The organism is Streptomyces sp. NPDC101234, from assembly GCF_044767525.1.
Lineage (GTDB): Bacteria > Actinomycetota > Actinomycetes > Streptomycetales > Streptomycetaceae > Streptomyces > Streptomyces sasae.
Window position 1 is genome coordinate 113283 of the sequence record NZ_JBIWOA010000018.1, and the last position, 55453, is coordinate 168735.

Below are 55453 nucleotides of genomic sequence, written 5' to 3' on the forward strand. Positions count from 1 at the left end.
GTTTCACCGGCGCCTTGGCCTCGGTGCCCGGCACGAACTCGTGCACCGCGGCCCTTTTCACCTTCTCCGCAAGGCGTGCCGCCTCCTTGGTGAGCAGGGGCCCCACCCCGCTGACGACATCGGCCTTGGCCATCGCGGAGCGTTCGATCAGCGTCTTCTCCATGAATTTCTTGGCCTGTGCGGCCTCGTCGTCCGTCACCGACTCGGGGTCGGCCTTCCACCGGAGGTACAACTCCCTGTCGTCGGGGGTGTTCTTCCCCTTGACCCGGTCCAAACGCTCGGGACTGGTGTGCAGGAAATGGACCAACCGGGCCTCGGGGTACCAACGCCTGCGAATCGCCTCGGCGGCCGGGCCGGAGAACCGGGAGTGGCCCATGATGATGTCGAAGGAGGCCGGATCGCCGGGAAGCCCGTGGTCCTTCGGGTTGCCCTCGGCGACCTCGGCGAGGCGGTCGCGGCCTTCCTCGATGTCCGGGTTCCCGGGCACGTTGATGATATTGGCGCCCCCATGGTCCGCGACCGTCTTGTCGTGGTCGTAGTCCTTCTTGTTGTTCACGGTGAACAAGGTGACGTCGTGGTCCGGCTGGAGGCCCTTGACCAGTTCCATGTTGAAGACGGGGACACCGCCGAGGCCGAGGCCGCTCTCGTCGCAGACGACGAGCACCTTGCGGCGCTCCGGTCTGGCCATGCGCTGGACCGCGGCGGAATGCGCCGGGGTGCGCTGCACCGGGCCGTGGTCGTGGTGTGCGTGGTCAGGGTGTGCATGGGCCGGCCCGTCGGCGGGTTTCAGCTGTACGGGGCCGGGGCTGTCCGCGAGCCGCTCGTTGGCCGTGGCCTCGCGTTCGAACGGGTCTCCCGGGGTCGACGTACGGACGCCGCCTACCTCGTTGCCGGCGGCCACGGGCCCCTTGCGCTGCTGGGAGACATGGGTCAGTTCGTGGTAAAGGGTCTTGTCGTCGAGCCTTCCGGTGCCCGAGACGATGTCGTTGCCGACGGTGTAGGCGCTGGCCGAAAGATTCTCCGCCGATCGCTGGGCCACCACATCCGTGTGGACGCGGACGTCGGAGAAGTCCTCCTGGAACACTGCTTCGGCCTTCTTGAGCCTGGCCCCCTCCAGCGGCTGCCCACTGCCGGAGACCACCTTCTTGACGACGGCACCCATGTCGGCCTCGGGCTCGGTGCCGGCCAGAGTCTCCGGGGGGCTCAGATAGCCCGAGCGGCGCAGCATCTGCACCACTGCGCGGTTGCCCGCGGATTGCTGGAGTCCCCGCAAACCGCTTGAGGCCTGGGACGGCTCGCCCGTTGTCCGGCCGTGCTTGGGCGACGCCCGACGGTCTGGACCGCCGGCGCGTTGATCACCATCAGTTTGCCTGTACGTCATTTGGTGAACGGTAGGGGTGCGAGTGCTCTCGCAGGCATGGCGAAAAGTGCAGCCTTGCGGGCAGCCAACTTTCTTGCCTTGGTGGGTGGTTGGGGAAAGATCACGGTTTGCCATGGCTCCCCGGGCCTGGCGGGTGGACCGTTCGTCAGCCCAGCGGGCTGCCCGGAGTATCGAGGCGTCGCTGCCCTGCGCCTACGCCGACCGGTCGACCTGGCCGCTACCGCCCGCCCGGCACGTCGCCGTCCTCGCCTGCGTGGATGCCCGGCTGAACGTCTACGCGGTCCTCGGCGCGGACGAACGCCGCTCGCTCGCCGTCAGCCGGCGCCTGCGCGGAACCGAGGAGATCATCCTCATCCACCACACCGACTGCGGCATGCCCCCCTTCACCGACGACGGCTTCACATCAAGGCCGATCCCTTCGTCGTCCACATGGACGCCATCCGCGGATTCGTCTTCGACGTCGCCGCCGGCAGGCTCGAAGAGGTCCAACCGGTGGGACCCCGCGCTCAGCCTGTGACCTGTGGTCACAGCATCATCCCCTGTCTGGCTGGCCGCAGGGCGCGGGCCGACGATGACCCGGTCTCCCTCCTCGCCGACCGAACGGTTGTGGTCCGCTTGAGCAGTCTCCCCGACACGTCGTCCGACGCGGTGCGCACCGCCGACCCCGACCGGCTCGACCGGCTGCGTTACGCGGGCGTGTTCGTGCTGCTGTTCCTCTTCGGCACCGAGACGTTCCTGGTCTCCCCGCTGCTGCCGACGATCTCCAAGGACATCGACGTCAGCGAGGCGGCCGCGGCGTCCAGTGTCACCGCGTACGTGCTGGTGTACGCGGTCTGCGCGCCCTTCCTCGGCGTGCTGAGCGACCGGTTCGGGCGCCGCCGGGCGCTGCTCGCCGGGTCCGTGCTGTTCGTGGCCTCCAACGTGGGGGCCGCGCTGTCCACCGGCATCGTGCTGCTCGTGCTGTCCCGCGCGGTCGCCGGGCTGGCGGCCGCCGCGGCCGGTCCGGCGATCTGGGCGCACATCGCCGAGACCGCGCCCGACCGGGTGCGAGGCCGGGCCCTGGGCCTCGGCATGGCCCTGTTCTCGTGCGGTCAGGTCGTCGGCGTGCCCCTGGGCGGACTGCTCGCGGAGGTCGCGGGCTGGCGCTCGGCGTTCCTGGCGCTGGCGATCGGTACCGCGGCGGCCGTACCACTGCTGCTGCGCCAGATCCGGCCCACCGCACCGCAGCCCGCCACCGTCGGCGCCGTCAAGGCCGTGCTCTCCGGCTGGGCGGATCCGTCCCTGCGCAACGCCCTGCTGGTCAACACCGTGTTCAACGCGGCCAACCTGGGTGCCTACACCTTCCTCGGAGCCGTGCTCGTCGACCGGTTCGACCTCACCGTCTCCGAACTCGGCCTGATCGGCGTCGTCGTGGGGGCGGGCAGCGTGGTGGGATCTACGCTCGGCGGGCGCCTCGGTGACCGGGCGCGCGCGGCCGGCGCGGCCCCCGTGCCCCTGCTGCCGGTGTGGGGTGTGCTGCTCGCGGCCGGGATCGGGCTTGCCGTCGCGGGCCCGGGACTGGCGGTGGCGGTGATCGGCGTGGCGCTGTGGTTCGTGGCCAGCGGCGCCTTCGTCACCGATCAGCAGACCCTGGCCGGCACCGTGGCGCCCGCCCTGCGCGCCACGTCCAGCGCCTGGCTCACCTCGACGATGTACGCCGGTACGGGCCTGGGCGCCTGGGCCGTCGGCGCCTTCGCGGACGTGACGGTCGGCGCGCTCACCATCGGCACCGGCCTGGCCCTGCTGTCGGCCCTCGGCGCCCTGCTGGTCAGCGGGAAGCCGCGACGGAGCGCAGCGGACGCCGGCTGAGCCCGGTCATCAGGGACCGGTCCGTCTCCGTGGCCGGGGTGAACAGCAGGACCAGCGCGGACGGGTCGTCCACCGGGTGGAACGACGACAGCGTGAGCTCGATCCGTCCGGTACCCGCGGGCTCCACGGTCACCTTGCGGGCGGTGAGCTCCGCCACCGAGTGGCACCCCCACCAGTGGCGGAGCTCCGGCGCGTCCTCCTCCAGCCGGCGGTAGACCTCACTGGTGCGGGCGTCGGCCAGCGCCGCTCCGGCCTGGGCCCGGAAGTGCTGGAAGACGTTCATGGCCAGGGGTTCCCAGTCGGTGAGGACGGACCGCAGTCGGGCGTCCGCCACCATCAGCCACATCAGGTTGCGCCGGTCCGCCGGCACGGTCTCCGGCGAACCCCACAGCGCGCTCCAGGCGGCGTTCCAGCCGCGCAGGTCGAAGTACCGGTCCAGCAGCACGGCCGGGCTCGCCGGCCAGGAGTCGAGGACCGGCTGCACGGCCGTGGCCAGCCGGTCCCGTCCCTCGTCGGCCGCGGCCACCGGCTCGTGGTACCCGGCGAGCCGCATCGCGTGCCGCAACCCGGCCGCGTCCAGCCTGAGCGCCCGCGCGACCGCGCCGAGGACCTGGCGCGAGGCGGCCACCCGACCCTGCTCCAGCCAGGTGTACCAGGCCAGGCCCACCCCCGACAGCGACGCCACCTCCTCGCGGCGCAGCCCGGGGGTCCGTCGGCGGGCGGTCGAGCCGAGCCCGACGTCGGCGGGCTTGAGCAGTTCGCGGTGGGCCCGAAGGAAGGCGCCGAGTTCCGGGCTGGGAACGGGAGTTGACATGGTGGGTGGCTCCTCGGCCGTGCGGGTCGTCTCAGGTTACGCGGGCGCGAGCCGCCACAGCCGTACCGTCATGTGACTGACATGTCCGGTCTCCGTCTGCCGCCGCCATGCCGCCTCGCCGACCGCCCGGAAGAACCCGGCGCGTTCCGCGGGTTCCACGAGCCGGCTGTAGTAGTCGCCGAACGTCGCCGCGTGGAAGTGCTCGTACTGTGCGGCGCTCTCCACGGTGACCACCGCGTCCCGGTCGAGGACCGCCTCGATCCGGAAGTACCGCTCCAGCAGCGGCTCCAGCTCGTCGAACGTCCGGGTGCGGGTCGCGATCGGCAGGATCCCGGCGACCGTGAACAGGCCTGGAACATCGGCGTGCCGGGCTTCGAGGACGGTGCGTACGATGTCGTCCTCACCGCCCAGACCGTGCGCGTCGCGCGCCGGGTGATAGGTCGTCAGCAGGAAGACCCCGTCCGGCGCGAGGTGGTCACGGGTCCACTTCAGGACTCGTTGCTCGTGCGGGTACAGCCAGTGCAGGACCGACGTCATGGTGACGACGTCCGAGCGGTGGGGGAGCGGTTCGGGTGCGGTGAGGTCGGACTCGTGGAGGGCGACCCGCGGCCCGTACGCGCGCAGCCGCCCGGCGGCCTCGGCCATCCGGTGCGGGGAGCGTTCGAGACCCACGGCCTTCTCCAGCGAGGGGAAGCGGTCGAGGGCGGCCCCGAGCAACTGGCCGATGCCGCTGCCCAGATCGAGCAGCTCGCGGGGTTCGCCGGTGACCTGGTCGAGGACCCAGTCGCGGTCGTGCACCTGGCGCAGCCTGCTGGCGTCGGCGTAGCCGGCCAGCGTGCGGGCCTGGATCTCGGCGGCGGACGCGGTCATGGACGGGCCTCCCGGGCGGAGTCGGAGCTGGAGTCCGAGTCGGAGCCGAGTTCGGAGTTGGAGCCGAGTTCGGATGCGGTGGCGGCGGCGGGTTCGAGCAGGCGCAGCAGCCGCTCCCGGGTGTCGCTCTGGTCGTAGCGCTTGAACAGGTTGATCCGGTTGCGGGCGAGGTCGCCCCGGTGGACGTACTCGTACAGGTGCTGGCGCTGTCCGAAGCCGTCCCCGGTGAGTTCCCAGGCGAGCCTGAACAGACGGGACTTGTGCTCGGCGTCGATGCCCCGGCCGCGCATGTACCGGTCGAGGTGCGGGCGCAGCCGGGGGTTGGCGAGGTCGCCCGCGGTGGGCTGCATCAACAGGCCCGAGGCGCCGATCGTGCGCAGGATCTCCACCGCGCTGCCCGCCACCTCGGCCGACCAGACGCGACTGGCGGCGGTGTCGCCGGGGGCGAGCAGCCCGCTGTCGGTGACCTGGGCGCGGGCCTCGGCGGCGTCGAGGAACAGCTCGGTCAGCTCCGCGTACCCGGCCAGGCGGCCCAGGTCCTCCTGGATGTTGCGGAACCGGTCGACGCCGATGCTCTCAGCCACCAGGGTGGCGGTGGCCAGCAGCGTGCGCAGCCGCTCCCGGTAGCGCACATGCCCGATGTACGCGCTCCAGGCGTTGATCCGGGACAGGCCGGTGCGCGCCAACGCGCCGTCGCGCAGCAGGAACACGCGGTCCCACGGCACGGTCACGTCGTCGAAGAACAGCATGGCGTCCTGCTCGTCGAAGCGGGCGCCGAGCGGATGCGCGTGCCCCCACGGAGCGTCGCCGAGCGGCTCGCGGCACAGGGTGATCAGACCCGGTGTGTTGAGCGGCAGCGCGAACCACACCACGAACTGCTCGCCGCGCCGCTGTGTGAAGGACGCCGACAGGTACACCAGTACCTCGTGCGCGAGCGGCGCGAGGGTCGTCAGCTGTTTGGCTCCGCGTACGACGACACCGTCGTCGTTCTCGGCGAGGACCCGCAGTGCCAGGTCGGGGTCGTCGACCGGGTCGGCCGAGCGGTCGATCTGCGGATCGCCCAGGGCGTGCGAGAGGACCAGGTCGTTGTCCGCGCAGTGCCGGTACCAGGCTTCCGCGTTGGCGCCGAACCCGGCGTGGGCGCGCTCCAGTCGGTGACGGAAGTCGTACACGCCCAGGGCGATGGAGGACATGAAGGCCGGGGAACGCCCGTGCTGGCCCAGCGACTCGGCGTGCCAGAACTCGGCGCTGCGCCGCTGGAGGCGCAACTCCTCGATGGTGCACGGCGGTTGGTAGCCGCGGGCGATCCGGCGGCCGCTGTCGGGGTCCTTGTAGGTGAGCAGTTCGTGATGGGCGGGGTCGTGCTGGAGGTCCAGCAGCCGGGCGAGTTCGTCCACGGCGGGCCGGAAGGCGGGATGGGTGACGGGATCGCTGACGCGCTTGCCGTCGAGATAGAGCTCGCGGCCGTCGGTCAGCTCCTCGCGGTACCGGTCGCCGGTGAGCAGACCCCGGGCGGTGGCGGTGGCGTCGGGCAGGGTCATGCGCTGACTCCTGTGGGGGTGGGTACGGGCAGAGGAGCGAGGGAACGGAACGCGCGGTCGTGGTACAGGAGGGGTTCACCCGGTCCGCTGTCGCCGGCCGCGACGACCCGCCCGACCAGCAGGGCGTGGTCGCCGCCCGGCAGGACGGCGTGCAGTCGGCAGTCGAACCAGGCGAGGCACTCCTCCAGGACGGGCGTCCCGGTCGCAGCGGTCCGCATCGGCGCCCCGGTGAACAGGCCCAGTGCGCGTCCCGCGCCGGGCGTGGCGAACCGCCGGGCCAGCGCCTCCTGGCGGGCGCCGAGCACCCCGACGCCGAACCGCGCGTCGGCGCGCACCGCGTCCGCGAGCGGACTGCGCCGGTCCACGGCGACGCTGAGCAGCAGCGGGTCCAGGGAGAGCGGGCACAGCGAGGACACCGTCTTCGCGAACACCTCCTCGCCGTGCCGCGCGGTGAGCACCGCCACCCCGGTCGTCCAGAGCCGGGCGGCCTCGCGGAAGGCGTCGGCGGGCGGGGCGCTCATCGCAGGCTCACGCGGTAGGCCCGCAGCCATTCGTCCACCTGGACCAGGTGATCGAGCCCGCCGACGGGGTTGGGCGCGGTGCGCGGGCTGGGCAGCGGCCGGCCCTCGGCGAGGGCGGCGCGGACCACGGCCCGGTCCACCAGGTCGAAGACGGGGGCGTTCGGGTCGGCGAGCAGTTCGTGCGCCCGGGCCGTGAGCACCTCGGTGTAGCGCACGGCGGGCGTGGAGGGGTAGCCGCTCTTGGGGCGATCGGTGACCTGCGGCGGCAGCAGATCCCGTACGGCGTCGCGCAGCAGCCCCTTGGGGCGTCCGCCCGGCGCCTTGAGCGCCCAGGGGACGTTCCACAGGTACTCCACGAGCCGGTGGTCGCAGAACGGCACCCGCAGTTCCAGTCCCACCGACATGCTGACCCGGTCGGCGCGGTCCAGGAGCGGGGGCAGCCAGCGGGTCAGGGCCAGGTGGAAGATCTCCCGGATCCGCCGGTCGGCGGCCGACTCCCCGGGCAGCGACGGCACTTCGGCCAGCGAGCGCCGGTACTGCTCGGCCGTGTACTCGTGCGGGCTCACCTCGGCGCGTACGTCGGGCCGCAGCAGCTCGGCAGGTGTGGCGCGCCCGTGCAGCCAGGGGAAGGTGTCGGCCGCCAGCGCCGCGGGATCGTGGAAGTAGGGGTAACCGCCGAAGATCTCGTCGGCCGCCTCCCCGGAGAGGGCGACCGTGGAGCGCCGCCGCACCTCGCGGAACAGCAGGTGCAACGAGGCGTCCATCTCCCCCCAGCCGGGCCGGTCGCGGGCCCGCAGTACGGCGTCCCGGGCGTCCAGCAGGTCGTCGTCGGGGACCACGACCGAGGTGTGCAGGGTGCCGATGTGCTCCACGGCCGCCTGTACGAACGGTGCGTCGGCGCTGGTGCGCCAGGCGTCCGGGGCGCGGTCGGCGCTGCCGGGGAAGTCCACCGAGAAGCTGGTCACCTTGGAGTGCCCGGTGCGCTCGCGGGCCGCGGCGGCGAGCGCGGTGATCGCGCTGGAGTCGACGCCGCCGGACAGCAGGGTGCACAGCGGGACGTCGCTGAGCATCTGGCGCTCGACGGTGTCGGCGAGCAGGTCGCGGACCCGGGCACGGGTGGTGGCCGCGTCGTCGGTGTGGGGTGCCGAATCCAGCTGCCAGTAGCGCAGTTCCCGCGTCGCGCCGCGGCCGACGGTCAGCAGATGGCCGGGGCGCAGCTCGCGCAGTCCGCGGAAGATGCCGTGCCCGGCGGTCGGGGCGGCCGGCAGCGCGAAGAGCTCCGCGATGCCCTCGGCGTCCAACTCGGCCCGGAACAAGGGGTTGGCGAGGACGGCCTTGGGTTCGGAGCCGAACAGCACTCCGGCGCGATGGGCGTGCCAGTACAGCGGCTTGACACCCAAGTGGTCCCGGACCAGCAGAAGTTCCTGGCGCCGGCCGTCCCACAACGCGTAGGCGAAGATGCCGTTGAAGCGCCGGGGCGCGGCATCCCCCCACTGGAGGTGGGCCCGCAGGACGACCTCGGTGTCGGAGCGGGTGCGGAAGGTGTGCCCCAGGGACTGCAACTCCCGCCGCAGCTCAAGGTAGTTGTACAGCTCGCCGTTGTAGCTGAGCGATGTGTCGGTGTCCTGGTCGGGCAGCGGCTGGCCGCCGCCTTCGAGGTCGATGACCGAGAGCCTGCGGTGGCCGAGGGCGGCGTGCCGGGACAGCCAGACGCCGCCGGCGTCGGGTCCGCGGCAGGCCAGGGTCTCGGCCATGGCCCGCGCCGTCCGCTCCCGGGTGCGCAGATCGGTCTCCCAGTCGATCCAGCCGGAGACGCCGCACATCACGGCTCCTGTCGTTCGTCGGTGGCCTCCCAGCGGCAGCCGTGCCCGGTGGGGCCGCTGCGCAACTGGTGCGAGGGCCAAAAGCCCTTCGCTCGGATGTTGGCGGAGAGGGCTTCGGTGCAGTAGGTGCAGGGGGAGGCGAGGGTGATGCGGACGCCGGAGCGCCGCGCCTGCTCGCGGTAGTCCCAGATCGAGCAGTGGGTGATCGTCAGCGCGGCCCGTGCGGCGGTGGGCGGTGCCTCGTCGTCGAACTCGTAGGCGGAGCCGTACAGTTCGGCCTGCCGGGCGATCCGGTGGATCGGGTCGGCGGCGCCGCGGCCGTGGTCGGGTTCGACCTGCCGGTATATCTCGGCGTTGGCACGGGCCCAGTCGGCGAGCACCTCCTCGCCGTAACGGGCCACCAGGAACCGCTCCATCAGGGCCTGGCCGCGGAAGAACACCCGTTGCCAGGCGGACGGCAGGGCGGTGCCGGGGTCGGGCAGGTCGGCGAAGATCTCGGCCTGGAGCGCGAACCAGTCGGCGAGGTGGACCTCGTCGCCGCGGGCCGCGAGCAGCCGGGTCAGTCCCGCCTCGGCCTCGTGGAGACGCTGTTGCCAGAGCGCGGACCGGTCGGCGTCGGACATGCCCCGGTACGCGGGGCGGGGCGGGTCGGGTTCGGGGCGTGTGCCGGCGTACGGATCGCGCAGTACGTCGGCGGCTGCGGGTGCGATGCCTGCGTCGGGCGCATCGCTCATCGGGATCTCCTTCGGCAGAGAGGGGCGTTGGTGCTGACCTCGGGGTTCAGGTCGTCGGCAACGCTATGCGTCGGCATGATCACTCAGAAGCCCCGAAGGGATGCGGCGCGGGCGACCATCGGCCCACCCGCACTGCTCCGAACGTCGCTCCCCGCCAGGCGCACGGCACGCCGCGGGGCGGGCACCCGAGGGAGTGCCCGCCCCGATTGCTGCCGCACGGGTTACCGCTGCGGGCATGGTCGCTGCAGGGATTGCTGCCGTAGTGATTGCTGCCGTTAGTGAGTGCTGCCGTACGGAGTTCAGCCCGCCAAGCCGTGCCGATGCGCGTACAACGCCGCCCGCAGCCGGTCGGGTTGGCCGGTCTTGCGCATGGCCTGGGTGAGGTGCTTCTTCACCGTGGCCTCGGCCAGGGCCAGTTCGCGGCCGATCTCCGCGTTGCTCAGCCCCTGGGCGAGCTGCGCGAGGACGTCGCGTTCGCGGTCGGTGAGACCGCAGTGCTGGGGGAGCGGCTCGGCGGCGTGCCCGGCCGCACTCGCCACCGGCAGCCGGGCGGCGGGTGGTGCCGGCAGGAACACCGAGCCGCCCGCCGCGGCCAGCGTCACCGCGCCGATGATCCGGTCCTCCGCCAGCTCCAGCGGGAAGCAGCCGCTCGCACCGGCCAGGAGCATCCGGTTGGCCTCGGCCGTGGTCTCGGCCCGGCGCAGCAGCAGGACCCGCGCGTCCGGGGCGCCGTCAGCGCCGCGCAGCCGCACCACCGCGGCCAGATCGTCCCCCAGGGAGTCACCCTGCCCGAGGAGGATCACGTCCGGCCGTACCCGTCGTACGCTGCCCAGGGCGTGCTCCTGGTCTCCCGTGCTGCCCACGACCGTCAGGCCGGGCACCGTGGACAGCACGCTGCGCAGCCCCGCGCGGGCCACCGGATGCCGTTCGACGAGGAACACTCTCGTGCCGGCGGCGGGCCCGCTCGACGGCGCCCCGCACGCGGGATGGCCGCACTCGCAGGCGGCCCTGGAGCGCGTCGGCGCCTCCGCGCGCCGGTGGTCGGTCTCGGCCAGCAGCTGGTGACCGGCGATCAGATCCAGTGGGTTGTCTATCTCGGCGTGCAGAGCGGCTGTGCCGGGCGGCCTGCGCAGGGCGCCAGGGCCCCTGCGGACGGCCGGTGGGAGGCCCGGCGCCGTGATCGGTTCCAGCTGTTCGATCGGTGCTTCGACGGTGCGTGGCATCGTGTCGCGGTCCCCTCGGGTACGGCGGCGCCGTGCCCTGGACCGGGCCCGGCGGGGATGACGGAGGAGGACGCTGCCGGGACGGCGAACAGGCCGGGCGGTCAGCGTGGTACGCGCGGACAGGTCTCGTCGAAGCACCTGCGGTGCCACGAGCCGCCGATACCGACCAGCGTGAAGTCGGTTCGCCAAGGGGCCATACAGGAAGGGTAATTGGCCATTTTGTGCCGGGTCAAGGTCGGTCTGCCGGGTCCCGGTGATCCTATGACCTCCGGTATCAGCATGAACGCCTGGCTGGTTGCGGCCCCGGCCCGCCCCGCACCCTTCCTCACGCACCGACTCGCCCGCCGAGGAAGGAATCACCCTCATGCCAGGCCCCCTGTCCCACCCAGCCCCGGGATGACCCGGTTCCTGCTGCGCCGGCTGCTGCTCGCCGTACCGACGCTGCTCGGTGTGAGCGCGGTCGTCTACGCCACCGTCGCCCTGATCCCCGGCGACCCGGTCGCCGCCCTGCTGGGCCCCGGCGCCCCGGCCGCGGCCCGCCGGGAACTCGCCGCACGCCTCGGCGCCGGGCGGCCGCTGCCCGCGCGCTACGCCGGCTGGCTCTGGCACGCCGCACACGGCGACCTGGGCACCTCGATCTCCGCCCAACGCCCGGTCAGGGAGCTGCTGTTGCCCGCGCTCGGCCAGACCCTGATCCTGGCGGGTGCCGCGTTCCTGCTGGTCGTCACCGGCGGCGTGCTGCTGGGCGCGCTCGGCGCCGTACGACCAGGCGGCGCGGGCGGCAGGCTGTCGGGAGCGCTGAGCACCCTGGCCGTGTCCGCCCCGCAGTACTCGGTGGCCCTGCTGCTCCTGGCGGTCTTCGCGGTGCGGCTGCGGTGGCTCCCGGCCGGCGGCACGCACGACGTCTTCGGCGCCGGCGGCACACCCGACCTGCTGTGCCATCTCGTGCTGCCCGCCACCGCGGCCGCTCTCGTGCCGCTCGGCCTCACCGCCCGGGTGTTCCGCACCGCGCTCGGCGCCGCGCTCGCCTCCGACCTCGCCGACGGGCTGCGGGCCCGGGGCCTGAGCCGGACGGCTGTCCTGCGCCACTGCGCGCACAACGCGTCACCCGCGCTGCTCACCATCGGCGGCCTGCAACTCGCCTACCTGCTGGAGGGGGTGGTCTTCGTGGAGACCCTGTTCGCCTGGCCCGGAATCGGGCGGCTCCTCTACGACGCGCTGACCGCACGCGACCTGCCCCTGGTCCAAGGGGGAGTACTGGTCGTCGCCGTGGCCTTCGTCGGCGTCAACATCCTTGTCGACGCGGCCCACGCGCTCGTCGACCCGCGCGTGCGGAACACGGCATGAGCCGCACTCCGTACCGCGACCCGGGCCTGCTGATCCCGGCCGGCTGTGCCGCGCTGCTGCTCCTGCTCGCCGTGGCCGGACCGCTGCTCGCCCCCTACACGGCGACCGCCGGGTCGCTCCAGCACCGGCTGTTGGATCCCGGCAGCCCAGGGCACCCGCTCGGCACCGACTCCCAGGGCCGCGACCTGCTCAGCCGACTGATCCTCGGCACCAGGCCCTCGCTCATCGGCGGCCTGCTGCCGGTGGCGGTCGCCACGACGGCCGGCACCGCCGTCGGCATCACCGCCGGACTCGGCGGCAGGATCACCGAACAGGCCCTGCTGCGCGCCCTCGACGTGCTGTACGCCTTCCCCGGCGTCCTGCTGGCCATCGCCGTGGCCACGCTCCTGCAACCCGGCCTGACCGCGACCGTCCTCGCCCTGTCCGTGGTCCTCACCCCGGCCGTGGCCCGAGTGGTCTTCACGGAGGTGCAGCGCATCCGCACCGCCGAGTACCTGGAGGCCGCACGGGTCAGCGGCGCCGGCCGTACGGCGATCGCGCTGCGCCAGGTGGCCCCGGTCGTCGCCCCGGTCGTCCTCGTCTACGCGTCCTCACTCGTCGGCCTCTGCGTCGTCTACGCCGCCGGACTGTCCTTCCTCGGCCTCGGCGTCGCCCCGCCGGCCGCCGAATGGGGCGCCATGCTCGACGAGTTGCGCCCCAGCCTGTTCACGCATCCCTTCGTCGCGATCCTGCCCGCGCTCACCATCCTCGTCGTGTCGGTCGTCTTCAACACCCTCGGCGACGCCCTGCGCCACCGCGTCGGCGACCGCGCGGCCCGACTCCCGCAGGGGGCGCGATGACCCTCTCCGTGGAGAACCTGTCGGTACGCCACGACGGCCCCGACGGCCCGGTCCAGGCGGTGGACGACGTCTCGTTCACCCTGAAGGAGGGCGCCGCCCTGGTGATCCTGGGGCAGTCCGGCAGTGGCAAGACCACGGTCGCCCGCACGGTCCTGGGACTGCCCGGCCGCGAGGCGCACGTCACCGGCCGGATCCGGCTCGGCGGCACCGACCTGCGGCTCCTGGGCGAGAGCGCCCTGTCCTGCATCCGCGGACGCCGCATCGGCTACGTCCCGCAGGACCCCACCGGCGCCCTCGACCCGCTGCGCCGGATCGGCCCGCAGATCACCGAGGTCCTGCTGCGCCACCGCGTCGCCGACAGCCGGCGCACGGCTCGCTCCGCCGTCCCCGGACTGCTGACCACCGCAGGCATCACGGACCCGGAGCGGGTGGCCCGCGCGTACCCCCACGAACTGTCCGGCGGGCTGAAACAACGCGCGGCGATCGCCCTGGCCGTCTCCTGCGGCCCCGAGCTGCTGATCGCCGACGAACCCACCACCGCCCTCGACGCCCTCGTCCGGGGCCGGATCCTCGACCTGTTCGACAACCTCCGCACCCAGCAGGGCATCGCCCTGCTGCTCGTCACGCACGACCTGGGCGCGGCGCGCCGGATCGGCGGCCGGGTGGCCGTCATGCGCGAGGGACGGATCGTCGAGACAGGCCCGGCCGACAAGGCGCTCACCCACACCCCCCTCCCCGCCGGTGAACCCCTTGCAGCCCCGCTCGGAGACCGCCCGTGACCGACTCCCAGGACACGCTGCTCACCGTCGCCCACGTCACCAAGCGCTACTTGCGCGGCCCGGTCGCCGTCGACGACGTCACCCTGAGCGTCGCCGCCGGTGAAACCCTGGGTCTGGTGGGCGAGTCCGGCTCCGGCAAGTCCACCCTCGCCCGGCTCGCCCTCGGCCTGATCGCACCCACCGCAGGGACGGTCCGCTTCGCCGGGCACGACCCGGCACGGCTGCACGGCCGGGCCGGACGGGCGATCCGGGCCCACCTCCAGTTCGTGCCCCAGCACCCCCGGGGCTCCCTCAACCCGAGCCTGCGGGCCGGGGAAGCCGTGAACTTCGCCCTGCGCACTCAGGGCACGCCGCGCCGCGAACGCCCCTCCGTGGTGGCGGAGTTGTTCCGGCAGGTCGGCCTCGACCCCCTGCTCGCCCGCCGCCACCCCGGCGAACTGTCGGGAGGCCAGCTGCAACGCGCCGCCATCGCCCGCGCGCTCGCCACCCGGCCGCGGCTCGTCGTCTGCGACGAGCCGACCTCCGCCCTCGACCCCGAGGCGCAGGCCCAGGTCCTCGACCTGCTCACCGAACTCCAGGACCGCCTGGGCCTGGCCTACCTCTTCATCTCGCACGACCTGGCCGTCGTACGGCGTCTGGCCCACCGGGTGACCGTGCTGCGGCACGGCCGGATCGTCGAGGAAGGCCATGCCGACACCGTCTGGACGGCACCCCGACACCCCTACACCAGGGCCCTGTTGGCGGCGGCCACCGGTGAACCCTCACTGCTCCACTGAACCGACGGGAACCCCATGACGCACCGCCCCAGCATCAGAACCGTTCTCCCAGCCGCCCTTCTCCTGCTCGCCGTCGCGGGCTGCAGCCCGTCCTCCGCCGAGCAGGCCGCCGGCGGGTCCGCCGGGCGCGGCGGCACCCTCGTCATCGGCGCGACCGGCAAGCTCCCCAACCCCGACACCGTCATCGGCGGCGCCGGCTTCGAGGGCAAGCGACTGGTCTCCTTCCAGCTGTACGAGGGCCTCACCCGCTACGACCTGTCCAGGACCGACGCCCCGTCCGAGATCACGGGCGCCCTCGCCACCTCCTGGAAGGTCGCCGCCGACCACCGGACGTGGACCTTCACCCTGCGCAAGGGCGTCACCTTCCAGGACGGCACCCGCTTCGACGCCGACTCGGTGATCTTCAACCTCGACCGCTACCTCGACAAGAAGAGCGCCTACCACACCACCGCCCTGGGAGCCGCCGCGAGCGAGTACGCCGGAGACATCACCCGGTACCGCAAACTCGACGCCGACCACGTCCAGTTGGTGACGAAGTCCCCCAACGGGCACTTCCCCGAGGACCTCGCCCACGTCCTGATCGCCAGCCCCACCGCCGTACGCAGGACGGGCTCGGCGAACTTCTCCCGACACCCCGTCGGGACCGGGCCGTTCAGCTTCAAGTCCCAGACCCCCGGCGAACAGATCGAACTCGTCGCCAACAAGCACTACTGGCGCGGCGCACCCAAGCTCGACCGGCTGATCGTCAAGGCGCTCCCCGACCCCGCGGCCCGCACCGCTGCCCTGCGCTCGGGCTCCGTCAACTGGATCGAGTACCCGAACCCCGACGACCTTGCGAGCCTCAAGGCCGACGGCGCGCAGATCCGCACCAACAGCTACGACCACCTCTGGTACTGGATCCTCGACACCACCAACGGCCCCTGGAAGAACGTCGAGGTACGCCGGGCCGCCAACTACGCCATCAACCGCAAGGCCATCGCCGACGACCTCCTGCACGGCACCGCCGACCCCGCCTACCAGGCCGCCCCACGCGCCACGTTCGCCTACGACCCCAAGGGGAACACCTACTCCTACGACCCCGCCAAGGCCAAAAGGCTGCTGGCCGAGGCCGGTTACCCGAACGGCTTCAGCACCTCCGTCACCGTGCCGACCGGCGGCTCGGGCAATCTGCTGCCCGTGCCGATCACCGAGGCGCTGCAACGCGATCTGGCCGCCGTCGGCATCAAGGTGACCATCCGCACCACCGACTGGACGACGCTGATCGGCGCCGAGGCCAAGGGCAAGGTCGCCCTGGGATCGGACGCCATCGCCCAGTCCACCACCCTCTTCCAGTCCGAGGCCTTGCTGCCGCTGTTCATCGGCAGCAACAGCCCCTTCTGGACCGGCCACTACAGCAACCCGGGCGTCGACAAGCTGCTCGCGGCGGCCGCGACCTCACCCGACAAGGCCACCCGGCAGAGCGACTACCGGCAGGCGCTCACCCGGGTCACCCAGGACGCGCCCTGGCTGTTCGTGGTCAACGACCGCAACCCCCGCGCCCTCGCCCCCACGGTCCACGGCCTCGTCCAACCGCAGTCCTGGTTCCTGGACCTGACCACCGTATGGGTCGGCAAGTGACCGACCGGCCCCCGACGACGTACGAAAGGACGGCCGTCCGTATGAGCGACGACCGGCAACCGCCCAAGTGGGGCATCACCCTGCCGCTGCCGGGCCTGACCATCGACCGGCACCGCTTCCTCGTGGAGCGGCTGCCCGGCCTCGGCTACACCGACGTGTGGAGCGCGGAGGGCGGCGGCACCGACGCCTTCACCCCGCTCGCCGTCACCGCCGCCTGGTCGGACACCCTGCGGATCGCCACCGGTATCGTCCCCGTCCACACCCGCGGACCGGCCGTCCTCGCCCAGACCGCCGCCACACTGGCCCAACTCGCCCCCGGGCGGCTGCTGCTGGGGCTCGGTGCGTCGGTGCCCGCGCACGTCACCGACATCAACGGCATCCCCTTCGACGAACCCTTCAAGCGGACCCGTGACGTGCTGCGCTTCGTGACGCGGGCGCTGCGCGGCGAGCACATCGCGGGTGACTTCGACACCTTCTCGATCACCGGCTACCGACTGCCGCATCCGCCGGCCGCCCCGGTCAAGGTCATCCTCGGCGCACTGCGGCCCGGCATGCTGCGGCTAGGCTTCACCGAAGGGGACGGAGCCATCACCAACCTCCTCTTCCCCGAGGACGTACCGAAGATCCTCGACGCGGTGGGCCCGCAACCGCCCGGCAAGGAACTCGTCGTCAAGGTCTTCGTCTGTCCCACCGAGGACACCGACTACGCCCACCGCGCCACCCGGCCCTTCCTCGCCTGGATCCTCAACCGGGAGCCGTACCGCAAGTTCCACGAATGGCTCGGCCATGGCGAACTGCTGCGCGAATCGCACGAACGCTGGGCCGCCGGTGACATCGAGGCCGCCCAGAAGGCGCTGCCGGACGAGGTCGTGGACGGACTGTTCATCAGCGGTTCGCCCGAGGAGTGCCGCGAACGCATCCTGCGCTACCACCGCCCCGGCGTGACCACGCTCCAGCTCTACGTCTCCCTGCCCCCCGAGGTGTTCGTCAGCCGGGCCAGGCTGCTCGACACCCTGGCCCGCCTGGGACCCACCGGCGGCTGACCTGTGGAGGTTCCGGCATGGAACTCGACCTGCGCGGCGGCGTCCGCGCCGCCCCGGTGCTCGGCGACACGCCCTGGGAACGGCAGGCGCTGCGATTCGCCCCCGACCCCCGCGCGCGGGACGCGGATCCCGGCCACGTCGCCCGCAGCGCCCGGGAGAACGAGGAGGACGGACTCGACAGCGCGCTGGTGACCCAGTCGAGTTCCTGGCCGGACCCGTGGATCGTCGCGACCTGGGCCCTCGCGGCCACCACCCGGCTGCGGATCGCCGTGGCCCACCGGATCGGCGTCACCGCGCCCACCGCGGCGGCCCGGTCCCTCGCCACCCTGGACCGGCTGTCGGGCGGCCGGGCCGCCGCGCACATGATCGTCGGCTCCAGCGACGGCGATGTCGCACGGGACGGCGACACCCTCCCCAAGGCGCAGCGCTACCGGCGCGCGGCCGAGTACCTGGACGTCTTCCACCGGGCGCTGACCGAGGAGAAGGACTTCTCCTTCGAGGGCGAGTTCTACACGCTGCGCGGCGCGCGCTCGGGCCTGCGCCCCGAGCCGCGCGGCGAGTTGGTGTCCTTCGGCGGCTCGTCCCCGGAAGGTCTCGAACTGGCCGCCCGGTACGCCGAGGTGTACGCCATCGCTCCCATGCCCCTTACCGCGACCCGGCTGCGTGTCGCCGAGATCAGAGCCGCCGCGGCCCGGCACGGACGGTCGCTGCGCATCTGGCGGCCCGTCGGCCTGGTCCTCGCCCCCGACGACGAGCAGGCCCGGGTCAAGGCCCGGCGGATCGCCGACGACGCCGTCCGGCTGAGCACCGCGGCCCACAGCTCCCGCTGGACCGAGGCCGTCCAGCTCGACCGGGACCGCGAACGCGGCCGCTCGGTGCCCGGACCGGGCCCGGCCGAGATCACCGCGTACATCCGCCGCTCCCTGGCGGCCGCGTTCGTCGGCTCGCCCCACACGGTGGCGGACCGCATCGACTGGCTGCGCACGGCCGGCATCGACATCGTGCAGCTGGACACACCGGTGGAGACGGATGAAGACCGCTCCCTGCGACGTGAGCTGGTGACCCTGTTGCGGACGGGCCGGACTCATGGGCGCCGTGGCTGGTAGGCCGGAGCCCGGCGCGGGTCACCCCGCGGATGCGAGCACCGCCGGGCGACCTCCCAGGACGGTGGAGAAGTGGTCGGTGACCTGTTCCAGCGCCGTGGCGGCGGCGGGTGCCACGGCCAGGGAGCCGTCGTCGCCGACCGTGAGATCCTTGTCGAGGGTGAACCAGCCCGGCACGATGTGCGACGGTCCCATGGCACTCAGCACCGGCCGCAACGCGTAGTCGATCGCCAGGACATGGGCCGTGCTGCCGCCGGTGGCCAGCGGCAGGACCGTCTTTCCGGCCAGCGCGTACTGCGGGAGCAGGTCGAGGAGCGACTTCAACAGGCCGGAGTAGGCGGCCTTGCAGACAGGCGTGCCGATCACCAGCCCGTCCGCCTGCTCGAACAGAGCCTTCGCGGCGACGATCGCCGGATGCCCGAGGTCGGCGCCGAGCAGCGCCTGCGCGGGCAGGGTACGCACTTCCAGCGGGGTGACGTCATGGCCCTGGAGGCGCAGCCGGTCGTCCAGATGACGCAGGAGTCGGGTAGTGCGGGAGGTGGGGGAGGGGCTTCCGGAGACGGACAGGATCGAGGCCATGACGGGACCTTCCGGGGTCGGAGTTCAGACGGCGTGGTGAGTGGGCGGCCGGATGCTCACCAGGCGCTCGACCGCACCGTGACGAGGGGCCGCAGGTCGTTGCGCAGGGTCTCCAGGAAGGCGATGACCTCGGCGGCGACCGAGCGGTGCTGGAGGTCGTTGAGGACGTCGTGGTGGCCTCCGTGGACCACCGAAAGGCGGGCCCGGGCAAGGGACTTGGCGGTGCGGGCGAGCGCCTCGTGGTCGGCGGGGGGATCGGCGTCGCCCACCAGGAGCAGGACCGGGAGATCGGCCTCGCTCGCGTAGGCGGCGGCGAGCACGCCGTCCGGTATCGCGTGGTCGAGGGAGCCGCGCCGCACCTCGGGGTCCAGGGTGAGGGTGCCCCGGTGGCTTGGACAGGAGGTGCGGACGTCGAGTTCATCGTCCCAGGTGGCGGCGGAGGGGGTGGCCGCGGGGGCACGGCCGGGAAGACCCGCGAGGATCACGGCATCGGGTCGACGCGATGCCCGAGTTCTCCGACGTGGACTGGCGGCTGTGAGTCCTTCCAGTCCGGAGTCGACTCCCGGCTGAGCCTACGACTCATCAGGTCGATCATCGCGACGTGGATCATGGCTTCGGAGCGGTGTGGGTGGTGGTGTTGTCGGCCGGCCTCACGTGGGGGTGGGGGGTGGGGTGTCGGCAAGGGGGGTTGCAGGGCTGGGAGGGGAGGCGTCGGTGAGGTAGTGGGTGAGCAGATCGCGGCAGTCGGCGACGAGTGACGGGCTGGACAGCGCGTGTTTGGGTATTTGGATGGTGGCTTTGCCCGACTCGTTGAGAAGGATGAACTGTCGGTTGGTCTCATGGAACGCGCTGAACTGTGTCCAGCCGTAGGTGCTGATGACCCCTGGCGTGCGGATGACGAGGCCTTGCGGACCCATCTCGGCGTCGTGTTCCTGCTGCATTTTCGGCGAGCGTCGCCAGATCCTGCGAGCCTGCCGACGGATGGTCCAAGGGGAGGAGAAGGCAAGGGCTCTGCGGGCATAGCGGGTGAAGACCAGTGCGAGGAACACGGCGGGCACCCATGTCGTCCATCTCGGTCCGACGGTGGCCACCCATATCAGGGAGCCCCACAGCAGGAGGAGGACCGTGACCGCGTTGCGTATGGCTCGGTTCCGCAGCCGCCGCAGTGCGGGTGCACGGGCGAGTAGTTCGAGGAGATCGTCGAACTCCAGGACGTACCTCAGCTGCAGTGTCGGCTGCGTCATCCCCCTGCCCTCCGTTGGTGAGCTGGGGCATCGTAGTCGTGGTGGCCGGAGGATGGGAGTGCTTGGCGGGGTGCGTCTACGTGGCGGTGGCGGTGCCGGGGAGTGTCTCGGCCGCGGGCGTCCGGCGCCTGCGTCGTGAACGTGAGGGAGCCGGGCGTTCGTCGCCGGTACGACTCTCGTGCCCTCGGCGGGTCAGGTCACGAGGCCGGCGACCAGGGCGGTGAATGCGGCAGGCGTGGCGAGCCGGATCCCGAGCTGTTCGGCTTTGGTGCGCTTCGAGACTCTGCTGATTGATTCGGCTGGGTGTCGGCTCCGGCTTCACCGGCGCGTGAGCACGCGGAACTCGTTCCCGTCGGGGTCAGCCAGCAGCACTGCGCCGTCCTCGCCGTGTGCGGAGTCGAGACGCTTCGCCCCGAGGGAGAGCAGGCGCTCGGCCTCCGCTTGCTGATCGCCGTCCGGCGCGAGGTCGAAGTGCAGGTCCTTGCCAGGGTCCGGCATCAACGGCGGACCTCCCCACGTGATCTTCGTACCGCCGTTCGGTGACTGGATGGCGGTCTCCTCGTCCTGGTCCCAGACCAGTGGCCAGCCCAGCGCCTCGCTCCAGAAGTAGCCCACGGCCTGCGAACCATCGCAGGCGAGCGCTCCGATGAAGCCGCAGCCGGCGAGGAAATTGTTGCCCGGCTCGATGACACAGAACTCGTTGCCTTCAGGGTCGGCGAGCACCACATGGGACGCGTCCGGCCCTTGGCCGACGTCGGCGTGCTGGAGGCGGACCTTGGGCAGGCCGCGGTAGCGGGCCCGGCGCAGGCCGGTGATGTCGAGGGCCTGGTTGATGGTGCCCTCGATCCCGGCGCGGAGGGCGTATTTGGTCTTCCATGTCTTGGTGACCTGCTCGGCCCGGGCATCGGTCAGGGTCTCGTGGAGTTCCTTCGGGCGGAGGCTGAGGATGCGGGTGCCGCGTGCGGAGGTGGTGCACTTGTCCTGGACGGGGCAGGCCTGGCAGTCGGTGCGGGCGAACTGGACGTCGCTGGCGTCGCGGCCGTGCTGCCGGACGCGGAACCAGCCGGTGCTGGTGCGGCCATGCGGGCAGCGGGCCTGGCGGACTTTCCAGTTGATGCGGAAGGCGCTCTTCTGGAAGCCGGCGTCGTCCTTGGCCTGTGGTGAGTGGTCGAGGAGGGCCGGGGTGAGCATGGTGATGCCGCGCCCCGCGGCCTCATGGATGAGGTCCGCGGACGGGTGACCGGCGTCGAGGTAGTGCTCACCTGGTGTGAGGCCGCGGCCGGTGAGGTTCTGCTGGACGGGCCGGGTGACCTTGACGTCCGGGACGCTCGCCTCGGTGGTGAGGACATCCGTGATCAGCGGTAACGGCAGGGCTTCGGCTTCGGCCGGAGTGTCGCAGGTTTCGGTGAGGTGGGCCTTGTGGCCGAGCCAGAACAGGCCGCCGCCCTTGGCCGCCCACCGTGCACCAGGGTCGTAGGGGGAGGCCAGGCGAAGACGGCCCGGCGAGACGCCTTCCTTGTCGGCGTCCCGCTTCACGATCACCTCCCGTCCCCGCGCGTCGGTGGACACGTAGTAGGTCTGCACGAGCATCCTGCGCAGGAATGCCACCGGCTCGATCTCCCGGCCGTCCCGGCGCCCCGGGTGCCCAGACCGCCCGGCAGAGCGCCAGTGGGTCCTGCCCGAACACCACGGCCAGTCGGTCACGTTTCGTCTTCGACGACGGCATCGTCCACCCGTTGACGCGTTCCTCGTAGCGGTGCGCGAGTTCGGGAACGTCCACCGCGCCGGCCGGCCGGCCCCCAGCCGCGACCACAAGGACCTCCAGTGCCGCCCGTACGCTCTCACCTGCGAGTTCGGTTCGGTTCAGGTCACGGACGGCGCTGATCACATGGGTGGAGTCGGTGCGCTGCTTGCCGCCGGCCCCGACCAGGCCCTGCTCACGGCAGACCTCCAGGAGCCGGTCGAACACCACCAGCTCCAGGCTGTGCTCGGCCAGCCGGGTCCTGAACCGGGACAATACGGTCGCATCGAAACCGGTATCGGTCAGTTCCACGCCGATCGCGTACTTCCAGTCGATCGCGCGGGCCGCCATCGCCGCGGCCTGTCGTTCGGTCAGGTTCTCCGCGAACTGCACCACCGTGACCAGCGACAGCACCGCCGGCGACAGGCCCGGCGTCCCACGGCCTCCGAACGCCTCGGTGAACGGCTCGTCCGCGAACACCTCACCCAGCCGGTCCCGCACCCGCATCGCAGGCGTCCGTGAGGGAACGCCGCCCGAGCGACCGCCACGGTCTGTGCCGGGATCTCAGGCAGCCCCTTCGGCTGCAACGACATGCACGCCACCCCCTGCGGCCCACGACGCGACCAGAGCCACAGAGGCGATCATGCCGTACCCGCGCACTCACCCAGCCGAATCAAGCAGCAGAGTCCTTCGAGCCCGCGCACTCGCCCGCGACGACGCGCGTGGTCGTCTTGGGGACGCTGGAGGAGGAGCGTCCGCCTGCCCGGTCGATCAGCGCGTTCATCTCGTTGCGGGAGAGGTTCTCCACGACTCCGTGCCGGGCACGGACCTGAGCCTGTCGCGGGCGGGATCCCGGCGGCTCCGGCTCACAGGGGACGGCGTACTACGGCTTCACGAGAGGCTGGACAATCGATGGCTCGATCCCGGTCGCCGCTGCGCATGCCTGTACTCAATTGCTCCGGTTGGCCGAGATGTTCGGCAGCCCGGTGCCGCGGCCGGGTTGGGGACATGTCGGCGTGATGTCGGCCGTCTGCCGGAACCTGTCGGTGATCCATCGGCCGTCTGTCGGTGCTCGCTGGAAGCGTGGATGCCGAGCTGCTCGGTGGAGCAGCCGTGATCCCCACCGCCTCCGACAGCAAGGGAGCGTCGCCGTCATGCCGTCCATCTCCGCCGCCCTGCCCTGGGATGTCCAACGGTTGCCGCGTTCCGATGGCAACGTCTTCCTGGTCACCGGTGGCAACGCCGGCATCGGTTACTTCGTCGCGGAGCAGTTGTCGGCGACCGGAGCGACCGTCGTACTCGGCAGCCGTGATCCTGCGAAGGCCGAGACCGCCATGGCCTCGATACGTGCGCATGTCCCCGGCGCGCGCGTGCGGGCCGTACGGCTGGACCTCGCCGACCTCTCCTCGCTCGAAGCGGCGGTGGAGTCGCTGAGACTGGAACGCCTCGACGCGGTGGTCCACAACGCCGGCGTCGCACTCGACGACCCGCCGCGCAGGGAGACGGGCGACGGTCACGAACTCATGTTCGGCACGAATCACCTCGGGCACTTCGCGTTGACCCGGTGGCTGATGCCGTTGCTCTCGGCCGCACCGGCGGGCCGCGTGGTCACCACGGGCAGCTTCGCGGCCAAGTCGGAGCGGCTCGACCTGGGTGATCTGCAGTCCCGGAAGGACTACCGGCCCAAGCGCGCCTACGGGCGCTCCAAGCTGGCGCAGATGTGCTTCGGCATCGAGTTCGACCGACGCCTGCGCGCTGTCGGCAGCACGGTGGCGAGCGTGGTGGTCCATCCCGGAGGCGCGCTGGACTCCCTCACCCCGTCACGGCCGTCCGTCCAGGCGCGAGCTGTCGGCGCACGGCTGAGTGCGGTACCTGCGGCCCTCCTCGTCCAGGGCAAGCACGCCGGCGCGTGGCCCGCGGTCCGGGCGGTGCTCGACCCGTCCGTGCGCGGAGGTCAACTGTGGGGACCGCGCGTCTTCGGTCTGCGCGGCGAGCCTCGGCCCGAACCCGTGTGGAACCACGTCGCTGCCCCCTCGGTGGCCGCGCGGTTGTGGGACGCGAGCTGTGACCTGGCCGGCGTCGACCCCTCCGACGTCCCCGGATAGCCCTGGCCGGGCTTGCCCATGCCTGCCGAGGAACCGTGTCGGGGGCTGGGGACTTCGCATCGTCGTGGGGCTCGGCCTGGCATACCCCGCCATGCCGGCCCCGCAGGCCGTGCGGTTCGCCGAACTCTTCCGCACCCGCACCCGGTTGTCAGGATTCGCGTTCGTCCGCGAGATCGGCTCCGTCCTCGCCGGCGGCCTCGCCTCCTTCGTCGCCACGGCGTCCCTCATCCGGGACATCGAGACGCCGGACTCCGACGCGCCGCCCGCAGGTGAAGAAGTGTCCTCAGGCAGGGCCGATCGAGCGGGCCTCGGTTGATCCGGTTCTGAAGCGCGTGAGGAGATCGGGAACCCGAGTGCTGCGGCCGCCGGTCGCGCCGCAGCCAGGAGCCGCCGCCCTGGCCCCCTCGACCACCTGGGGCAACACCTGGTTCAACGCGCCCTGCCGGACCTGGGGCGCCAAGGCCGGCACCCCTGTGGACATCGACGGCTCGAAGGTGGCCAGCGCGCTCGCGTAGACCTGCGCGACGCAGGTGCCGTAGGAGTGCGCGTAGATGCTGAGCTTCCCGGCCCCGAGCGTGGCGCGGATGCTCTCGACGTCCGCGGCGGTGTCCGTGGCCTTCATATGTTCCAGCAGTGCCGACTGGGCGCCGGTGTCGCAGGCCTGGGCATATCCGGCGGTGCGGTCCAGCCACGTGGACAGCTCGCGGGGCCGCCGCCTGGGATCGGTCAAGCGCGGGGCGGCTGCTGGTAAAGGCACGGGCATGTGTCGGTCTTGTCGGTCCCTTGCCCGACCCGTGGTGGCCATGTGGTCATGTGGTGTTCATGTGGCAGCAGTTGGGCTGGGCCAGGGTGCGGTCGTTGTCAGCACAGCTGCTCGTCGGGAGGGCGCCATGACCGCACAATCAGAGTCGACAGAGGACAGATCCGCGCAGGCATCGGAGGGGCTCAGCCGCCGTCACGCGCTGGGCCTGCTCGGCACCGCGGGGGCGGGCGCCGCCGCCACCGGGTTGATCGGGGCGGGCACGGCGCAGGCCGCGCCGCTCGACGCTCCGGCCTTCCACCTCACCGCGGACGCCACCGGCGCTCCCCCCGTCCAGGGCCTGCACCTGACCTTCGGGGCGGACCCGCGCACCCAGATGACGGTCTCGTGGATCACCGACCAGCCGGTGTCCAAGCCCGTCGTGCACTACGGCACCCTGGAGCACGGCTTCGGCTCCTGCGCCGCCGCCCGCACCGTCACCTACGTAGACGGCACCTCCAACCGCACCGTCTACGTCCACCACGCCCTGCTCAACCGGCTCACCCCGGACACGGACTACCTCTACCTCGCCACCCACGAGGGCGCGACCCCCGACAGCGGTACGTTCCGCACCGCCCCGCACGGCCGCCGGCCGGTCACCTTCACCAGCTTCGGAGACCAGTCCGCCCCGCAGGTGACCTGGGCGGCCGACGGCACGGTCGCCCTGGACGCCAACTCCACCCCCGCGACGAAGGACATCGTCACCGGCATCGAGCAGGTCGCCCCGCTGTTCCACCTCCTCAACGGCGACCTCTGCTACGCCAACCTCGACGTCGACCGGGTGCGGACCTGGAACAACTTCTTCACCAACAACACCCGTTCGGCGCGCTTCCGGCCCTGGATGCCGGCGGCCGGCAACCACGAGATCGAGAAGGCCAACGGCCCGCTCGGCCTCGGTGCCTACCAGACCTACTTCTCCCTGCCCTCCACCGAGACCGACGCCGAACTCGCGGGCCTGTACTACGCGTTCACGGCCGGTTCGGTGCGGGTGATCGTGCTGCAGAACGACGACAACTGCCTCCAGGACGGCGGCGACGTCTACATCAGCGGTTACTCCGGCGGCCGCCAACTCTCCTTCCTGGAGAAGGAACTGAAGGCGGCGCGCTCCTCGCGTGACATCGACTGGGTGGTCGTGGCCATGCACCAGGTCATGATCAGCTCCTCGGACGCCAACGGTGCGGACCTCGGCCTGCGCGAGAAGTACGGCCCGCTGTTCGACCGCTACGGCGTCGACCTGGTGCTGTGCGGTCACGAGCACAACTACGAGCGTTCGCTGGCCGTGCGCGGCGTGGTGACCGGCAGCGAGACGCTGACGCCCAACCCGGTCTCCCAGGCCACCGACGACATCGACGCGGACCTCGGCACCGTGCACATGATCCTCGGTGGCGGCGGCGTCTCGGGAACCACGAACCAGAAGTTCTTCACCGACGGCACGGCCAAGGTCATCACCGCCGTGTCGGCGACCGCCGGCTCCAACGGCAAGCGCACCTCCACCTATGTGAAGGAGCAGGCCGTGTGGGTGGGTGTCCGGGACGTCGAACACCCCTACGGCTTCGCCGCCTTCACCGTCGACCCCGGCCGGCACGTCGGTGACACCACGCGGATGCACGTGACGTACTACAACGTGAACAAGCCGCACGGCGAACTGTCGGTCTTCGAGAAGTTCACCCTGCACCGCAAGCGCTCGGACGGCTACGGCGGCTGATACCGCCCGCTCGACTGAAGCCGCTGGCCGGGCGGGCAGCCGCCCGACCCGCGGCTTCAGGCCGTCCTCGCCCCGTCGGCCCGATCCGGCACCACCTCGACCGCAGTCTCCCGCACCGAGACTCCCCGCCGAATCGGCGGCAAAGCGACCACCGCGCAGACGTCCGCGGCTGTCACCCCGATGTGCAGGATGTCGTCGAGTCCGGACGCGAGCTCACCGCTCATCGCATCGGTGACACGCCGCTGGAAGACGGAACCGATCACTGCAACACCGTCGCTATGCCGGCGCGCGAGGGCGCGGCCGCCCGCGGTTCCCGCATGAGCAGGGCCGCCGCTGGTACTGTCGCCGCCGCGAAGAGCGCGACGACCGGTGCCGACGGCCAGGTCTCTTCATTGCTGCGGGTGGCGGCCGCGAGGGACTCCCGCAGTCGTCCCGCGGCCGGCATCGCCGACCCGATCGGCAGGGCGCCGCCCGCCTCTTGCAGGGTACGGGTGATGTCGGGGGAGAGTGACGACCGGGCGAGCGCACAGCCCGGCGAGCCCGCGGTCCATGTCGCTCGGCCCAAGGCGGCCTGAAAGCGGGCGTTCCGGTGGCCTCCTCGGCGGCCTTCCGGGACGGCATCCCGGACCGACCTCGGTGCGGTGGCCCTCGGATGTCCTTGGCCACAGATCTCGGCGGTCACGGCTCTCGGAGGTCACGGTCACGGACCCGGCCGGGCGGTACCCCTCGTTCCGACGTGCACCACTGGCCGAATGCCGACGAAGTTCCGCCAGGTTGGACCGGATTGCATCGAAGCGTGCACTGGAAATACTTAGCTAAGCAACTATATGCTCCCCAATGGGGGCGGTTGGCGAACAGAGCCGGACGTCGCCACACGAACCGTGTTGCCGCCGTGGCTGATCGGCTTCGTGGTTGCACAACATGTCAAGCGAGTCGCTGTTCCGCCGGTTGGCTGCCGTCCGGCGCGGACGTGGGTGGCAGTTTCCGGTGGTGCCGCAGTGATGTTGAGATCAACCACTCCTGGAAGGAAGTGCCGTGGCACCGGTGCTGGTCGGACTCGAAGGTCTGCTGGCGGGGGAGCGCATCCCGGTCCTGGACACCCGCGTCACCTTCGGACGTAACTCGGAGAACACGGTCGTCATCTCGAGCCTGAGCGTCTCCCGCTTCCATGCGGAGATCGTCTTCGACGAGGACGAGGGTTACGTACTGCGTGACTTGGACAGCAGCAACGGCACCCTGGTCAACGGCGAGGAGGTGACGTCCCGTCTGCTGCAGCCCGGTGACGAGATCTCCTTGGGCGACCAGGAGTTCCGATTCGAAGTGGCGGACGCCATGGAGACGCTGATGGCGCTCTCCCTGCCCCGGTCCGTGACACACGGTCCGGAGGAGCAGGGGCCCGTCCTGCGGGTCACCGTGGCCGGCGGAGGCCCCGTCGGCCTGTCACTCGCGCTGCTGCTGGAGCACTTCCTCGGATCCCAGGTGAAGATCACCGTCTACGACGGCAGGTGGCGCAAGGAGGGTCGCACCGTCGTCTGGAAGAGCCAGGACGAGGGCAACGTACGGCGCCAGCAGGTGGTCACCGTACAGAGCCGCCAGTATCTGGCGTGGCCGGAAGAGGTACAGAACCGCCTCTTCGACCCGGAGCACTACACGGAGATGTGGCCCTCGGGCCCGGACTCCGTCGGTGACCACAGCCCGCGCAACATGCGCATCGCCTACATCGAGGACCGGCTGCTGGAGCTGGCGAACGAGAAGCGGGACCGGATACGCCTCATTCCCGCCCGCTTCGACGCGGCGGAGGAGCAGGAGGCGCTCGCCACCCAGCACGTCCTCGCGATCTGTGACGGCGGCCGGTCACGTACCCGGGAGCACTTCGCTGCCCGGTTCGGCAAGGCCGACGAGTCGATCTACTCCCTCGACGGCCGCCATCTGCAGGACGTCGTCCTCGGCCTGCGCGTCAAGTCGGGCCTGCCCGACCCGATGGCGGTGCTGATGACGGTCGCGCAGAACCGCTTCCTGCTCAACTCGCTGCGCGGCGAGGGCTTCTTGAACATGCGGCTGACCGACGCCGAGGCGGCGGAGGTCATCGGCCTGGACCCGGTCCGGCGCGTCTTCGAGGAGTGCATCGCCTCCCGGCCGTGCCTGATGAACCGCGACGAGTACGGCGACTTCCAGTGCTCGACGCACGGCACGCTGTTCCTGCCCGCCCTGGTCAAGGGCTCCCCGCTGTGGCGCCGGGTCCGTGAGGGCCTGCTGCTGTTCGGTGTCGAGTCCGACGACCTGTCGGCGGTGACGAGCTTCCGGCTGGACATGGTGCAACGGCCCCGCTTCTCGGCCGAGTTGCTGCCCCCCACCGCCAACTCGCCCGGCACCTACGGCTTCCTGCTCGGTGATGCCGCCAACGCGATCCACTTCTGGCCTGGCCGCGGCCTCAACAGCGGTCTCGCCTCGGCCATTTCCCTGGCCCGCTCCCTCAACGGGGCGTGGAACGGCAGGTCGTTCAGGGACGCGGACTTCCTCCGCCACGAGGCGGCGATGTCGATGCTGCAGTACCGGCACAAGAGCCGGGCGTGGAAGGCGATGGTCACCACGGACGACCGTGGCGTCACCTGGGCGATCAAGGACATCATCGGCCACGGCATCGACGGGATCCCCGAAGAACCCGACCGCGAGGCGGACACCAAGACGCTGCTGGAGCGTATGCAGGCCATCCGCTCCCGCCTCGCTCCCCGCCTGCCGGGAATGCCGGACGACGAGGCGATCCTGGACCGGCTGCGCACACTCCAGCCCGCCACCTTGCGCATGCTGGTCCTCAGCGGCGCGTGGGACACGCTGACGATGGGCGGCGAGGAGGTCGACATCGACATCTTCTACGGCCAGGACTCGTCCGCGGCCGCCGCGGCGGTGGAGGCACTGGAACCGGCCGCCCAGGCCTAGGGAGTGACGTCCGGATCTGCTCGGTGAGGCGAGGCGAGGCGAGGCGAGGCGGGGCGGGGCTGGGCGGGGCGGGGCGGGGCTTGGTGCGCGAAGCGGGCCGCCCGTTGACGTCGGGCGGCTCCGAACCGGCGCCCTGGACTGTCCTCACTGCTGCGGATCTCGACTGCGCTGGTGCCCGCGACCCCGACCTCCTCGCTCGTCGTCCCTCGACGGTCCCGGCGGGTCGTCGGTCCGGGTCAGGGCAGCTTCACCATGGGCGGTTCTCGGACCGGTCGATGAACTGCCCCGCCGGCCCGTCCGGGCCGATCGTCGCAAGGGTCACGATGGACTCGGCGCCCTCCGTGACGCTGTGTCCGAGACCGCCGGTGAAGTCGGTCGCGGTCTGCCCGGGGTCGGCGGCCTTGACCTTGCCGACCTGCGGTACCCGGTCGATGGATCCGGCGCCGGTGGTGTAGAGCAGGGTGCCGGCACCGGCCCGGCGCATCGCGGGCAGCACCACCTGGGTGGCAGCGATGGCGCCGTAGAGCTGGAAGTCCATCCTGTGCTGCACGTGTGCCGGTTCGGTCGCGCTCGGGGTGGTCAGGGTGGTGGCGTCCTGAGCGCCACCGGCGACGCCGCCCCCGACGCCTGGCGCCGCCCGGTCGCGTGGATGATCCAGGCCTTCAGGACGCCCGCCCGCGGCCCGCTGCCGGACCCGCCGGAGGATGCCGCCCTGTATCAGGCCATGCGGCGTACCAGTCCGGGCATCACCTCGGCCGAGACCGGCAAGGGGAACTGACCCCCGGCCGGCGGGGCGCCGCGCCGGTCAGTCGAGCCGCACCCCCGTGCGCTCCTCCAGGGCCTGCAGGAGCCGGTCCTGGAACTCGGGGTCGCGCGCGGCCGGGTGCGGGTCCTGGGTGCGCTGGTGGTACCAGTAGCCGCCGGTGGGCGGCGTGATGTCGTCGTGGGTGGCCAGCCGGACCTGGGTCTGGTGGCCGGCCGTCAGGTCGTCGGTCGCCCCGGGGCCGCCCATCCGGGTGGGCACCCAACCCGGATCGACGGCCTGGGCGGCCGTCCCCTCCCACCGAGACGCGACGGCCATGGCCAAGGCGGTCACCCACAGCTTGCTGTCGCTGTAGGAGGCCGTGCCGTCGGCCAACGGCGCAAGGCCGGTGGAACCGCCCCGATGCATCGAGCTGCTCAGGTAGATGAGCCGGGACACCCGGGGCCGGCGGCTACGGCAGCGGCGGCGGGCCGCCTGTCCATGAGGGCCGTCGGCAGATAGGGCGCGATCGTGTTGACGGTGGCCGCCTCGGGGGTGTGCATGGTGCCGGCGTTGCGGATGACCGCGTCGAAGCGGCCGAACGCGGCGGCCCGCCGGGCAACACCGGGGATCTCGCCCAGCCCAGCCAGATCCCCGGTGACCACGCCCGCCCACCGGCCCCCTCCTGCCGGCGCGGCGACGCGTGCAGGGGTACGGGCGTGGACGACCACGTCGTGCCCGCCTGCGGTCAGCGCGGTCGCCTTCGCGTGGCCGAGCCCGCTGGAGGCTCCCGTCACCAAGATCAGTGCCATGTGCTCGGTTGCTCCGTCCGTGAGTCGGGGTGAGGGCGAGAGCGGGGCTGCCGGTCTGGTGCTCAGAGGGTGAGCAGGACCTTCGTCGCGCGGCGCTCGTCCATCGCCTTGTAGCCCTCCGGAGCCTGCTCCAGGGGGAGGGTGAGGTCGAAGACCTTGCCGGGGTCGATCTTCCTGTCCCAGATGAGCTGGATCAGCTCGGGCAGGAAGCGGCGCACGGGGGCGGGCCCGCCGAGGGTGTGGATGCCGGCGAAGAACAACTGGATGCCGGGAATCCGGACGTCGTAGTTGACGCCCACATAGCCCAGGTACCCGCCGCCGCGAGTGGCCCCGACAGCCTGCATGAACGACTCCTGGGTGCCGACGGCCTCGACGACCGAGTGCGCGCCGAGCCCGTCCGTGAGCTCCTTGATCCTCTCCACGCCCGCCTCGCCACGCTCCTCGACGATGTCGGTCGCGCCGTAGTAGCGGGCCAGCTTCTGCCGCTCCGGGTGCCGGGACATGGCGATGATCCGCTCCGCGCCCAGCTGCTTGGCCGCGAGGACCGCCATGAGCCCGACCGCGCCGTCACCGACGACCGCGACGGTCCTGCCCGGTCCGGCCTGGGCGGCGACGGCCGCGAACCAGCCGGTGCCCAGCACGTCGGAGGCGGCCAGCAGCGCGGGGATCAGCTCCGGGTCGGGCTGCCCCGGAGTGGCCACCAAGGTGCCGTCGGCGTACGGGATGCGGGCTTTCTCGGCCTGGGTGCCGATCCCCGCGTGGACGAACTCGGCGTGCACGCACTTGGACTGGAACCCGGCCCGGCAGATCTCGCACGTGTTGTCGGAGATCACGAAGGAACCGACCACGAAGTCTCCGACCCGGACGTTCTTCACCTCCGGACCGACCTCCTCGACCACGCCGACGTACTCATGCCCCATGAGCGTGTGGTCGACGGGCTCGACGCCGCGATACGGCCACAGGTCCGACCCGCAGATGCAGGTCGCGCTCAGCTTCACGATCGCGTCGGTCGGCTCGATGATCTTCGGATCCTCGCGCTCCTCCACCCGGACGTCCCCGGCGGTGTACATCACTACTCCACGCATGTCTGCGTCTCCTTGCTTCGTGCTGATCGGGGGCGCCGATGGCCGCGCCAGGTGCATCGCTGCAGGTCCGAGCCGCTTCCGAGTTCATGATCCATGGGGTCGATGGCGCCTGCACGTCCAGCAGACCTCCCCTTCCGCGGGCGGAAAGGTCGGGCTTGTCGGGGGGACAAGGTCAACCTCCCTACGTCGTGGCACGCCGTTACCGTGGAGGGCATGAACCAGACGGGCGGCAGCCGCGCCGACATCCGGGACTTCCTCGTCAGCCGACGGGCCAAGATCACACCGGAGCAGGCCGGACTGCCCAGCGGCAGCCGACGCCGTGTCCCCGGACTGCGGCGCGAGGAGGTCGCCGTCCTGGCCGGAGTCAGTACCGAGTGGTACACCCGGCTGGAGAAGGGACACATCAGCGGCGTGTCCGAGGACGTCCTCGACGCCGTCGCCCGCGCGCTGCACCTGGACGAGGACGAACGCACCTACCTGTTCGACCTGGCCAGGACCGCGCAGTCGGCCGACCGCACGCCCCGGCGCCGCAAGGCCGTCGACATCCCGCCCCGTGTGCAGTGGCTGCTGGACTCCATGACCCTGTCCGCGGCCCTCGTCACCAACGGCTGCCTGGACATCGTGGCCACCAACGCCCTCACCCGCGCCCTCTTCACCCCCATGTTCAACAGCCCCACGGTGGACGGACGCGGCCGTGTCAACTTCGCCCGCTACTACTTCCTCGACCCGGGAGCACGCCACTTCGTCGAGGACTGGGACAGCGCCGCAGACGTCACCACCGCTCTGCTGCGAACCGAGGCGGGCCGCTGTCCCAACGACAGGGGTCTACGCGAGCTCATCGGAGAACTGTCCACCGTGAGCGGTGAGTTCCGCACTCTGTGGGGCACCCACGACGTGCGCGTCCACCACGGCGGCGTCAAGCGCTTCCACCACCCCGACGTCGGCCCCCTGGAACTCACCTACCAGCCGCTGGACCTCCCGATCTCCACCCTTGAGGTGCACTCCCTGACCATCTACACCGCCCAGCCGGGCACCCCCGACGCAGACCGGCTCCAGCTCCTGGCCAGCTGGGCCGCCACCGGCACCCGGCACCAGAGCAACACCGGCGGCCCCGCCGCGTCCCCGTGACATCGGGCACTGCGGGTCAGCCCTAGTGCGGTTCGCTGTTGCGAGGCGGGCGACGCGCGAAAAGGAGTGCCCCTGGCACGTTCTCGTCGGGGTCGGTCAGCATGTGGGCCTCAACCGTGAATCCGGCATCGCGCAGCCAGGCCGCGACCTGGTCAGGCCGGCGGCGGTGGACGTGGACCTTCATCGGGTGACCGCCGTAGCCCTGCGTCTTCAGTCGCGACTCGGTGCCGACGTGAAAGCCGAGCAGTAGCGGTCCGCCGGGACGCAACACCCGCCGGAACTGACCGAAGACCGCGGGGACCGCATCGTCGGGGATGTGGATCAGCGACCAGCAGGCGAGCAGACCGGCGACAGACTCGTCGGCAAGTCGGAGGTCCGTCATCGAGCCCACCTCGAACCGCAGGCCGGGATGGTCACGCCGAGCCACGTCGATCATCACGGGTGAAAGGTCGATACCGAAGGCGTCGAGACTCAACTCGTGCAGGTGGGCGGTGACGTGTCCCGGGCCGCAGCCCACGTCCGCCACCGGCCCGCCCCCGGTGGTGTGCACCAGGTCGGCGAACAACGCCAGAGCCGCTCGAAGGTACGGTGCCCCGGCCAGAGCCCCGCGAATGCAGTCGGCATAGCTGACTGCGACGGTGTCGTAGGAGGTCCGGGTGTCTGCCAACCAGCCGTCCGCGTTCATGCCCGACAGAGTACGGGAGTTGGACAACCGCTGACCGGCAACGTCAACTGCTGCAACCCCGCCGAAGTGCTACTGAGGGGCAATGCCGACCGGGACTCCGTCGAGGAGCTGTCTCACCCGACCCTGGAGCGGCACGCCGACGAACAGAACTCCGCCCCGGCCCAACTGGTGACCTCGGACACCAAGCCGGCGTGGCCCCGAGGTTACTCAGGACCCGGGCTCAGAAACCGGCACCCAGTGTTGCCGGTGCGCCGTCCGTGTCCCTGAGGGAGGCCGACAGGGCGCGAGCCTCGTGTTCGGTCATCCGGGGCGTTTCGTACGGCACTGCGTTGACCCAACGCTGAGTCAGCCGGGCGATCCGCTCGCCGTACCGCTGCGCGGTGATCCGGTCGCCGCGCGAACCGGCGTGCTCCGGCCCCTCGTCGGCGTGGCTCTGGCTCATCAGCCCCAGCCACGAGCCCAGCCGGTTCACATCGTCGCGGTCGCCACCGCTCCAGTTGTTGCCCGGCATGTCGCCCACGCCGATCCACTGCATGCCCAACTGCGCGGCGAAGAGAGCCAGTTGCTCCAGCACCGTCAGCTTGTCGCCGCTCTGCGAGGCGGACATGGTGAATACGCCGGCCAGTTTGTCCTTCCACGCCTGTGTCGTGAACGGCGTGAACGCCGCCTCCATGAACGCCTTGAACACCGCCGACACACTGCCCATCAGCGTCGGGCAGCCGAGCACGATCGCATCGGAGCGCTCGAGCAGCGCCAGTACCTCCGCATCGTGCCAACGGCCCGCGCTCACGTCCTTCTCGATCTTGATGAGTGGTTCCCGGACGATGTGTTCGCAGGCCGGTTCCCGGAGGAACTCCTCGGTGGTGCGCAGCATCGGCATGACCACGCCGGCCTCGTCGCCGGCCTGCTCCAGGTCGGTGGCGTTCCACTGGGCGACGGCGTCTGCGACGGCCTGCTGCTCGGGCCAGGCCCGCAGCAGCTGGTACACCCCGTTCTTGATCTTCGGGTAGGGATTGAGCGGCATGACCCAGCGGCCGTCGCGCGTCCGGTAGAAGTCGAAGCCGAGAGGGTTGGCGGGGTCCGAGGGCGTGCCGCCGGGGTAGCCGCCGAGCAGTTCCCATCTCTTGTCGTAGAAGGGGCACAGCCGGTGCGGGGCCTTGCGCAGGTCCATCGTGATGTCCTGGCCCTCGCCGCCCCGGTGTCTCCAGAGCGCCGCGAGCGCGACGGACTTGGCGGTCAGGCCCACGGCGGGGACGGCGCCGAGGCGCATGATGCTCGGGACGATCGGATCACCGCCGATGAAGGTGATCTTTCCGCCGCTGTCGGCGGGTTGAAGGCCGGCTGAGGCCAGGACGTCACGCAGAGCCTCGTGGATGTCGAAGCCGTCGTCGCTGGTGATCGGGTTGGCGATGGCCTTGTGGGCGCGGTCGGTGAGTTCGTCAGAGCTCATGAGGGGACGCCTTTGCGGTGCGGGGGCTGCCGTGGTGACGATGCCGTCCCCCCTTCCCGCTATAACGTCACCGTTCGTGCATACCTTCCACCCGGGGCGCTCTCGGGTGCTGTTCACCAAGGCAACGAGTTGCATATGGCAACACGATGATCACCAGCCGGTTCCTTCGATCGTTGTGGCGGGTTAGGGCGTGGTGAGGTCGATGGCGTCGTGGAGGTCGTGGGGTCGGAGGATGCGGAGGATGGCTTCGAGGAGGTAGTAGTCGGCGTAGGGCAGGGAGACCTCGATGCCGTCCTCGGCGGGGCGGTTGCGGGTGCAGCGGGCGACGACGGCATCAGCGCGGGAGGACTTGTCGGTGAGGCAGGTCTGGGTGAGCGCGGTCAGGATCCGCAGTGCCGTGGTGCGGTAGGCGCGGTGGCCGGTCGCGGCGGCGAGGTCGATCAGCCCGCAGGCCATGACCGCTGCGGCGGACGCGTCCTTGATGTCGTGGGGTTGCTGGGGTGCACGGTAGTCCCAGACGGGGATGTGGTCGGGGGTGAGGACGCTGGTCGCGTAGTCGGCGAGCCGGGAGGCGGTGGCCAGGAACTCGGAGTCGGCGGTGCGGCGGTAGAGGGTGGTGAATCCGTAGATGCCCCAGGCCTGTCCGCGGGCCCAGCAGGAGGTGGGGCTGTAGCCCTGGACGCTTCCGGGGCCGACCGGGGTGCCGGTCGACGGATCGACGTCGTAGACGTGCGGGGTGGATCCGTCGGGCCGGGGGAAGAGGCGCTGGGTGGTCCTGGCGTGTTCGACGGCGATGTCGAGATAGGTGGAGTCGCCGGTCTGCTGGGTGGCGAAGACGAGCAGATCGAGGTTCATCATCGTGTCGATGATGATGCGCCCGGCGTTGGCGGGGGTGCCGAGTGCGCCCCAGGCGCGCAGGAAGCGGCCGCGGGGGTTGTAGCGGCGGCTGAGCGAGCGGGCGGCCTGGACGGCGCCGTCGCGCCAGGCGGTGTCACCGGTCAGGCGCCATGCGGTGACCCAGGAGGGGGTGAAGAGGAAGCCGAGGTCGTGGGTGGTGGTGTCGTACTGGCGGGGAGCGAGTTTTCCGGCCGAGTCGAGGGCGAGGGTGCGGAAGAAGTCGTCCTTGGTGTGGAGCCAGCACATCCACAGGGCGCCGGGCCAGAATCCGCCGACCCAGTCGCCGTCCTGGGAGTAGACCCACTTCTCGAACCTGGTGGCGACGGGGAACCCGTTCACGCCGGGTGCGACGGCGCGGATCTTGTCGGCCGCGTAGTCGGCCGCGGCGGCGAGGAGATGCGCGGTGGCGGCCGGCACCTGGTCGGCCGGTGTCTGGGCCTGCGTCTGGGCTTGTGCGGGCTGGGGCGCGGAGTTGTAGGCGGCTGCGGCGCCGCCTGCGCCGGCCAGCACGGCCCGCCGGGAGATGGACATGACTGCCTGCCTCTCCAACTGGACTGTGGTGCACGGGAGTTGGGGGAGTGTTACATGTCGGCGTCTGGCGTGTACATAGACGTGTGCAAGGTTCATGTACGTGAACCACGGTGGCGGCGTGGGCTACCGAGCTCGGCGCCGGCCAAGGCGCGCATCGGAGGCGGATCATGCCCATAGGGTGGCGGAATGCCGCTGAGCCACGTGTTCCTGTCGTCCGGTCGTTCGATCGAGCTCACCGAGTTGCGGATGTCGTCGACGTACGGGGAGATGCTGGAGGGCTACCCGTGCAAGCGCATCAACGACATGAAGGTCAGCGGCCGCCGGCGGGAGGCGGAGCGCGTGTTCTCCGCAGTGCCGGTTCATCTCGTTCCGCCCTCCCGCGAGTACCCGGGCGAGAGCGCCGGCCCCTTCGGACCCGTTGAGGTACTGCCGGCCGTGACATGTATCGGCCTCTTCCACTCGACAGCGGTCGCCCCCGAGCTCGACCCGGTGCTGCACCGCTCCGCTCTCGCCGTGGTCTGGTACCAGTCCGTCCCCGACGTTCCGTCAGGCGAGGATGTCGATCCCGCGCTGCGCGGCATCCACTGGGAGGAACTGGCCCAGGACTACGAGCTCTAGCAATGCGCCCTGATCACCACCGCTCATGAGATCTCCCCGCGTCGCCAACCTGTCGGATCGGCCTACCTAAGGCGAGTGCTGTGGGGGTGTGCCGGTGAGGAGGTGGTGCTCGTGGGACTCGTAGCGGCTGCGTTCGCGGTCGGTGGCTCGTCTGCCGGACAGGACGGTGGTGAGCCAGCCGGCGAGGAAACCCGCGGGTACGGAGGCCAGGGCGGGCGTGTTGTAGGGGAACCAGGCGAAGTCGGCGTCGGGGAACGCGGACAGAGGCGTTCCGGACACCAGGGTGGTGCCGGGGGTCAGGGCCAGGACGCTCAGGGAACCCACGATGAGGGTGGCGAGGAGCGCCCTGCGCGTGTACCGGCGCCAGAAGAGGCTGTAGAGGAGCGCCGGTGCGATGGCGGACGCGCCGAGGGTGAAGGAGACGGTGGCCAGGGGCTGCAGACTGCGGCGCTGGGCGAGGACGGCCAGCAGGACGGCGGGGACTCCCACGGCCAGCGCACAGCAGCGGGCGAGGGCGAGTTCCCGGGACGGCGTTGGGGGAGTGGCGCGGAACGCGGTCAGATCGTGGGCGAGGGTGTTGGCGCAGGCGAGCGTCATGCTGGCGACGGAGGCGAGCAGGGTGAGGAACACGGCGGTCGTGACGGTGGCGAAGAGCAGGCTCTCCGGCCGGGACAGCTCGGTGCCGAACGCGGCGCGGGCGCCCAGGAGATAGGCGGTCGTGCCGTGCGCGTCGGCGGCGGTGATGCGGTCGTGGCCGACCAGCGCGGTCGCACCGGTGCAGATCAGCGTGAGCATCAGGATGAACAGGGTCACCGAGGAGACCGCCCAGGACATCGCACGACGGACCTGGCGCGGAGTGCCCGCGGTGTACATCCGCATGGTCACATGCGGCAGGCAGGCACCGCCCAGCACGACGGCGCACTGGGTGCTGGCCATGTCGAGGGCGGGATGCGGACTGCTGGAGTACTGCAGCCCCCAGGTCAGATAGGCGGGCCCCGCCCTGCTCTGCCGGGCCGCCGCGTGGAACAGCGCCTGGGGCTGCCAGTCGAACATGCGCAGGATCAGGAAGCTCACGACCAGCCCGGAGCCGAGCAGTGCCACGGTCTTGAAGATCTGGACCAGCGCGGTGCCTGGCATTCCGCCCAGCGCCGCGTAACTGATCATGAGGACACCGGCCCCGGCCACGCACCCCTCCTTCATGGCGGCGTCGCTGAACCCGAGGACGTAAGCCAGCAGTTCACCGACCCCGGCGAGCTGCACGACCATCATCGGGACGAGCGCGGCGAGGGTGACCAGACAGGCCGTGACGCGTACGGAGCGTGCCGGATGGCGGTGGGCGAGCGCGTCGCCCATGGTGTAACGGCCCGTGTTGTGGAGGGGTTCGGCCAGCAGGAACATCAGCAACAGCAGGGACAGCAGGGCGCTGAGGGCCAGGACGATGCCGTCGAAGCCGCACAGCGCGATGATCCCGCCGATCGTGAGGACGGTGGCGGCCGAGATGTAGTCACCGGCGATGGCGAGCCCGTTGCGCAACGGCGAAAGGGACCGGTAACCGGTGTAGAACTCGGCGAGGTCGTCCGCCTCCGGGCCGGTGAGCACGCACAGCAGCAGGGTGAGGGCGACGACCGAGCAGAACGCGACGAGCGACCAGGACTGGGCGGGGCCGCTGAACCCGGTCACGGCGTCTGTTCCCGGTTCGGGGCGGGCACCCGCGTCTGACGGTGGGCCCGGCGCGCCAGGGGATCCACGAAGCGGTGCGCCGTGGCCTCGTAGAGGAGCACCGCGAGCCAGGTGACGGGGATCTGTGCCAGGGCCAGGACCAGCCCGGTCGGCAGGCCGCCGGGGCCGGGACGGGCCATCAGGGCGGGGGCCTTGACGGTCAGGGTGAGAAAGGCGACGAAGTAGCCGAGTGCGGCGACGGCCGCCACGCGCCGGTGCCACCGGTACGCGCGCCGCAGCAGCCGCAGCGTGCGATGGGCGCCGGAGCGCGGATGCGGCCCGTGGGCGCCGGCCAGGTCCTGAGTGCTCGACCAGGCCGGGACGGGGCGGTCGTACGAGGACTGGGCCGCGGGTAACTCGGGGGAGTCGTGGGACATGTCGGCACCTCCTGCTGGGGCCCGGGCCCGGCGTGCGACGGACCACGTGCGGGGGAAGGGCGGTTCGAACCACCGCACGCCGTGCGGCGCTCGGATCGAGGGAAGGTAACGAGGGAAGGTAACGAAGGACGGCAACGAGGGAAGGCTTCGAAGAAGGGCTTCGAAGGAAGGCATCGGAGGATCGCATCGGGGGAATGCGGTGGCGCCGGTCATCCGGGGCGGCGGCGGCTCGCGGGTCGCCGTGGTGTGAACAGGGCGCCATGGTCTCTGGCACGGTCGTTGTCCGCCAGGGGTGCGGCCGTAGTCGGCCGGGGCGGTTCGCGGTGCGTGTAGCTGACCGTGGGATCTTTACCCAGGAGATGATGAAGCATTACAGGAGCGCGGGGTGGCGCGAATGGATCGGAAAGTGCGCCGTCGCACACCTCAAGAGCTCGGCCGGGACGACGACCGGCCGCACACGGTCCGACCCGGCCCGAAGCTGCGTACCCGATTCTTGATCCACGCTTTACGCGCCGCACGGAACCGCGACCCATGTCGGCGTGGTCCCACAGAAAGTGGGGGCCTTCGGGACCGTAGAGATCGGGACCGTAGAGTGGAACGAACGAGAAGAGTGAGGCAGGGCGTGGGACGGCGCAAGGGCGGCATAGGAATCGCACTCGGTATGGTCGCGATGCTGGTGGGCGTGAGCGCCTGCGGTGGGGGTAAGAGCGGCAACAGCGCGGGCGGGCAGGACGACGCGAAGGCATCGGGCAAGCCGAGTGTCAGCGCCTCGCCCTCGCCCACGAAGCCCGCGGGCCCGCCGATGCTGTTGGAGACGATCATGCCGCAGACCGGCACCACGGTCGGCGTGGCCATGCCGATCTCGGTGATCTTCACCAACCCGGTGGCGGCGAAGGCACGGGCCACCGTCGAGAAGCACATGAAGGTCAGCGCCTCGCAGCAGGTTGCCGGCGCCTGGCACTGGATGGGCGACCAGCGCGCCGACTGGCGGCCCAAGACCTACTGGCCCTCCGGTACCAAGGTGCGGATCGACGCCGACATGACGGGCGTCGCCAACGGCAACGGACGCTACGGCGTGCACAACTACACGCACACCTTCACCGTCGGCGACGACGTGCGCGCCGACGTCTCGGTGACCGGCCACACCATGAAGGTCACCCGCAACGGCCAGACGCTGCGCACCCTGTCGATCAACGCGGGCAGCGCCCAGTACCCGACCTGGGACGGCACGATGGCCGTCATCGACAAGCAGGAGAAGGTCCACATGACCTCCTGCAGCGTCGGCATCAGCTGCGACAAGGGCAGCCCCAACTACTACGACCTGACGCTGCCCTGGGACATCCACCTGACGCAGTCCGGTACCTACGTGCACTACTCGACCGGCGACCCCTACCCGGGCAGCGGCAGCGCGCGCGGCTCGCACGGCTGTGTCCACCTGTCCATGTCGGACGCCAAGTGGTTCTACAGCCAGGTCAAGCAGGGCGACCCCGTCACCATCACCGGATCGCCCCGCGGCAAGGCCCCGGCCGACAACGGCTACGCCGACTTCAACCTGGACTGGAGCGCGTGGCTGGCGGGCAGCGGGTCCGGGGAGCAGACGACCGCGGCCCTGTGATGTGACCCGTTCCTGACGTGCAGGGGGCGGCGCCCGTATGGGGCGCCGCCCCCTGCAGTCCATGGCCGGTCACTGTGCGCATCCCGTTGCGTCCACTTCGTGTGCGCCCTGTGAGCGTCGGCCCGGCAAGTGTCCGGGATGGCGCAGAGGTGCGACGCTAGGACCAGAGGTATCCGCCGAGGGGTCTCGGGAGGGCCCGATGGGACGTGATGTGCCGGCCCGGGTGTTCACACGGGAGGACCGGCGCCGCTACCGCGAGAAGATGCACTCCTGTCTCGACGTGCTGGCGCAGATGCTCCGTGGATCGGGCTTCGAGAGCGAGCGCCCCAAGGTCGGCATGGAGATCGAGCTCAACCTGGTGGACGACGACGGGCTGCCGGCGATGCGGAACACCGAGGTGCTCCAGGCGATCGCCGACCCCGCCTGGTCGAGCGAGCTGGGCCGCTTCAACCTCGAGATCGACATCCCGCCGCGTGAGCTGACCTCCGGTGGCCCCGGCGCCTGGGAGCAGACGATCCGCGACGCGCTCAACCACGCCGAGGACCGCGCCGCCACGGTGGGCGCCCACCTCATCATGATCGGGATCCTGCCGACGCTGGGGGAGTCGGACGTGAGCGAGACGTCCCTGTCCGGCGACCCGCGCTACCGGCTGCTCAACGAGCAGATCTTCGCGGCACGCGGTGAGGACCTGCGGATCCGGCTGGAGGGTGTGGAGTCCCTCTCGATGTACGCCGACGCGATCACCCCCGAAGCCGCGTGCACCAGCACCCAGTTCCATCTGCAGGTCGCCCCCAAGGAGTTCGCCGACTACTGGAACGCGGCCCAGGCGATCGCCGGTGTGCAGATCGCCCTGGCCGCCAACTCCCCTTTCCTCTTCGGCAGGGAGCTCTGGCGCGAGACCCGTATCCCGCTGTTCGAGCAGGCCACCGACACCCGTCCAGAGGAGATCAAGGCCCAGGGGGTACGGCCGCGGGTGTGGTTCGGCGAACGGTGGATCACCAGCGTCTTCGACCTGTTCGAGGAGAACGTGCGCTACTACCCCGCGCTCCTGCCCCTGTCCGACGACGAGAACCCGCAGGAGACCCTCGACACCGGCGCTGTGCCACAACTGGGCGAACTCACCCTGCACAACGGCACGATCTACCGCTGGAACCGCCCGGTCTACGCCGTCACCGAGAGCGGGCCGCACCTGCGCATCGAGAACCGCGTCCTACCCGCCGGCCCCACCGTCGCCGACATCATCGCCAACGCCGCCCTCTACTACGGCCTGACCCGCGCCCTCGTGGACGAGGACCGCCCGGTGTGGTCGCGGATGTCCTTCGCGGTAGCCGAGGAGAACCTGCACACGGCGGCCCGCGACGGCATCGACGCCCGCCTGTACTGGCCCGGGGCGGGCGAAGTACCGGTCACGGAACTGGTGTTGAGACGCCTGCTGCCCCTGGCGCACCGGGGACTGGAACTGGCCGGCCTGGACGCCTCCTGGCGCGAGCCCATGCTGGGCATCATCGAGCAGCGCTGCGTCGACGCGCGCAACGGCGCCCTGTGGCAGGCGGAGACGGTCCACCACCTGGAGAAGACCGGCATCTCCGACCGCCGGGAGGCGTTGCGGCGGATGACCACCACGTACATGGACTACATGCATCTGAACGCCGCCGCGCACACCTGGCCCGTGGACTGAGCGCCCCGACAGGCACCACGACCCGTGGACCCCGCGGCGGGCTCCGGCCGTCGGGGAACGATTTCGGCGGGCTCCGGCCGTCGGGAGACGATCGCGGTGGCCCCGGCCCTCGGGGAAGCGGCACCGCCGTGTCAGGATTCCCGGTGATCACACCTGTACCCGGAGGCGTCCTGACGTGAGTGAGACCGAGGTGGCCGTCGCGCCGCACCCCCTGCTGCTGGCCGACGGCAGACCCGCCGCCGAGGCGTGGTCGCTCGACCCGGCTCTGCGGCATCTGAACCATGGCTCGTTCGGTGCCGTTCCGCTGGTCGCGCAGGAGCGGCAGGCGGAACTGCGCGCCGAGATGGAACGCGCCCCGGTGGTGTGGTTCCCGGAACTGCCGCAGCGCCTCGCCGCCACCCGGGTCGAACTCGCCGACTTCCTGCGCGTCGACGCCGGCGACCTCGCCCTGGTGCCGAACGCCAGCGCCGGCGCCAGCGTGGTGTACAACGCGCTCACCCGCCGCCGTGGCGGAGAGATCGTCGTCACCGACCACGGCTACGGGGCGGTCACCATGGGAGCCGAGCGGCTGGCCCGCCGCTGGGGCGGCCGGGTGCGCACGGCACGGGTGCCGCTCGGTGCCGACGAGGACATGGCGTACGAGGCCGTGGCCGCCGAGATGGGCGAGGCCACCGACCTCGTCGTGGTCGACCAGATCACCTCGGCGACCGCGCGCCGGCTGCCGGTCGAGCGCATCGGCGCGGAGGCGCGCCGCCGAGGCGTGCCGATGCTCGTCGACGGCGCGCACGCGCCGGGCCTGCTCGCCGCGCCGCTCGCCGACGCGACGTTCGACTTCTGGACCGGCAACCTCCACAAGTGGGGCTGTGCGCCGCGCGGCACCGCGGCCCTGGTCGCCCACGGGCCCCTGCGGGACCTGCTCCACCCGCTGATCGACTCCTGGGGTGCCCAGGACCCGTACCCCGACCGCTTCGACCAGCAAGGCACGCTCGACGCCACCTCCTACCTGGCCGGGCCGACGTCCCTCGCCTTCGTCGAGCACACCTGGGGCTGGACCGTGGCCCGCCTCTACATGGACCGGCTGGCGGACCATGCCGCCCATGTCATCGGCGCCGCCTTCGAGCGGCTGACCGGTGAGAACAGCCGGGCCGACGTCGGCATGCCCGTCCCCGGCATGCGCCTGGTGCGGCTGCCCGACGGCCTCGGGCGCACCCGGATCGACGCCGACGCGCTGCGCGACCGGGTGGCCCGCGAACTCGCTGTCGAGGCGGCCTTCACCAGCTTCGACGGCATCGGATACCTGCGCGTGTCCGCCCACGTCTACAACACCCCTGCCGACTACGAGTACTTCGCCGAACAATGCGTCCCCGTGCTGGGTGCCTGGGCCCGGGAGTCCCGCCACTGAGACGGCAGTTCGGGAATTCCGCCACGGAAAGATCAGCCAAGGCGTCCCGGACGCTTGACTCGGCAGGCACGCGGCCCGATCCTCGTCCCAGGTATTGCGCGGGTCATGACAACCTCAACGGTCGGTCAACCGCGTCTTCCCGCCGACCGAGGGATGTGGGCCTTGACGCCGCTTCGACGCTCGTACCGCAGACGCAGGCACGTCACCATGCTGTCGCTGCTGCTCCTGGTACTGGCCATGGCCCTCGGGCCCACCCCGAGTTCGGCGGCCGGCAGCGACTGGTGGAACCCGACCGCACGCCCCGCCCCGGACGTCCAGATCAACGTCACCGGCGAGCCCTTCACCGGCATCAACTCGGCAGGAGAGGTACGGGGGTTCGTCGACGCGCACAACCACCTCTTCGGCAACGAGGCCTTCGGCGGCCGGCTGATCTGCGGCAAGGTCTTCTCCGAGGCCGGTGTCGCCGACGCCCTGAAGGACTGCCCCGAGCACTACCCCGACGGCACCCTCGCCCTCTTCGACTACATCACCCACGGCGGCGACGGCAAGCACGACCCGGTCGGCTGGCCGACCTTCAAGGACTGGCCCGCGTACGACTCGATGACCCATCAGGCCGACTACTACGCCTGGGTGGAGCGGGCCTGGCGCGGCGGACAGCGCGTGCTCGTCAACGACCTCGTCACCAACGGCATGATCTGCTCCATCTACCCCTTCAAGGACCGCAGTTGTGACGAGATGACGTCGATCCGGCTGCAGGCGAAGATGACCTACGCGCTCCAGGCGTACATCGACAAGATGTACGGCGGCACCGGCAAGGGCTGGTTCCGCATCGTCACCGACAGCGCTCAGGCGCGGCAGGTCATCGAGGAGGGCAAACTCGCCGTCGTCCTCGGGGTCGAGACCTCCGAACCCTTCGGCTGCAAGCAGATCCTCGACATCCCGCAGTGCAGCAAGCAGGACATCGACAAGGGACTCGACGAGCTCTACGCCCTCGGCGTCCGCTCCATGTTCCTCTGCCACAAGTTCGACAACGCGCTGTGCGGCGTCCGCTTCGACTCCGGCGGCCTCGGAACGGCCATCAACGTCGGCCAGTTCCTGTCCACCGGCACCTTCTGGCAGACCGAGAAGTGCACCGGCCCGCAGCACGACAACCCCATCGGGAGCGCCACGTCCGAGGCGGAGTCGGACCTGCCGGCCGGCGTGGACGTCCCCTCGTACGACTCGAACGCGCAGTGCAACAAGCGCGGCCTCACGGAACTCGGCGAGTACGCCGTGCGCGGCATGATGAAACGCAAGATGATGCTGGAGATCGACCACATGGGCGTCAAGGCCGTCGGCCAGGCCCTCGACATCCTGGAGTCGGCGTCCTACCCCGGCGTGATCTCCTCGCACAGCTGGATGGACCTGAACTGGACCGAACGGGTCTACGCCCTCGGCGGCTTCGTCGCCCAGTACATGCACGGCTCCGAGGCCTTCGTCGCGGAAGCCGCCCGGACCAAGGCACTGCGCGACAAGTACGGCGTGGGCTACGGCTACGGCACCGACTTCAACGGCATCGGCGACCATCCCGCCCCGCGCGGCGCGGACGCCGCGAACAAGGTGACGTACCCCTTCAAGAGCGTCGACGGCGGCTCCGTCATCGACAGGCAGACCTCCGGCGAGCGCACCTTCGACATCAACACCGACGGCGCGGCCCACGCCGGGATGATCCCCGACTGGATCGAGGACATCCGGCAGGTCGGCGGCCAGGACGTGGTGAACGACCTGTTCCGGGGCGCCGAATCCTACCTGGACACCTGGCGGGCCACCGAACAGCACCAGGCCTCGGTGAACCTCGCCAAGGGGCAGCCGGCGACGGCCAGTTCGTCCGAGTCGAACCCGTTCACCAGCTACCAGCCGGGCCGAGCCGTCGACGGCGACGACGCCACCCGCTGGGCCGGCGACTGGAGCGACGACCAGTGGTGGCAGGTGGACCTGGGCTCCACCCACCTGGTCTCCCGGGTGACGTTGGACTGGGAGCGCGCGTACGGGAAGTCGTATCGCATCGAGCTCTCCACCGACGGCACGAACTGGCAGACCGCCTGGTCCACCACGAGCGGCGACGGCGGCCTGGACACGGCCCGGTTCACCGGGACTCCGGCTCGCTACGTCCGGGTCCACGGCCTCGATCGTGGAACCGACTGGGGGTACTCGCTGTACGAGGTGGGGGTCCACAGCGCCTGAGCCGGGGGCCGACGGGCGCCACGCACGCCGTCCCCCACGCGCGACCGCCCCGACGAGCTCCGTCTCCGCACGGGCGGTCCGCCACGGCCCTCTCCTGCCACGCCTTGCGGAGCGGTCGCGCCGCACCCCCGAGCCGGTCCGGCGGACCGCGGCGATCTCGACCGGGGAGATCCACAACGATCCCCGGCCGGCCGGTTCCTTAGACGGCGATACGGCGGGGCGTGGTGCCGTCGCGAGCGCCCTCGGTCACATGGTGCAGGCCGCGAGAACCTCTCCGGCCCGGTGCAGTGCCTCCTGGTGGCCGAAGAGCCCGGGGAGTCCTCCGGTGTGGATGAAGACGGTGCGCTCACCCGGACGGATGTCCCCCTCGCGCACGGCGGCGACGAGACCGGCCATGGCCCGCCCGGTGTAGACGGGATCCAGCACCAGCCCCTCGGTCCGGGCGGCGAGGAGAACCGCCTCCGCGACGGGTTCGGTGAGGTGGGAGTATCCGGCCCCCACCTGGTCGACCCGTAGCCGTAGCGCTCGCTGTCGTGGCGCGGGGGAGGGCGCGTACAGGTCGGTCAGCAGCAGGTCGAGTGTGTGTCCCGGATCCGGCACGGCCCCGCAGTGCACGCCCAGGACCCGGTCGGCTGCCAGGGCACGGACCAGCCCGGCCATCGTGCCGCCGCTGCCCAGCGCGACCACGGCGGTGGCCAGGTCGGGAGCCTGTGCGAGGAGTTCGTGCCCGCCGTCGACGTAGCCCAGGGCGCCGACGGGACTCGATCCGCCGAAGGGAATGAGCGCCGGAGCCGCGTCCCGCTCGCGCAGTTCCGCGACGACACGGTCGACGACGGCCGCGAGTTCGGTCCCGCCCACCGAGCCGGCCCAGACGATCCTCGCGCCGAGAAGGCCGTCGAGGGCCAGATTGCCGGCCGCCGTGTCGGTGGGCTCACCCGCGAGGACGAGCACGGTGTCCATGCCGAGCCGGGCGCCGGCCGCCGCCGTGAGGCGGGCGTGGTTGCTCTGCGGCGCTCCGCTGGTGACAAGGGTTCGCGCACCCTCGGCCAGCGCCTGTCCACAGGTCCATTCGAGTTTGCGGACCTTGTTCCCCCCACCGCCCAGCCCGATCAGGTCGTCCCGTTTGATCCACAGGTCGTCCGGGCCGAGCCCCAGGGCCTGCGCGAGACGCGGAGCGGGTTCGAGAGGGGTCGGCCAGGAGGCCAGGGCGACCTTGCGGTGCCCTCCGCGAGTCGTGTCCATGCGACAACCCCTTCCGCTCCGTGCCCGTGCGCCGGCGCTGGTGCACACCGTATGTCCCTCCGAGGCGCATCCCGTTCGACATCGGCTCTGGTCCGCTGGACCGCCGCTGGGGCCGGCCGCACCTCGCAGACGGACACCTTCGATGCCGTACGACCGACCGGTGACCCGTCCCTGGACAATGAACGCCATGAGCGACCGTATGAGCGATGCCGAGAAGCGGCTGGCCAGGATCGAGCGGCGGCTGGAGAGCGGCGAGCGGGACGTCGAGCCCGCCTGGCGCAGAGCCACGCAGGGGGAGCCCCGGTGGGCCGTGACCGCCGTCATCCTGGTCGCCGTGGCCCTCCAGTTGATGCTGCCGCACCGGCTCGCCTTCCAGCCGTACTGGGTCCTGCCGGTCCTGGAGATGGTGCTGCTGGCCGGCCTGATCGCCGGCAACCCCCGGCGGGTCGAGCCCCGCACCCGGTGGCTGCGCCTGCTGGGACTGGCCCTGATGTGCGTGATCAGCCTCGCCAACGGCTGGTCGGCGGTCCGGCTGGTGGCGGGCCTGGTGAACGGCACCGAGGGCGAGGACGCCGGACCGCTGCTGCTGACCGGCGGCGGGATCTGGCTGACGAACGTCATAGTGTTCGCCCTCTGGTACTGGGAGTGGGACCGCGGCGGACCGATGGCGCGGGTCCGCGGCCACCGGCAGTACGCGGACTTCCTCTTCGTGCAGATGCAGAGCCCCGAGACCGCTCCCACGGACTGGGAACCGACCTTCCTCGACTATCTGTACCTGTCCTTCACCAACTCCACGGCCTTCAGCCCGACCGACGTGATGCCGTTGTCGCGCTGGGCCAAGATGCTGATGATGCTGCAGTCCTCGGTCTCCCTGGTGACGGTGGTCCTGGTGGTGGCGCGGGCCGTGAACATTCTGCGCTGACGGCAGGAGTGACCTAGGTTCTTCGACATGAGCGAAGACTCCTTGCGTCTCGTGACGGTCGAGCGCACCACCACCGGCCGCTTCACCGCGACGAACGCCCGCGGCGGCACGGTCGCCTTCGGTACCGGCGACGGCACGGAATTCACCCCGGTGGAACTGCTGCTCGCCGCGATCGGTGGCTGTACGGCGGCGGACGTGGACGTCTCCACCAGCCGCCACACCGAGCCGACCGCGTTCACGGTCACCGTCAGCGGTCACAAGGTCGGAGACGAGTACGGCAACCGTATGACCGAGCTCGCGGTCAGCTTCCATGTCACCTTCCCCGAGGGCACGGCGGGCGACCGTGCCCGCGCCATCCTGCCCCGGGCGGTCGCCGTCTCCCACGACAGGCTGTGCACCGTCAGCCGCACGATCGAGGCCGGGACGCCCGTGACCGTGTCGGTCGAGGACACGCCGGCCGGGGACACATCGACGGGGCACACGTCGGCCGGGGACACATCGACGGGGCACACGTCGGCCGAGGACTCGTCGACGGGGCGCACGTCGGCCGGGGACGTCTGACCGCGACCGGTGGCACACCGCCGAGGGGTCACCGCAGGTCAGGCACGGTTGCCCGGGTAACTCCCGGTCAGCATCCGGCAATTCCTCATATCAGCGGCTAATGTGCGCTCTATGGCGGACGATCTACAGAACCACGGTCTGCTGCTGCCTCGCGGAGCCGTCGAACCCGCACGCCCGCTGATCGGGCGCAGCGGGGAAGTCCGGTCGCTGATGGAGTCAGTGGCCGGCCTCGCATCGGGAACCGGGCGCGCTGTCGCCGTCGTCGGGGAACCCGGTATCGGGAAGAGCTCGGTGCTGGCGGAGGTCGTCGCCCAGGCACGGGCGGCCGGCGTGGCAGTGTGCACGCTCCGCGGGCGGAGTCCGAGCACGTCCTCGCCGACCGGCACCCCGCCCGCTTCCGACGTTCGGGACGCCGCCCTGCGCGCGGCAGAGGGAACGCCGCTGGTCGTGTCGGTGGACGATCTTCATCGTGTTCCGACGGAGGAACTGCACCACGTCGAACAGCTCCTCCGGGCAGCGAGCACCGGCCCGGTCGTCTGCCTCCTGGCGTACCGGCAGCGCCAACTCTCCCCGGTGCTGGCGGAGATCGTCGCGCACGCCTCTTCGGACGGGGTGCTGGAGGTGTGGAACCTGCCACCGCTCAGCTCGGAGCAGGCCAGGGAGCTACTGGGGGAGCATCCGCACGCCGATCAGGTCCTCGGTGAGGCGAACGGCAATCCGTCGTATCTGAAGGTGCTCGGAGGCGCGCCCGAGGCGCGTGCCCAGGCGGCCACGGCCGTCCTCGGTGAGCTGGCCGGTCTCGACGCGGACGCACTCGCCGTCGTGGAAGCGGCGGCGGTCCTCGGTGAGCCCTTCGACGCGGAACTGATGGCCGCGGTGGCGGATTTGGACGGGCCGTCGACCGTTCGGATCCTGGACCGGCTGGCCCGCCTCGACCTGTTGCGTTCCTGCGAGCCCGGGCCCCGGCTGGCGTTGCGGCACCGCGCGCTGGGGGAGGTCGTCCACGAGTGGCTGGACCCCGGACGCCGCACGGCCCTGCACCGGCGGGCCGAGGCCGAACTGGCCCGGCAGGCCGCTCCCATCGTCAGCCGCGCCCGCCATGTGGCCCGCGCCGCAGACCCGAACCGGCCGGAGGATGTCACCACCCTGATAGCCGCGGCGCGCAGTGTGCTCTACAGCTCGCCGAGCGAAGCGGTCGGCTATCTGAGAGCCGCCCTCCCGCTCCTGCGGGAGGACCAGGAACACTGGCACGAGGCACATGTGCTGCTCGCCCGGGCCCAACTGGTGGCCGGTGACACCTCCGAGAGCCGTGCGCTCCTCGACTCCCTGCGGTCCGCCGTGTCCGGTCCGCCCGCCGAGGTGACGGAGCTCGCGATGCCGAGCCGGGCCGAGCGCCGCCTCGGCCGCCTCAGCGAAGCCGGGGCACTCGCACGTTCCGCCCTGGCCGGGCTCGCCGACCGCGACTCCGCGACCGCCGCCGCCCTGCACATCGAACTGGCCGACCACGCCTACGACGTCCAGGACTTCGAGACGTCCCGGCACCATGCCGAGACCGCCGCGGTGCTCGCCCGCCGGCACCACGACCGCGTCGGCGAGGCCCAGGCGCTCGGCCAGGCAGCGCTCGCCCGGCTGTTCACCGGCGACGAGGACACCTCGCAGGCGACGGCCGCGGCCGACCTCATCGACGCCGCACCGGACGCAGTGCTGTTGACCAACCTGGACGCGCTGCTCCAACTGGGCATCACCGAAGGGGTACTCGGACGCCTTGCGGACGCGGAGCGCCACGTGGCCCGCGCCGCCACGCTGGCCCGGCGGACGGGGCAGAAGCACGTCGAGCAGAACGCCCTCACGTCGCTGGCGAACGCCCAGGCGCGCTCGGGGAACCTGCCCGGTGCACGAGCCACGCTGGACGAGTGTGCCCGCTGGGACGATCGGGACGGCGAGCCCGCGACCCGGGCCATCAGCGCGACCCTGCGGGCCGAGGTGCTCTGGTGGCTGGGCGGCTCCGACGATCCGAGCGCCGCGACCGAGGCGGCGGCCGCCGCCGACCTGGCCCTGTCGATCGCGAGCGGTTCACCGGCCAACTGGGCGGTCACCGTCCGCTGCTTCCACGCCGAACTGGTCCTGCACGGCGGCGACCCGGCACGGGCACGGCTGCTCCTGCTCGACGCCGCCGGAGGCGACGAACTGCCCCGGCTCACCACCTGGCGCAAACCCCGCTGGTGCGACACCCTCGCCGAGGCTGCGCAGGCGACCGGCGACCCGGCCTCGGTCGAGCACTGGGCACGGCTCGCCGAGCGGTGCCTCGACGAACTGCCGTCCGCCGGCCGCCGAGGGTTCGCACTGCGTGCCCGGATGCGGGCCTGTGCAGCACGCGGCGACATCGGCGAGGCGCTGCGGAGCGCGCAGGCGGCGATCGCGGACTTCTCGGGCAGCGGCGAACGCATCGAACTCTGCCGGACGTTGCTCGCCGCCGTCGCGCTGTCGCTGGACGCGGGGCGCCTCACGGACCTGGCGGCCTGGCTGGACCGTGCCGCGTACCTGGCCGGCCAATGCGGATCGGCCCGCCTGGCCGACGAGGTCACCCGGCATCGCGGCCGCCTCACCCGACTGGCCGCGACCGCACCCAAAGGCGACGCGACGGCGTCGCTCACCGCGCGTGAACGGGAAGTCGCCGAGCTGGTCAGTACGGGCATGACCAACAACGAGATCGCCAAGAAGCTCTTCCTCAGCGTCCGAACCGTCGAGACCCACCTCGGCCAGATCTACCGCAAGCTCGGCGTCGCGAACCGCGCCGGCCTCACCCGGGCGCTGCTGGCCAGGGCCGTGGATCCAGCACCGCCCACGGACACCGCCTGACGGACGCGGCAGAGGACGGCGACCTCGGCGATCCGCCCCCGCCCGGGCCACCCTCATCGAGTACGAGATCGACCGCTGTCGCCCCTGTCGCGCGGGCAGGCGTCCGAACTCGACGGCGACGATGCGCTCGTCGTGTACGCCAGGCTGCGTCATCGGATGCCAGCCAGACGATCGGCGGACCCGTCACGGCGGGATCCAGGAGCACCTGCCCCTCGGGCACGGCGTCGGCCGGCACCATCCCCGTGACGGTCCCGCCCCCGGGCAGCAGCAGGTTGACGGTGATACCCGTGTCCCGCAGGCCGGCGGCCATGATCCGGGACAGCGCATCGCTGCCGGCGCGCGACGGCCCGTCAGGCACGGAGCCGGCCCGGTCCATGGTCGACTGGTTCATCGAGATGTTGACGATGCGTCCGCCACCGCCGGCCGCCGGCATGCGCCGTACGACCTCGCGTGCCACCAGGAAGCAGCCGGTCAGATTGGTGTCGATCACCGCACGGAAGCCGTCGGCCGGCACCTCTCAGAAACCCTGCGGGTGCGTCATGAAACGAGGGTTGACCGTACGCATGCCGATCCCGGCATTGTTCACCAGCATGTCGATGCCGCCGAGCCGCGACCACGCCTGCTCGACCGCCCTTGCCACCGACGACTCGTCCCGTACGTCCAGTTCGATGCCGACCGCCCCCGGCAGCCCGGCGGCCACCGAGCTCGCACGTCGGCCGGACCGGCCGGTCGACGCGACGCCGACTTCCGGACCTGGTGGGCCGAGCGCCATGCCAGCTGCACGAGCCGTGGCAGCGAGACCCTGACCCACCCGCGGCTGGGCGACCACACTCTCGACTGGCAGATCCTGCCCAGCCCCGACGACGGTCAGTTCGTCATACTGATGTCGGCCCCGCCGGGCAGCCGTGGCCTGGAGGTGCTGGAACACCTGGCCGACGGCTGAGTCCGCGCCGACACCACCGGGTGTGTGTTCAGGACTGCCGCAGCGGGGGGACGACGGGAAGTTCGACCGCGTTGCGGATGTCGTCGACGGTCATCTTGAAGCTGTCCGGGTAGGCGTCCCGCCGGGTGCGGCGGGCCGGCTCGGAGGTGCGTCAGCTGTACATGCACTGCCGGCAGTGGTGGATCTCCCGGACCCCGGCGACGGGGGAGGCGTAGACCTGATCCAGCCTGTCGTGGCCGCAGCGCGGGCACTCGGTGGGCGTTGCGCTCTTCGTGGTCTCGGTGGCCATGGTGGTGGGATCTCCTTCCAGAGGGGCCGGCGGACGGTCACTGCTTGGCGAGTCGCTGCAGCCTGGTGAGCCACTCGTCCATCTCGGGCAGGTCGTGGACCTGGTTCCCGTAGTTGCCGCGGTTGTCCGGCCTGGCCGGGGTGGTGGCGTCGATGATGAGCTTGGCGCCGGTGCCGGGATTGTCCGACTGGGGAGCGAGCTCCATCAGCGACAGGTGCGGCACGACGACGAGGTCGTCGCCGGGGTTCATCTTGGTGGACAGCGCCCACATCACCTGGGGGAGGTTGAACGGGTCGACGCCCTCGTCCACCACGATCACCGTCGCCGCGTAGCCGAGGCCGTGCGGAGTGGTCAGCACCCGCATCCCGACCGCCTTGGCGAAGCCGCCGTAGCGCTTCTTGGTGGAGACGATGATGACCAGCCCATGGGTGTACATCGCATTGACGGCCTGGACCTCGGGGAAGTCCCTCTTCAGCTGCTGGTACAGCGGCACGCAGGTGTTGGGGGCCATCAGGTGGTCGATCTCGGTCCACGGCATACCGTGGTAGAGGTGCTCGAAGACCGGGTCGGTCCGACAGGAGATCCTGTCGACCCGGATCACCGGCATGTTGCGGCCGTCGGAGTAGTGACCGGTGAACGGCATGTTGCGGCCGCCGGAGTAGCGTCCGGTGAACTCGCCGAACGGACCCTCGACCTCGCGTCTGCGGCCCTCGATCACGCCCTCGACGACGGTCTCGGAGCCCCACGGCACCGGCAGACCGGTCAGCGGTGCCGTCGTGACCGGCGCCGGGGCGCCGCGCAGGGCGCCGGCCATTTCGTACTCGTTCTGGTCGTACTCCATCGGCGTGGAGGCCACGATCGAGATCACCGGGTCGTTGCCCAGGGCGATGGCGACCGGCAGGTCCTCACCGCGCTCCTCGGCCTTGCGCAGGTGCAGGCCGATGTCGTGCACGGTCCGGGCTGGATGGCGAGCTTGCGCGGGCCCTTGACCTCGATGCGGTAGATGCCCACGTTCTGCTTGCCGGAGTTCTCCGGATCGTCGGGATCCCTGGAGACGACGCCGGCCTTGTCGATGTAGAAGCCGCCGTCGCCGTCGTTGAGCCGGACCAGCGGGAGGATGCCGAAGATGTCGACGTCATCGCCCTCGACGGAGTTCTGCGCCCACGGCGGGTTGTCCCGCCACTCCGGCGCGACCGGGAACTTCTCCCACCGGTTGATGAACTCGGCCACCTGCTCCCTGGTGCCGGTGGTCTTCGGCAGGCCGAGTGCCAGCGCATGGTTGGCCCAGGAGCCGTGGACGTTCATGGCGATCCGGGCGTTGTCGAAACCGGCGACGTTGTCGAAGTACAGCGCCGGCGCCGCCTCTCCCAGACGGCTGGCGGCGTTCGCGGCGGCGGCGACGTCCGGCTCCGGCATCACCTCCTCGGTGATGCGCAGCAGTTGGCCTTCCTTGTCCAAGGCGTCAAGGAAGCTGCGAAGGTCGTCATGGGCCATGTCTGTTCTCCTCCGAGTATGGTGACGGAGCGTCAGGAAGCTTGCAGGCCGTCGGGGACGGGAGCCGTGTCGGGCGCGTGGGCACACGCGGAGCGCAGTCCCTCCCAGCGCCTGGCGGCCGGGAACGGCAGGCCGAACTGGTCGAGGATGCGGGCGGTGACGTGGTCGACGATGTCGTCGACGGACCGTGGGTGGTTGTAGAAGGCGGGCATCGGAGGCACCAGCTGCGCGCCCATCCGGGACAACGCCGGCATGTTCTCCAGATGGATCTCGCGCAGCGGGGTCTCCCGGGGGACGAGCACGAGCCTGCGGCGCTCCTTGAGGACCACGTCCGCGGCGCGGCCCACCAGCCCGTCGGCGTAACCGGCCCAGATGCCGGCCAGCGTCTTCATCGAGCACGGCACGACCACCATGCCGTCGGTGCGGAACGAACCCGAGGAGATCGTCGCGCCCTGGTCCTCCGGGCTGTGCACCACATCGGCGAGCACGCCCACGTCACGGACCGAGAGGCCGGTCTCCAACTCGATGGTGGTACGCGCCCAACGCGACAGCACCAGATGGGTCTCGACTTCGGGAAGCTGCTTCAACACCTGCAACAGCCGTACCCCGAACGGTGCTCCGGTCGCCCCGGTCATCCCCACAATGAGCCGCATGGCCACCCTCCTTCATACGCCAGGCGGATTCCGTTCCGTTCCCCACGCTAGGAGGCGTTTGCAGGTCAACCCGGGAATCGTTTGGACAGACGGTGTTCAGAATCAGACAGCCGGGCTCGGTGCTCAGTCCGCCTTCAGGCGTCTGCCGAAGATGCAGCG

51 protein-coding genes and 6 pseudogenes (1 of these 57 running past the window's edge) are annotated in these 55453 nt (G+C 71.1%); 24 read left to right on the forward strand and 33 right to left on the reverse strand.

Going from position 1 to position 55453, the window contains the following annotated elements:
* Positions 1–1228: the 5' portion of a DUF4157 domain-containing protein gene (locus ACIRR9_RS30355; RefSeq protein ID WP_403758195.1), read on the reverse strand. Its footprint begins 1046 nt before the window's first position; 1228 of the gene's 2274 nt are visible here — the first part of the coding sequence; it begins with the start codon at positions 1226–1228; its stop codon lies beyond the left edge, outside the window.
* A gap of 265 nt (positions 1229–1493) precedes the next feature.
* Between ACIRR9_RS30355 and ACIRR9_RS30360 the strand changes: the two genes are divergently transcribed.
* Both ACIRR9_RS30360 and ACIRR9_RS30365 read left to right on the forward strand, forming a co-directional pair.
* Positions 1494–1898: a hypothetical protein gene (locus ACIRR9_RS30360; protein WP_403758197.1), complete on the forward strand. Its 405-nt coding sequence runs from the start codon at positions 1494–1496 to the stop codon at positions 1896–1898.
* 98 nt (positions 1899–1996) lie between these two features.
* A complete protein-coding gene (locus ACIRR9_RS30365; RefSeq protein ID WP_403758200.1) occupies positions 1997–3229 on the forward strand; it encodes an MFS transporter in 1233 nt (410 codons plus the stop codon).
* On the opposite strand, the gene ACIRR9_RS30370 is transcribed toward ACIRR9_RS30365, so the two are convergent.
* The 7 genes from ACIRR9_RS30370 to ACIRR9_RS30400 form a co-directional block, all read right to left on the reverse strand.
* The gene (locus ACIRR9_RS30370; protein ID WP_403758203.1) at positions 3189–4043 is read right to left on the reverse strand and encodes a helix-turn-helix domain-containing protein; all 855 of its coding nucleotides are present in this window, start codon (positions 4041–4043) and stop codon (positions 3189–3191) included. The genes ACIRR9_RS30365 and ACIRR9_RS30370 overlap by 41 nt on opposite strands.
* 36 nt (positions 4044–4079) lie before the next feature.
* Positions 4080–4913, reverse strand: coding sequence for a class I SAM-dependent methyltransferase (locus ACIRR9_RS30375; protein WP_403758206.1), 834 nt, complete (start codon positions 4911–4913; stop codon positions 4080–4082).
* Positions 4910–6454 (reverse strand): 4-hydroxyphenylacetate 3-hydroxylase family protein, encoded by a 1545-nt coding sequence (locus tag ACIRR9_RS30380; protein ID WP_403758209.1) that lies wholly within the window; start codon positions 6452–6454, stop codon positions 4910–4912. Before ACIRR9_RS30380 ends, ACIRR9_RS30375 begins: the two co-directional genes overlap by 4 nt.
* Complete coding sequence (locus ACIRR9_RS30385; protein ID WP_403758212.1) at positions 6451–6975, reverse strand: flavin reductase family protein; 525 nt, start codon at positions 6973–6975, stop codon at positions 6451–6453. Before ACIRR9_RS30385 ends, ACIRR9_RS30380 begins: the two co-directional genes overlap by 4 nt.
* Complete coding sequence (gene asnB / locus ACIRR9_RS30390; RefSeq protein ID WP_403758215.1) at positions 6972–8798, reverse strand: asparagine synthase (glutamine-hydrolyzing); 1827 nt, start codon at positions 8796–8798, stop codon at positions 6972–6974. The genes ACIRR9_RS30385 and asnB overlap by 4 nt, the downstream gene beginning before the upstream one ends.
* A complete protein-coding gene (locus tag ACIRR9_RS30395; RefSeq protein ID WP_403758217.1) occupies positions 8798–9532 on the reverse strand; it encodes a hypothetical protein in 735 nt (244 codons plus the stop codon). Before ACIRR9_RS30395 ends, asnB begins: the two co-directional genes overlap by 1 nt.
* Positions 9533–9831: 299 nt before the next feature.
* Positions 9832–10755, reverse strand: a complete 924-nt coding sequence (locus tag ACIRR9_RS30400; RefSeq protein WP_403758220.1) for a LuxR C-terminal-related transcriptional regulator — start codon at positions 10753–10755, stop codon at positions 9832–9834.
* Positions 10756–11151: 396 nt separating this feature from the next.
* On the opposite strand from ACIRR9_RS30400, the gene ACIRR9_RS30405 reads away from it, so the two are divergent.
* From ACIRR9_RS30405 to ACIRR9_RS30435, 7 genes are read left to right on the forward strand one after another with little or no spacing between them, the layout of a single operon-like run.
* Positions 11152–12102 (forward strand): ABC transporter permease, encoded by a 951-nt coding sequence (locus ACIRR9_RS30405; protein WP_403758223.1) that lies wholly within the window; start codon positions 11152–11154, stop codon positions 12100–12102.
* Positions 12099–12941: an ABC transporter permease gene (locus ACIRR9_RS30410; protein ID WP_403758226.1), complete on the forward strand. Its 843-nt coding sequence runs from the start codon at positions 12099–12101 to the stop codon at positions 12939–12941. Before ACIRR9_RS30405 ends, ACIRR9_RS30410 begins: the two co-directional genes overlap by 4 nt.
* Positions 12938–13720: an ABC transporter ATP-binding protein gene (locus ACIRR9_RS30415; protein ID WP_403758229.1), complete on the forward strand. Its 783-nt coding sequence runs from the start codon at positions 12938–12940 to the stop codon at positions 13718–13720. Before ACIRR9_RS30410 ends, ACIRR9_RS30415 begins: the two co-directional genes overlap by 4 nt.
* Entirely contained in the window at positions 13717–14496 is a 780-nt protein-coding gene (locus ACIRR9_RS30420; protein WP_403758232.1) for an ABC transporter ATP-binding protein, read from the forward strand. Before ACIRR9_RS30415 ends, ACIRR9_RS30420 begins: the two co-directional genes overlap by 4 nt.
* Before the next feature lie 15 nt (positions 14497–14511).
* A complete protein-coding gene (locus tag ACIRR9_RS30425; RefSeq protein ID WP_403758235.1) occupies positions 14512–16113 on the forward strand; it encodes an ABC transporter substrate-binding protein in 1602 nt (533 codons plus the stop codon).
* Between the two features lie 41 nt (positions 16114–16154).
* Positions 16155–17156, forward strand: a complete 1002-nt coding sequence (locus tag ACIRR9_RS30430; protein WP_384569445.1) for an LLM class F420-dependent oxidoreductase — start codon at positions 16155–16157, stop codon at positions 17154–17156.
* Between the two features lie 17 nt (positions 17157–17173).
* The gene (locus tag ACIRR9_RS30435; protein WP_403758238.1) at positions 17174–18262 is read left to right on the forward strand and encodes an LLM class flavin-dependent oxidoreductase; all 1089 of its coding nucleotides are present in this window, start codon (positions 17174–17176) and stop codon (positions 18260–18262) included.
* Between the two features lie 18 nt (positions 18263–18280).
* On the opposite strand, the gene ssuE is transcribed toward ACIRR9_RS30435, so the two are convergent.
* The 7 genes and pseudogenes from ssuE to ACIRR9_RS30470 form a co-directional block, all read right to left on the reverse strand.
* A complete protein-coding gene (gene ssuE, locus ACIRR9_RS30440; RefSeq protein WP_403758241.1) occupies positions 18281–18838 on the reverse strand; it encodes an NADPH-dependent FMN reductase in 558 nt (185 codons plus the stop codon).
* A 56-nt stretch (positions 18839–18894) separates the two neighbouring features.
* The gene (locus tag ACIRR9_RS30445; RefSeq protein ID WP_403758244.1) at positions 18895–19323 is read right to left on the reverse strand and encodes an alpha/beta hydrolase; all 429 of its coding nucleotides are present in this window, start codon (positions 19321–19323) and stop codon (positions 18895–18897) included.
* 165 nt (positions 19324–19488) lie between these two features.
* On the reverse strand, positions 19489–20082 hold the full coding sequence (locus tag ACIRR9_RS30450) for a YcxB family protein (protein WP_403758247.1): 594 nt from the start codon (positions 20080–20082) through the stop codon (positions 19489–19491).
* A 318-nt stretch (positions 20083–20400) separates the two neighbouring features.
* Positions 20401–20847, reverse strand: a pseudogene (locus tag ACIRR9_RS30455) (VOC family protein); the annotation flags it as partial.
* A gap of 51 nt (positions 20848–20898) precedes the next feature.
* Positions 20899–21273: pseudogene (locus tag ACIRR9_RS30460) on the reverse strand (transposase); the annotation flags it as partial.
* A gap of 67 nt (positions 21274–21340) precedes the next feature.
* Positions 21341–22330 (reverse strand): transposase, encoded by a 990-nt coding sequence (locus tag ACIRR9_RS30465; RefSeq protein WP_403758250.1) that lies wholly within the window; start codon positions 22328–22330, stop codon positions 21341–21343.
* 166 nt (positions 22331–22496) lie between these two features.
* Positions 22497–22631, reverse strand: a complete 135-nt coding sequence (locus ACIRR9_RS30470; protein WP_403758253.1) for a BRCT domain-containing protein — start codon at positions 22629–22631, stop codon at positions 22497–22499.
* A gap of 346 nt (positions 22632–22977) precedes the next feature.
* Between ACIRR9_RS30470 and ACIRR9_RS30475 the strand changes: the two genes are divergently transcribed.
* Positions 22978–23928, forward strand: a complete 951-nt coding sequence (locus ACIRR9_RS30475; RefSeq protein ID WP_403758256.1) for an SDR family NAD(P)-dependent oxidoreductase — start codon at positions 22978–22980, stop codon at positions 23926–23928.
* A 91-nt stretch (positions 23929–24019) separates the two neighbouring features.
* Positions 24020–24244, forward strand: a complete 225-nt coding sequence (locus tag ACIRR9_RS30480) for a hypothetical protein (RefSeq protein WP_403758259.1) — start codon at positions 24020–24022, stop codon at positions 24242–24244.
* Here ACIRR9_RS30480 and ACIRR9_RS30485 read toward each other — a convergent pair.
* A complete protein-coding gene (locus ACIRR9_RS30485; RefSeq protein WP_403758262.1) occupies positions 24212–24658 on the reverse strand; it encodes a hypothetical protein in 447 nt (148 codons plus the stop codon). The two genes, ACIRR9_RS30480 and ACIRR9_RS30485, sit on opposite strands and share 33 nt — an antisense overlap.
* A gap of 160 nt (positions 24659–24818) precedes the next feature.
* Here ACIRR9_RS30485 and ACIRR9_RS30490 point away from each other — a divergent pair, with 160 nt between their 5' ends.
* A complete protein-coding gene (locus ACIRR9_RS30490; protein WP_403758265.1) occupies positions 24819–26432 on the forward strand; it encodes a purple acid phosphatase family protein in 1614 nt (537 codons plus the stop codon).
* Between the two features lie 56 nt (positions 26433–26488).
* Here the strand turns inward: ACIRR9_RS30490 and ACIRR9_RS30495 are convergent, their stop codons facing one another.
* Both ACIRR9_RS30495 and ACIRR9_RS30500 read right to left on the reverse strand, forming a co-directional pair.
* Positions 26489–26695, reverse strand: a complete 207-nt coding sequence (locus ACIRR9_RS30495; RefSeq protein WP_403758268.1) for a hypothetical protein — start codon at positions 26693–26695, stop codon at positions 26489–26491.
* Positions 26692–26997, reverse strand: a complete 306-nt coding sequence (locus ACIRR9_RS30500) for a hypothetical protein (RefSeq protein WP_403758270.1) — start codon at positions 26995–26997, stop codon at positions 26692–26694. Before ACIRR9_RS30500 ends, ACIRR9_RS30495 begins: the two co-directional genes overlap by 4 nt.
* Before the next feature lie 470 nt (positions 26998–27467).
* Here ACIRR9_RS30500 and ACIRR9_RS30505 point away from each other — a divergent pair, with 470 nt between their 5' ends.
* Positions 27468–29369: an FHA domain-containing protein gene (locus tag ACIRR9_RS30505; RefSeq protein WP_385683116.1), complete on the forward strand. Its 1902-nt coding sequence runs from the start codon at positions 27468–27470 to the stop codon at positions 29367–29369.
* A gap of 247 nt (positions 29370–29616) precedes the next feature.
* Here ACIRR9_RS30505 and ACIRR9_RS30510 read toward each other — a convergent pair whose 3' ends face one another.
* Complete coding sequence (locus ACIRR9_RS30510) at positions 29617–29919, reverse strand: hypothetical protein (protein ID WP_403758274.1); 303 nt, start codon at positions 29917–29919, stop codon at positions 29617–29619.
* Between ACIRR9_RS30510 and ACIRR9_RS30515 the strand changes: the two genes are divergently transcribed.
* Positions 29920–30147 (forward strand): hypothetical protein, encoded by a 228-nt coding sequence (locus ACIRR9_RS30515; protein ID WP_403758276.1) that lies wholly within the window; start codon positions 29920–29922, stop codon positions 30145–30147.
* Positions 30148–30174: 27 nt separating this feature from the next.
* Here the strand turns inward: ACIRR9_RS30515 and ACIRR9_RS30520 are convergent, their stop codons facing one another.
* From ACIRR9_RS30520 to ACIRR9_RS30530, 3 genes are all read right to left on the reverse strand, one after another.
* Complete coding sequence (locus ACIRR9_RS30520) at positions 30175–30507, reverse strand: hypothetical protein (protein ID WP_403758278.1); 333 nt, start codon at positions 30505–30507, stop codon at positions 30175–30177.
* Between the two features lie 41 nt (positions 30508–30548).
* Positions 30549–30923: an SDR family NAD(P)-dependent oxidoreductase gene (locus ACIRR9_RS30525; RefSeq protein WP_403758281.1), complete on the reverse strand. Its 375-nt coding sequence runs from the start codon at positions 30921–30923 to the stop codon at positions 30549–30551.
* A gap of 62 nt (positions 30924–30985) precedes the next feature.
* Positions 30986–32008, reverse strand: coding sequence for a zinc-dependent alcohol dehydrogenase family protein (locus ACIRR9_RS30530; protein WP_403758284.1), 1023 nt, complete (start codon positions 32006–32008; stop codon positions 30986–30988).
* Positions 32009–32221: 213 nt separating this feature from the next.
* Here ACIRR9_RS30530 and ACIRR9_RS30535 point away from each other — a divergent pair, with 213 nt between their 5' ends.
* Positions 32222–33136 carry a helix-turn-helix domain-containing protein gene (locus ACIRR9_RS30535; protein WP_403758286.1) on the forward strand — a complete coding sequence of 305 codons (915 nt, stop codon included), beginning with the start codon at positions 32222–32224 and terminating at the stop codon, positions 33134–33136.
* A 22-nt stretch (positions 33137–33158) separates the two neighbouring features.
* Here the strand turns inward: ACIRR9_RS30535 and ACIRR9_RS30540 are convergent, their stop codons facing one another.
* From ACIRR9_RS30540 to ACIRR9_RS30550, 3 genes are all read right to left on the reverse strand, one after another.
* Positions 33159–33821 (reverse strand): class I SAM-dependent DNA methyltransferase, encoded by a 663-nt coding sequence (locus ACIRR9_RS30540; protein WP_403758289.1) that lies wholly within the window; start codon positions 33819–33821, stop codon positions 33159–33161.
* Positions 33822–34041: 220 nt separating this feature from the next.
* A complete protein-coding gene (locus ACIRR9_RS30545) occupies positions 34042–35271 on the reverse strand; it encodes a flavodoxin family protein (RefSeq protein ID WP_403758291.1) in 1230 nt (409 codons plus the stop codon).
* 183 nt (positions 35272–35454) lie between these two features.
* Positions 35455–36699 carry a glycoside hydrolase family 88 protein gene (locus tag ACIRR9_RS30550; protein ID WP_403758294.1) on the reverse strand — a complete coding sequence of 415 codons (1245 nt, stop codon included), beginning with the start codon at positions 36697–36699 and terminating at the stop codon, positions 35455–35457.
* A 186-nt stretch (positions 36700–36885) separates the two neighbouring features.
* Here ACIRR9_RS30550 and ACIRR9_RS30555 point away from each other — a divergent pair, with 186 nt between their 5' ends.
* A complete protein-coding gene (locus tag ACIRR9_RS30555) occupies positions 36886–37317 on the forward strand; it encodes a hypothetical protein (RefSeq protein WP_403758297.1) in 432 nt (143 codons plus the stop codon).
* A 66-nt stretch (positions 37318–37383) separates the two neighbouring features.
* On the opposite strand, the gene ACIRR9_RS30560 is transcribed toward ACIRR9_RS30555, so the two are convergent.
* Together ACIRR9_RS30560 and ACIRR9_RS30565 are read right to left on the reverse strand one after the other, a co-directional pair.
* On the reverse strand, positions 37384–38997 hold the full coding sequence (locus ACIRR9_RS30560) for a cation acetate symporter (protein WP_403758299.1): 1614 nt from the start codon (positions 38995–38997) through the stop codon (positions 37384–37386).
* Entirely contained in the window at positions 38994–39413 is a 420-nt protein-coding gene (locus ACIRR9_RS30565) for a DUF485 domain-containing protein (protein ID WP_365347354.1), read from the reverse strand. Before ACIRR9_RS30565 ends, ACIRR9_RS30560 begins: the two co-directional genes overlap by 4 nt.
* Positions 39414–40083: 670 nt before the next feature.
* Here ACIRR9_RS30565 and ACIRR9_RS30570 point away from each other — a divergent pair.
* The 4 genes from ACIRR9_RS30570 (at position 40084) to ACIRR9_RS30585 (ending at position 46331) form a co-directional block, all read left to right on the forward strand.
* Positions 40084–41028 (forward strand): Ig-like domain-containing protein, encoded by a 945-nt coding sequence (locus tag ACIRR9_RS30570; protein WP_403758483.1) that lies wholly within the window; start codon positions 40084–40086, stop codon positions 41026–41028.
* Between the two features lie 199 nt (positions 41029–41227).
* A complete protein-coding gene (locus tag ACIRR9_RS30575; RefSeq protein WP_403758302.1) occupies positions 41228–42706 on the forward strand; it encodes a glutamate--cysteine ligase in 1479 nt (492 codons plus the stop codon).
* A 175-nt stretch (positions 42707–42881) separates the two neighbouring features.
* On the forward strand, positions 42882–44108 hold the full coding sequence (locus ACIRR9_RS30580) for an aminotransferase class V-fold PLP-dependent enzyme (protein ID WP_403758305.1): 1227 nt from the start codon (positions 42882–42884) through the stop codon (positions 44106–44108).
* A gap of 153 nt (positions 44109–44261) precedes the next feature.
* Complete coding sequence (locus tag ACIRR9_RS30585; protein ID WP_403758486.1) at positions 44262–46331, forward strand: discoidin domain-containing protein; 2070 nt, start codon at positions 44262–44264, stop codon at positions 46329–46331.
* 246 nt (positions 46332–46577) lie between these two features.
* On the opposite strand, the gene ACIRR9_RS30590 is transcribed toward ACIRR9_RS30585, so the two are convergent.
* Complete coding sequence (locus tag ACIRR9_RS30590) at positions 46578–47573, reverse strand: D-cysteine desulfhydrase family protein (protein WP_403758308.1); 996 nt, start codon at positions 47571–47573, stop codon at positions 46578–46580.
* Positions 47574–47760: 187 nt separating this feature from the next.
* On the opposite strand from ACIRR9_RS30590, the gene ACIRR9_RS30595 reads away from it, so the two are divergent.
* From ACIRR9_RS30595 to ACIRR9_RS30605, 3 genes and pseudogenes are all read left to right on the forward strand, one after another.
* On the forward strand, positions 47761–48495 hold the full coding sequence (locus ACIRR9_RS30595; protein ID WP_403758311.1) for a hypothetical protein: 735 nt from the start codon (positions 47761–47763) through the stop codon (positions 48493–48495).
* 27 nt (positions 48496–48522) lie between these two features.
* A pseudogene (locus ACIRR9_RS30600) lies at positions 48523–48945 on the forward strand (OsmC family protein); the annotation flags it as partial.
* A gap of 222 nt (positions 48946–49167) precedes the next feature.
* Entirely contained in the window at positions 49168–51915 is a 2748-nt protein-coding gene (locus ACIRR9_RS30605) for a LuxR C-terminal-related transcriptional regulator (protein WP_403758314.1), read from the forward strand.
* On the opposite strand, the pseudogene ACIRR9_RS30610 reads toward ACIRR9_RS30605, so the two are convergent.
* Positions 51857–52687 (reverse strand): annotated as a pseudogene (locus ACIRR9_RS30610) (SDR family NAD(P)-dependent oxidoreductase). The gene ACIRR9_RS30605 and the pseudogene ACIRR9_RS30610 overlap by 59 nt on opposite strands.
* On the opposite strand from ACIRR9_RS30610, the pseudogene ACIRR9_RS30615 reads away from it, so the two are divergent.
* Positions 52574–52858: pseudogene (locus ACIRR9_RS30615) on the forward strand (hypothetical protein); the annotation flags it as partial. The pseudogenes ACIRR9_RS30610 and ACIRR9_RS30615 sit on opposite strands and share 114 nt — an antisense overlap.
* A gap of 28 nt (positions 52859–52886) precedes the next feature.
* Here the strand turns inward: ACIRR9_RS30615 and ACIRR9_RS30620 are convergent.
* The 4 genes and pseudogenes from ACIRR9_RS30620 to ACIRR9_RS30635 form a co-directional block, all read right to left on the reverse strand.
* Positions 52887–53147 (reverse strand): annotated as a pseudogene (locus ACIRR9_RS30620) (non-oxidative hydroxyarylic acid decarboxylases subunit D).
* Between the two features lie 37 nt (positions 53148–53184).
* On the reverse strand, positions 53185–54099 hold the full coding sequence (locus ACIRR9_RS30625) for a UbiD family decarboxylase domain-containing protein (protein WP_403758317.1): 915 nt from the start codon (positions 54097–54099) through the stop codon (positions 53185–53187).
* Complete coding sequence (locus ACIRR9_RS30630) at positions 54012–54641, reverse strand: UbiD family decarboxylase domain-containing protein (protein ID WP_403758320.1); 630 nt, start codon at positions 54639–54641, stop codon at positions 54012–54014. The genes ACIRR9_RS30625 and ACIRR9_RS30630 overlap by 88 nt, the downstream gene beginning before the upstream one ends.
* 32 nt (positions 54642–54673) lie before the next feature.
* On the reverse strand, positions 54674–55294 hold the full coding sequence (locus ACIRR9_RS30635) for a non-oxidative hydroxyarylic acid decarboxylases subunit B (protein WP_403758324.1): 621 nt from the start codon (positions 55292–55294) through the stop codon (positions 54674–54676).
* Between the last annotated feature and the right edge of the window lie 159 nt (positions 55295–55453).

Excerpts from the sequence above, each read along its gene's own strand:
- ACIRR9_RS30480 (WP_403758259.1), top strand. The coding sequence starts at position 24,020 with ATGCCGGCCCCGCAGGCCGTGCGGTTCGCCGAACTCTTCCGCACCCGC.
- ACIRR9_RS30410 (WP_403758226.1), top strand. The coding sequence starts at position 12,099 with ATGAGCCGCACTCCGTACCGCGACCCGGGCCTGCTGATCCCGGCCGGC.
- ACIRR9_RS30465 (WP_403758250.1), bottom strand. The coding sequence starts at position 22,330 with ATGCGGGTGCGGGACCGGCTGGGTGAGGTGTTCGCGGACGAGCCGTTC.
- ACIRR9_RS30415 (WP_403758229.1), top strand. The coding sequence starts at position 12,938 with ATGACCCTCTCCGTGGAGAACCTGTCGGTACGCCACGACGGCCCCGAC.
- ACIRR9_RS30530 (WP_403758284.1), bottom strand. The coding sequence starts at position 32,008 with ATGCGTGGAGTAGTGATGTACACCGCCGGGGACGTCCGGGTGGAGGAG.
- ACIRR9_RS30435 (WP_403758238.1), top strand. The coding sequence starts at position 17,174 with ATGGAACTCGACCTGCGCGGCGGCGTCCGCGCCGCCCCGGTGCTCGGC.
- ACIRR9_RS30395 (WP_403758217.1), bottom strand. The coding sequence starts at position 9,532 with ATGAGCGATGCGCCCGACGCAGGCATCGCACCCGCAGCCGCCGACGTA.
- ACIRR9_RS30385 (WP_403758212.1), bottom strand. The coding sequence starts at position 6,975 with ATGAGCGCCCCGCCCGCCGACGCCTTCCGCGAGGCCGCCCGGCTCTGG.
- ACIRR9_RS30430 (WP_384569445.1), top strand. The coding sequence starts at position 16,155 with ATGAGCGACGACCGGCAACCGCCCAAGTGGGGCATCACCCTGCCGCTG.
- ssuE (WP_403758241.1), bottom strand. The coding sequence starts at position 18,838 with ATGGCCTCGATCCTGTCCGTCTCCGGAAGCCCCTCCCCCACCTCCCGC.
- ACIRR9_RS30375 (WP_403758206.1), bottom strand. The coding sequence starts at position 4,913 with ATGACCGCGTCCGCCGCCGAGATCCAGGCCCGCACGCTGGCCGGCTAC.
- ACIRR9_RS30585 (WP_403758486.1), top strand. The coding sequence starts at position 44,262 with ATGTGGGCCTTGACGCCGCTTCGACGCTCGTACCGCAGACGCAGGCAC.
- ACIRR9_RS30540 (WP_403758289.1), bottom strand. The coding sequence starts at position 33,821 with ATGAACGCGGACGGCTGGTTGGCAGACACCCGGACCTCCTACGACACC.
- ACIRR9_RS30605 (WP_403758314.1), top strand. The coding sequence starts at position 49,168 with ATGGCGGACGATCTACAGAACCACGGTCTGCTGCTGCCTCGCGGAGCC.
- ACIRR9_RS30370 (WP_403758203.1), bottom strand. The coding sequence starts at position 4,043 with ATGTCAACTCCCGTTCCCAGCCCGGAACTCGGCGCCTTCCTTCGGGCC.
- ACIRR9_RS30360 (WP_403758197.1), top strand. The coding sequence starts at position 1,494 with ATGGCTCCCCGGGCCTGGCGGGTGGACCGTTCGTCAGCCCAGCGGGCT.
- ACIRR9_RS30550 (WP_403758294.1), bottom strand. The coding sequence starts at position 36,699 with ATGTCCATCTCCCGGCGGGCCGTGCTGGCCGGCGCAGGCGGCGCCGCA.
- ACIRR9_RS30525 (WP_403758281.1), bottom strand. The coding sequence starts at position 30,923 with ATGGCACTGATCTTGGTGACGGGAGCCTCCAGCGGGCTCGGCCACGCG.
- ACIRR9_RS30545 (WP_403758291.1), bottom strand. The coding sequence starts at position 35,271 with ATGAGCTCTGACGAACTCACCGACCGCGCCCACAAGGCCATCGCCAAC.
- asnB (WP_403758215.1), bottom strand. The coding sequence starts at position 8,798 with ATGTGCGGCGTCTCCGGCTGGATCGACTGGGAGACCGATCTGCGCACC.
- ACIRR9_RS30590 (WP_403758308.1), bottom strand. The coding sequence starts at position 47,573 with ATGGACACGACTCGCGGAGGGCACCGCAAGGTCGCCCTGGCCTCCTGG.
- ACIRR9_RS30630 (WP_403758320.1), bottom strand. The coding sequence starts at position 54,641 with ATGGCCCATGACGACCTTCGCAGCTTCCTTGACGCCTTGGACAAGGAA.
- ACIRR9_RS30450 (WP_403758247.1), bottom strand. The coding sequence starts at position 20,082 with ATGACGCAGCCGACACTGCAGCTGAGGTACGTCCTGGAGTTCGACGAT.
- ACIRR9_RS30400 (WP_403758220.1), bottom strand. The coding sequence starts at position 10,755 with ATGCCACGCACCGTCGAAGCACCGATCGAACAGCTGGAACCGATCACG.
- ACIRR9_RS30595 (WP_403758311.1), top strand. The coding sequence starts at position 47,761 with ATGAGCGACCGTATGAGCGATGCCGAGAAGCGGCTGGCCAGGATCGAG.
- ACIRR9_RS30555 (WP_403758297.1), top strand. The coding sequence starts at position 36,886 with ATGCCGCTGAGCCACGTGTTCCTGTCGTCCGGTCGTTCGATCGAGCTC.
- ACIRR9_RS30425 (WP_403758235.1), top strand. The coding sequence starts at position 14,512 with ATGACGCACCGCCCCAGCATCAGAACCGTTCTCCCAGCCGCCCTTCTC.
- ACIRR9_RS30405 (WP_403758223.1), top strand. The coding sequence starts at position 11,152 with ATGACCCGGTTCCTGCTGCGCCGGCTGCTGCTCGCCGTACCGACGCTG.
- ACIRR9_RS30565 (WP_365347354.1), bottom strand. The coding sequence starts at position 39,413 with ATGTCCCACGACTCCCCCGAGTTACCCGCGGCCCAGTCCTCGTACGAC.
- ACIRR9_RS30635 (WP_403758324.1), bottom strand. The coding sequence starts at position 55,294 with ATGCGGCTCATTGTGGGGATGACCGGGGCGACCGGAGCACCGTTCGGG.
- ACIRR9_RS30570 (WP_403758483.1), top strand. The coding sequence starts at position 40,084 with ATGCTGGTGGGCGTGAGCGCCTGCGGTGGGGGTAAGAGCGGCAACAGC.
- ACIRR9_RS30380 (WP_403758209.1), bottom strand. The coding sequence starts at position 6,454 with ATGACCCTGCCCGACGCCACCGCCACCGCCCGGGGTCTGCTCACCGGC.
- ACIRR9_RS30575 (WP_403758302.1), top strand. The coding sequence starts at position 41,228 with ATGGGACGTGATGTGCCGGCCCGGGTGTTCACACGGGAGGACCGGCGC.
- ACIRR9_RS30535 (WP_403758286.1), top strand. The coding sequence starts at position 32,222 with ATGAACCAGACGGGCGGCAGCCGCGCCGACATCCGGGACTTCCTCGTC.
- ACIRR9_RS30475 (WP_403758256.1), top strand. The coding sequence starts at position 22,978 with ATGCCGTCCATCTCCGCCGCCCTGCCCTGGGATGTCCAACGGTTGCCG.
- ACIRR9_RS30490 (WP_403758265.1), top strand. The coding sequence starts at position 24,819 with ATGACCGCACAATCAGAGTCGACAGAGGACAGATCCGCGCAGGCATCG.